This is a genomic window from Actinocorallia aurantiaca (assembly GCF_039533685.1).
Lineage (GTDB): Bacteria > Actinomycetota > Actinomycetes > Streptosporangiales > Streptosporangiaceae > Actinocorallia > Actinocorallia aurantiaca.
In genome coordinates this window covers 1-49,672 of the sequence record NZ_BAAATZ010000006.1, presented here as the reverse complement: position 1 = coordinate 49,672, position 49,672 = coordinate 1, and the positions used below count along the sequence as shown (strand labels likewise).

Annotated in this window: 42 protein-coding genes and 1 tRNA gene; 20 read left to right on the top strand and 23 right to left on the bottom strand. The window is 71.5% G+C overall.

Translation table 11 applies throughout. The features are described from left to right. Window positions 1-35 precede the first annotated feature (35 nt). Together ABD327_RS07040 and ABD327_RS07035 are read right to left on the bottom strand one after the other, a co-directional pair. Entirely contained in the window at window positions 36-206 is a 171-nt protein-coding gene (locus ABD327_RS07040) for a hypothetical protein (RefSeq protein WP_344449381.1), read from the bottom strand. A gap of 53 nt (window positions 207-259) precedes the next feature. Beyond that, the gene (locus tag ABD327_RS07035; protein WP_344449380.1) at window positions 260-1,381 is read right to left on the bottom strand and encodes a phospholipase D-like domain-containing protein; all 1,122 of its coding nucleotides are present in this window, start codon (window positions 1,379-1,381) and stop codon (window positions 260-262) included. A gap of 217 nt (window positions 1,382-1,598) precedes the next feature. Between ABD327_RS07035 and ABD327_RS07030 the strand changes: the two genes are divergently transcribed. Then, window positions 1,599-1,982, top strand: a complete 384-nt coding sequence (locus tag ABD327_RS07030) for an RNA-binding S4 domain-containing protein (protein WP_344449379.1) — start codon at window positions 1,599-1,601, stop codon at window positions 1,980-1,982. A 236-nt stretch (window positions 1,983-2,218) separates the two neighbouring features. Further along, window positions 2,219-5,797 carry a WD40 repeat domain-containing serine/threonine protein kinase gene (locus ABD327_RS07025; protein WP_344449378.1) on the top strand — a complete coding sequence of 1,193 codons (3,579 nt, stop codon included), beginning with the start codon at window positions 2,219-2,221 and terminating at the stop codon, window positions 5,795-5,797. Window positions 5,798-5,961: 164 nt separating this feature from the next. Here the strand turns inward: ABD327_RS07025 and ABD327_RS07020 are convergent. Continuing rightward, window positions 5,962-6,035: transfer RNA gene (locus tag ABD327_RS07020), tRNA-Lys, on the bottom strand. Window positions 6,036-6,171: 136 nt separating this feature from the next. Here ABD327_RS07020 and ABD327_RS07015 point away from each other — a divergent pair. Beyond that, the gene (locus tag ABD327_RS07015; protein WP_344449377.1) at window positions 6,172-6,333 is read left to right on the top strand and encodes a hypothetical protein; all 162 of its coding nucleotides are present in this window, start codon (window positions 6,172-6,174) and stop codon (window positions 6,331-6,333) included. Here ABD327_RS07015 and ABD327_RS07010 read toward each other — a convergent pair. After that, window positions 6,330-7,133 (bottom strand): enoyl-CoA hydratase, encoded by an 804-nt coding sequence (locus ABD327_RS07010; RefSeq protein ID WP_344449376.1) that lies wholly within the window; start codon window positions 7,131-7,133, stop codon window positions 6,330-6,332. The two genes, ABD327_RS07015 and ABD327_RS07010, sit on opposite strands and share 4 nt — an antisense overlap. A 41-nt stretch (window positions 7,134-7,174) precedes the next feature. Further along, window positions 7,175-8,383 (bottom strand): AMP-binding protein, encoded by a 1,209-nt coding sequence (locus tag ABD327_RS07005; protein WP_344449375.1) that lies wholly within the window; start codon window positions 8,381-8,383, stop codon window positions 7,175-7,177. Between the two features lie 263 nt (window positions 8,384-8,646). Here ABD327_RS07005 and ABD327_RS07000 point away from each other — a divergent pair, with 263 nt between their 5' ends. Both ABD327_RS07000 and ABD327_RS06995 read left to right on the top strand, forming a co-directional pair. Next, window positions 8,647-9,501 (top strand): hypothetical protein, encoded by an 855-nt coding sequence (locus ABD327_RS07000; RefSeq protein ID WP_344449374.1) that lies wholly within the window; start codon window positions 8,647-8,649, stop codon window positions 9,499-9,501. 22 nt (window positions 9,502-9,523) lie between these two features. After that, window positions 9,524-10,771, top strand: coding sequence for a hypothetical protein (locus tag ABD327_RS06995; RefSeq protein WP_344449373.1), 1,248 nt, complete (start codon window positions 9,524-9,526; stop codon window positions 10,769-10,771). Window positions 10,772-10,778: 7 nt separating this feature from the next. Here the strand turns inward: ABD327_RS06995 and ABD327_RS06990 are convergent, their stop codons facing one another. Beyond that, the gene (locus tag ABD327_RS06990) at window positions 10,779-11,351 is read right to left on the bottom strand and encodes a hypothetical protein (RefSeq protein WP_344449372.1); all 573 of its coding nucleotides are present in this window, start codon (window positions 11,349-11,351) and stop codon (window positions 10,779-10,781) included. A 205-nt stretch (window positions 11,352-11,556) separates the two neighbouring features. Here ABD327_RS06990 and ABD327_RS06985 point away from each other — a divergent pair, with 205 nt between their 5' ends. Next, window positions 11,557-12,474, top strand: coding sequence for an alpha/beta hydrolase family protein (locus ABD327_RS06985; protein ID WP_344449371.1), 918 nt, complete (start codon window positions 11,557-11,559; stop codon window positions 12,472-12,474). A 204-nt stretch (window positions 12,475-12,678) separates the two neighbouring features. Continuing rightward, the gene (locus ABD327_RS06980) at window positions 12,679-13,887 is read left to right on the top strand and encodes a cytochrome P450 (protein ID WP_344449370.1); all 1,209 of its coding nucleotides are present in this window, start codon (window positions 12,679-12,681) and stop codon (window positions 13,885-13,887) included. A 2-nt stretch (window positions 13,888-13,889) separates the two neighbouring features. Here the strand turns inward: ABD327_RS06980 and ABD327_RS06975 are convergent, their stop codons facing one another. Genes ABD327_RS06975 through ABD327_RS06955 form a run of 5 tightly spaced genes read right to left on the bottom strand, consistent with a single transcriptional unit; the run spans window position 13,890 to window position 18,023 of the window. Beyond that, window positions 13,890-15,104: a cytochrome P450 gene (locus ABD327_RS06975; RefSeq protein WP_344449369.1), complete on the bottom strand. Its 1,215-nt coding sequence runs from the start codon at window positions 15,102-15,104 to the stop codon at window positions 13,890-13,892. Next, the gene (locus ABD327_RS06970) at window positions 15,101-15,700 is read right to left on the bottom strand and encodes a GTP-binding protein (RefSeq protein WP_425547077.1); all 600 of its coding nucleotides are present in this window, start codon (window positions 15,698-15,700) and stop codon (window positions 15,101-15,103) included. The genes ABD327_RS06975 and ABD327_RS06970 overlap by 4 nt, the downstream gene beginning before the upstream one ends. Beyond that, window positions 15,681-16,040, bottom strand: coding sequence for a DUF742 domain-containing protein (locus ABD327_RS06965; RefSeq protein WP_344449367.1), 360 nt, complete (start codon window positions 16,038-16,040; stop codon window positions 15,681-15,683). Before ABD327_RS06965 ends, ABD327_RS06970 begins: the two co-directional genes overlap by 20 nt. Next, window positions 16,037-16,462: a roadblock/LC7 domain-containing protein gene (locus tag ABD327_RS06960; protein ID WP_344449366.1), complete on the bottom strand. Its 426-nt coding sequence runs from the start codon at window positions 16,460-16,462 to the stop codon at window positions 16,037-16,039. The genes ABD327_RS06965 and ABD327_RS06960 overlap by 4 nt, the downstream gene beginning before the upstream one ends. Before the next feature lie 16 nt (window positions 16,463-16,478). After that, the gene (locus tag ABD327_RS06955; protein WP_344449365.1) at window positions 16,479-18,023 is read right to left on the bottom strand and encodes a sensor histidine kinase; all 1,545 of its coding nucleotides are present in this window, start codon (window positions 18,021-18,023) and stop codon (window positions 16,479-16,481) included. A gap of 738 nt (window positions 18,024-18,761) precedes the next feature. Here ABD327_RS06955 and ABD327_RS06950 point away from each other — a divergent pair. From ABD327_RS06950 to ABD327_RS06940, 3 genes are all read left to right on the top strand, one after another. After that, window positions 18,762-20,951, top strand: coding sequence for a DEAD/DEAH box helicase (locus tag ABD327_RS06950; protein ID WP_344449364.1), 2,190 nt, complete (start codon window positions 18,762-18,764; stop codon window positions 20,949-20,951). A gap of 78 nt (window positions 20,952-21,029) precedes the next feature. Further along, complete coding sequence (locus ABD327_RS06945; protein WP_344449363.1) at window positions 21,030-23,300, top strand: hypothetical protein; 2,271 nt, start codon at window positions 21,030-21,032, stop codon at window positions 23,298-23,300. Window positions 23,301-23,456: 156 nt separating this feature from the next. Further along, the gene (locus ABD327_RS06940; RefSeq protein WP_344449362.1) at window positions 23,457-25,460 is read left to right on the top strand and encodes a serine/threonine-protein kinase; all 2,004 of its coding nucleotides are present in this window, start codon (window positions 23,457-23,459) and stop codon (window positions 25,458-25,460) included. Here the strand turns inward: ABD327_RS06940 and ABD327_RS06935 are convergent. Further along, window positions 25,457-27,484, bottom strand: a complete 2,028-nt coding sequence (locus ABD327_RS06935; RefSeq protein WP_344449361.1) for an MMPL family transporter — start codon at window positions 27,482-27,484, stop codon at window positions 25,457-25,459. The two genes, ABD327_RS06940 and ABD327_RS06935, sit on opposite strands and share 4 nt — an antisense overlap. Before the next feature lie 183 nt (window positions 27,485-27,667). Between ABD327_RS06935 and ABD327_RS06930 the strand changes: the two genes are divergently transcribed. Next, window positions 27,668-28,135 carry a MarR family winged helix-turn-helix transcriptional regulator gene (locus ABD327_RS06930; protein ID WP_344449359.1) on the top strand — a complete coding sequence of 156 codons (468 nt, stop codon included), beginning with the start codon at window positions 27,668-27,670 and terminating at the stop codon, window positions 28,133-28,135. A gap of 25 nt (window positions 28,136-28,160) precedes the next feature. Here the strand turns inward: ABD327_RS06930 and ABD327_RS06925 are convergent, their stop codons facing one another. Next, window positions 28,161-30,779 (bottom strand): cation-translocating P-type ATPase, encoded by a 2,619-nt coding sequence (locus tag ABD327_RS06925; RefSeq protein ID WP_344449358.1) that lies wholly within the window; start codon window positions 30,777-30,779, stop codon window positions 28,161-28,163. Between the two features lie 176 nt (window positions 30,780-30,955). On the opposite strand from ABD327_RS06925, the gene ABD327_RS06920 reads away from it, so the two are divergent. After that, complete coding sequence (locus tag ABD327_RS06920; protein WP_344449357.1) at window positions 30,956-31,792, top strand: dioxygenase family protein; 837 nt, start codon at window positions 30,956-30,958, stop codon at window positions 31,790-31,792. 19 nt (window positions 31,793-31,811) lie between these two features. Here the strand turns inward: ABD327_RS06920 and ABD327_RS06915 are convergent, their stop codons facing one another. Then, window positions 31,812-32,468, bottom strand: coding sequence for a DNA-binding response regulator (locus ABD327_RS06915; protein ID WP_344449356.1), 657 nt, complete (start codon window positions 32,466-32,468; stop codon window positions 31,812-31,814). A 175-nt stretch (window positions 32,469-32,643) separates the two neighbouring features. Here ABD327_RS06915 and ABD327_RS06910 point away from each other — a divergent pair, with 175 nt between their 5' ends. Further along, complete coding sequence (locus tag ABD327_RS06910) at window positions 32,644-33,519, top strand: aldo/keto reductase (RefSeq protein WP_344449355.1); 876 nt, start codon at window positions 32,644-32,646, stop codon at window positions 33,517-33,519. Between the two features lie 3 nt (window positions 33,520-33,522). Here the strand turns inward: ABD327_RS06910 and ABD327_RS06905 are convergent, their stop codons facing one another. Then, window positions 33,523-34,542 carry an AraC family transcriptional regulator gene (locus ABD327_RS06905; protein ID WP_344449354.1) on the bottom strand — a complete coding sequence of 340 codons (1,020 nt, stop codon included), beginning with the start codon at window positions 34,540-34,542 and terminating at the stop codon, window positions 33,523-33,525. Between the two features lie 174 nt (window positions 34,543-34,716). Between ABD327_RS06905 and ABD327_RS06900 the strand changes: the two genes are divergently transcribed. Genes ABD327_RS06900 through ABD327_RS06875 form a run of 6 tightly spaced genes read left to right on the top strand, consistent with a single transcriptional unit; the run spans window position 34,717 to window position 39,946 of the window. Next, the gene (locus ABD327_RS06900; protein ID WP_344449353.1) at window positions 34,717-35,937 is read left to right on the top strand and encodes an ATP-binding protein; all 1,221 of its coding nucleotides are present in this window, start codon (window positions 34,717-34,719) and stop codon (window positions 35,935-35,937) included. Next, a complete protein-coding gene (locus ABD327_RS06895) occupies window positions 35,934-36,344 on the top strand; it encodes a roadblock/LC7 domain-containing protein (RefSeq protein ID WP_344449352.1) in 411 nt (136 codons plus the stop codon). The genes ABD327_RS06900 and ABD327_RS06895 overlap by 4 nt, the downstream gene beginning before the upstream one ends. Continuing rightward, the gene (locus ABD327_RS06890; protein WP_344449351.1) at window positions 36,341-36,691 is read left to right on the top strand and encodes a DUF742 domain-containing protein; all 351 of its coding nucleotides are present in this window, start codon (window positions 36,341-36,343) and stop codon (window positions 36,689-36,691) included. Before ABD327_RS06895 ends, ABD327_RS06890 begins: the two co-directional genes overlap by 4 nt. Continuing rightward, window positions 36,669-37,271 carry a GTP-binding protein gene (locus tag ABD327_RS06885; protein ID WP_344449350.1) on the top strand — a complete coding sequence of 201 codons (603 nt, stop codon included), beginning with the start codon at window positions 36,669-36,671 and terminating at the stop codon, window positions 37,269-37,271. The genes ABD327_RS06890 and ABD327_RS06885 overlap by 23 nt, the downstream gene beginning before the upstream one ends. Next, window positions 37,261-38,601, top strand: coding sequence for a cytochrome P450 family protein (locus ABD327_RS06880; protein WP_344449349.1), 1,341 nt, complete (start codon window positions 37,261-37,263; stop codon window positions 38,599-38,601). The genes ABD327_RS06885 and ABD327_RS06880 overlap by 11 nt, the downstream gene beginning before the upstream one ends. A gap of 37 nt (window positions 38,602-38,638) precedes the next feature. Further along, window positions 38,639-39,946 carry a cytochrome P450 family protein gene (locus ABD327_RS06875; protein ID WP_344449348.1) on the top strand — a complete coding sequence of 436 codons (1,308 nt, stop codon included), beginning with the start codon at window positions 38,639-38,641 and terminating at the stop codon, window positions 39,944-39,946. Window positions 39,947-40,175: 229 nt separating this feature from the next. Here the strand turns inward: ABD327_RS06875 and ABD327_RS06870 are convergent, their stop codons facing one another. The 6 genes from ABD327_RS06870 to ABD327_RS06845 all read right to left on the bottom strand — a co-directional run bounded on the left by ABD327_RS06870 (window position 40,176) and on the right by ABD327_RS06845 (window position 45,199). Then, a complete protein-coding gene (locus ABD327_RS06870) occupies window positions 40,176-41,051 on the bottom strand; it encodes an AraC family transcriptional regulator (protein ID WP_344449347.1) in 876 nt (291 codons plus the stop codon). 78 nt (window positions 41,052-41,129) lie between these two features. Continuing rightward, the gene (locus tag ABD327_RS06865) at window positions 41,130-42,329 is read right to left on the bottom strand and encodes an FAD-dependent oxidoreductase (RefSeq protein ID WP_344449346.1); all 1,200 of its coding nucleotides are present in this window, start codon (window positions 42,327-42,329) and stop codon (window positions 41,130-41,132) included. Continuing rightward, entirely contained in the window at window positions 42,326-42,943 is a 618-nt protein-coding gene (locus tag ABD327_RS06860) for a PadR family transcriptional regulator (RefSeq protein ID WP_344449345.1), read from the bottom strand. Before ABD327_RS06860 ends, ABD327_RS06865 begins: the two co-directional genes overlap by 4 nt. A 161-nt stretch (window positions 42,944-43,104) precedes the next feature. Then, window positions 43,105-43,437, bottom strand: a complete 333-nt coding sequence (locus tag ABD327_RS06855; protein ID WP_344449344.1) for a MerR family transcriptional regulator — start codon at window positions 43,435-43,437, stop codon at window positions 43,105-43,107. A 380-nt stretch (window positions 43,438-43,817) separates the two neighbouring features. Next, entirely contained in the window at window positions 43,818-44,762 is a 945-nt protein-coding gene (locus ABD327_RS06850; protein ID WP_344449343.1) for a nucleoside hydrolase, read from the bottom strand. A 62-nt stretch (window positions 44,763-44,824) separates the two neighbouring features. Then, window positions 44,825-45,199, bottom strand: a complete 375-nt coding sequence (locus ABD327_RS06845; RefSeq protein ID WP_344449342.1) for an Lsr2 dimerization domain-containing protein — start codon at window positions 45,197-45,199, stop codon at window positions 44,825-44,827. 215 nt (window positions 45,200-45,414) lie between these two features. On the opposite strand from ABD327_RS06845, the gene ABD327_RS06840 reads away from it, so the two are divergent. Continuing rightward, complete coding sequence (locus tag ABD327_RS06840; RefSeq protein ID WP_344449341.1) at window positions 45,415-45,909, top strand: hypothetical protein; 495 nt, start codon at window positions 45,415-45,417, stop codon at window positions 45,907-45,909. Window positions 45,910-45,949: 40 nt separating this feature from the next. On the opposite strand, the gene ABD327_RS06835 is transcribed toward ABD327_RS06840, so the two are convergent. Next, complete coding sequence (locus tag ABD327_RS06835; protein ID WP_344449340.1) at window positions 45,950-46,666, bottom strand: class I SAM-dependent methyltransferase; 717 nt, start codon at window positions 46,664-46,666, stop codon at window positions 45,950-45,952. Between the two features lie 94 nt (window positions 46,667-46,760). Continuing rightward, on the bottom strand, window positions 46,761-49,553 hold the full coding sequence (locus tag ABD327_RS06830; protein ID WP_344449339.1) for an AfsR/SARP family transcriptional regulator: 2,793 nt from the start codon (window positions 49,551-49,553) through the stop codon (window positions 46,761-46,763). Between the last annotated feature and the right edge of the window lie 119 nt (window positions 49,554-49,672).

The following is a 49,672-nucleotide window of genomic DNA, read 5'->3' as shown; positions in this document are numbered from 1 at the left end:
CCGGTTCACCGGACGCCTCTCGCACGTGCTCCGGCTCAGGCGGACGCGCGCAGGTCGCGGCGTGCCCGGTCGGCCAGCTCATGGATCTTCGCTTCGGTCTCGCGCAGTTTCGCCTCGGCCTTCGCGGTCCGGGCGGCCGCCGCGCGCTCACGTCGGGTGGGCTCGTAGGTGCGGGTCTTCTGCGTGAACTTCTTGAAGAACTTCATGTGCAATAAATGCCCCGAATGGCAACTAATCATTCCAAAATGTGGGACTGCTCTCAGTGATCCGTTTCAGGTTTGGCGGGTCCGTCCGCCTTTTCCCATGCCGGACACCGCAGGTAGGGGCCGTCGTCGAAGTTCTCCTCGTATTGCCGGTACACCCGGGCGTCGACGATCCGCAGCAGGGTCTCGTCGTTGTTCCGCAGCGCGGCCCGCCCGTAGTTGTGGCTCCCGGTGAACACCGCCTTCAGTCCGGGTTCCCCCGCGAAGGATCCCGCCCCCGCCGAGATCGCCATGTACTTGGAGTGGACGGTCATCGCCCCGGCGCATTTCCTCGCTCCCGCGAGCCGGCCCTGGAGCAGCCCGCTCACCTCGGCTCCGAGCCGCCGGAAGACGAGGTGCACCCGGCACCCCCGGTCCCCCAGCGAGGCGAGGCGCTCCGCCAGCTCGGTCCGGTTGAACATCAGCGCCGCCACCCGGATCCGCGTCGGCCGGGCCGGGTCGGCGCTGCACCGGAGCGTCTCCAGCTCCCGGACGAGCGCGTCCGGCCCCTGGTAGGGGTTGGTGTAGAGCCGGTACGGTCCGCTCTCGCCCATCCCGTACTGGTCGTCGTCGGGCACCGTCGTCCGGCCGATCCCCGTCTCCAGCCGCTGGAAGTAGTCGTCATAAAGCCCGTACAGACCTGCGTCGGCGGCGATGTAGGCGTTGTTCCAGAATCTGATCCGGTCGTGATAAGTCAGATTCGCGGAACTCTGCACCACGACATTTCTACTCTCTCCCACCTGAGAGAAAAGGAGGAACTTGTTGTGGTTGATCCCCGTGCCGAGGCATCCCCACCCCTGACCGCACTGGGCCGCCCAGGACGCCTTCCCCGGCGCGTACTCGCCCAGCGCGCCGGTCAGCGCGGAGTAGATCTCCTCGGACCGGGTGTCCGCCGCGTGGTTCATCAGCACCTTGACCCGGACGCCTCGTGCGTGGGCTTCGAGCAGTGCGTCCTTCACGGGCTCCTCCCGCCAGGTGTAGAGCACCACCCGGATCTCGGCCCCGCCCGGAGTGCGGCGGACGAGGTCGAGGAGCCGGTCCTGGATGACGTTCTCCTCTCCCGCCCCCACCGCCGAGGGCCGGTTGAAGACCGCCCCTCCCCGAACCGCGTATCCCGCCGAGACGGGACCGTTCCCCACCCACCAGAAAGCAATAAGAACCACCCAGAAAACCCCAGGCGGAAATCGCATGCCTTCCCTTTCCTTTGACGACACGGAACTTCGGTAGAGAACCTAGAACAAGGCGGCTCCCTTTTCCGGAAAAGCCCCGCGGTCCGTGAGAACCCACGGCTCGGTCCCTGCGGGTTCGGCCGGAATCGGTTGGTACGGACGGCCGGGCACCGCCTACAGTGACTCCATGGCAGAAGAGCCGGTGAGCGCCCGAGTCGACACGTGGCTGTGGTCGGTCCGCCTGACCAAGACCCGCTCCCTGGCCTCCGAGGTCTGCCGGGCCGGCCACGTCAAGGTCAACGGCACCCGCGTCAAGCCCGCCCGCGCGGTCAAGCCCGGCGACGAGATCCACTTCCGCCACGACGGCCGCGACCGCATCGTCGTCGTCACCCGCGTCGTCACCAAGCGCGTGGGCGCCCCCGTCGCAGCCGAGTGCTACATCGACAAGAGCCCCCCGCCTCCCCCCAAGGAGGCGGTGCTGGGCGTGCCGATCCGAGACCGCGGCGCGGGCCGCCCCACCAAGCGTGAACGCCGCAGCATCGAGAAGCTCTTCGGCCGTCCGCCCGCCTGAACCGCCGTCCGCGCCGCGAAGGCGGAACCCGTGAGCAGGCCGAATCACAAAGACATGCGAATGTTTATTTAAGCGGTGATCGCCGCTATGATCTCGCGTGTCCGAGGGGCTCTCCGCCCCCGGGATCTCACCGCCCCTCCCGTTCGCCGTCCTGCCTCGCCACTCGTGAGAACAGCCATGTCCTCATGGGTGAGCGGTCCGGCAGGCCTCCGGCTGCTTCCCGAGGACACGAACACATGCCTGCTCCTCTGCTAGAGAGAGACCCCCGACAGCTCGGCGGCTACTGGCTGGCGTCCCGGCTGGGCGCCGGCGGCCAGGGAGTCGTCTACGAGGGCTACGACGCGCGGGGCGGCCGGGTCGCCGTCAAGACGCTGCACGCCGACGCGGTCAACGAATGGACGCGCGACGCACTGCGCAAGGAGGTCGCGACCCTCCAGAAGGTCGCCTCCTTCTGCACAGCCCGCATCATCGAGGCCGACGTCGACCACCTCCCCCCGTACGTCGTCAGCGAGTACGTGCCAGGACCCGACCTGCAGAACCAGATCGACGAGCACGGCGCGTACGGTTCCGGTGAGCTCTACCGCCTCGCGATCGGCGTCGCGACCGCGTTGTCGTCCATCCACCGGGCGGGCGTGATCCACCGCGACCTGAAGCCGGCGAACGTGCTGCTCGGCCCGGACGGCCCGCGCGTCATCGACTTCGGCATCGCCAAGACCGACGAGATGTCGCGCAGCGCCACCGGTGTGCTGAAGGGCACCCCCCGCTGGATGGCGCCCGAGCTGTTCCGCGGCTCGCGGGCCACGCCCGCCGCCGACGTGTGGGCCTGGGGTGCGATCGTGTTGTTCGCCGCGCAGGGCGAGGCGCCGTTCGACGGGGCCTCCCTGCCCGTCCTGATGCACCAGATCACCACCTTCGAACCGGACGCCTCCGCGCTCGGCGAGCCGCTGCGCGGTTTCGTCGAGGCCGCGCTCGGTCAGGACCCGGAGGCGCGCCCCTCACCGGAGGAGATCCTCGTCGGCCTGCTCGGCGGCGAGACCGGCGACCCGCTCGAGGCGGGCGACCGCGCCGCCAGGGACGTCCGGCCGCCCGCGAGCCTCCCGCCGTCGCTGGGGGAACTCGCCGAGCGGGCGTACGGCGGGCTCGACCCGCACGTCCAGCAGGCCGTTCCGCGCGTCCTGCTCCGCATGGTCGCCGCGCGGACCCACGCCGACGGCGCCCTGCGCACGGTCCCCGTCGGCGACTTCACGGACGGGGAGACCGACCAGGACACCTTGCGGCGCGTCCTGGACACCTTCGGCGCGGCCGGCCTGATCCGCGTCGGCGAGGACGGCACCGTCGGGATCGGCACCCCCGCCCTGCTGCGCGCCTGGCCCCGCATGCGCGAGTGGACGGAGGCCGAACGCGACGGTCTGGACGGCCACCACGCCCTGGCCGACGCCGCGCGCCGCTGGGCCGTCAACGGCCGCAAGGCCGCCGACCTGCTCCAGGGATCGAGCCTGGACGAAGCACTGCGGTGGGCGTCCACCGGCCGCAGGCAGCTGACCCTCAACCTCGGCGAGCGCGTCTTCCTGGAGGCCTCGGCCGAGCGGACCCGCGCCCGCGCCCGCGCCAGGACCGCCCTGACCGCGGCGCTGGCCGTCCTGCTCCTGGTCGCCGTGACCGCCGGAGGCGCGGCCGGTCTCCAGAGCTGGAGGCTCGACGGGGCGAACGCGGCGCTCACCGCGCAGCGGGACTCGGCGGTGAGCGGCCAGCTCGCCGCGCAGGCCGTCCAGTCGCGGCGCAGCGACCCCGTGCTCGCCCGCCGCCTCGCCGTCGCCGCCGCGGCTCTGGGCGGGGACACCTTCGACACCCGCCACGGCCTGCTCGCCCTGTCCGCGCAGTGGGAGCGGGACGTCTGGAGACCGCCGGGCGTGGACGGCTCCTGGAACCAGGTGTATCCCGAGGGCGGCGGACCGAACGCGTTCTGGAAGAAGGAGACGAACCAGGTCGTCATCGCCGACGCCGACGCCCGCGAGGTGCTGCGCACGATCGGCGTCCCGGGCGCGGTGCTCTCGGGCGCGGGCCTGACCCTCGGCGGCGGACGGCTGTTCACCCTCCAGGAGGACGGGACCATGGCCTTCTGGGACGTGGCGACCGGCGCCTCCGAAACGCTGCCGTACAAGCACGAGGTAGGGCAGGGCCTCGTGCTCGGCCCCAACGGCGGGAAGCTGGTCACGACGAACGGCGGAGAGGTCACGGTGCTGGAGACCGCCACCGGGAAGGAGGTGTTCCGGACCAGGAGGAAGAAGGTGAGCGTATGGCATCCGGTGCTCTCCCCGGACGAGCGGCATCTGGTCGTCCCGAACGAGGTCGGCAAGAGGCGTATGCGGCTGGACTGGTGGGACCTGAGCACCGGGAAGAAACTCGACATCCCGGATCGTTATCCGGTCCAGGAGGCCAGGCAGCTGGCGGGCACGACGTTCAGCCCGGACGGACGCTTCCTCGCGACCCGCGCCGACGACCAGATCGTCGTCATGGACGTGAACACGCGGAGGACCCGGACGACGCTGGAGGTGCCGAAGGGCGGCTTCGACACGAGCCTGGACTTCAGCCGTGACGGCGAGTACATCGCCACCGACATGGCGATGTGGAGCACCGGGCAGGGGTTCCTCGAGAAGCCGTACCTGCGCTACACGCCCGATGCGATGTGCAGAGGCACCCGCTTCGATCGGGACGGGGCGGTCCTGCGCTGCGTCGACGACCAGGACAGGATCCGGACGATCGACGTGTCCGGCTTCACCGGGCGGCTCGAGTTCTCCCCGCTCTCCGTCCGCTCGGCGATCAGCGGTGACGGAAGCACCCTGGCCGTCGCCGCGGACCCCGGCGCAGTCCAGATCTGGGACACCGCCACCCGCACCCGCCGCGCCGACCTCGGCATCGGCGGCTCAGGCAAGCCCCTCACGGCGCTGTCGTCCGACGGCGGGCTGCTCGCCCTGCCCTCTCCGGACGGCAAGGTCGAGATCTGGGACGTGGGGACACGCGCCAGGCGCCTCGTGATCGAGGCCGGTCCGCCGCCGAGCACCGGCAGGCCGCTGCCGTCGTTCTCGCCCGACGGCAGGGCGTTGGCCGTCCTGGTGTCCGTCGATCCGGCCGTGCTGAAGTTCTGGGACACCGCCACCGGGCGGGAGCTGGGCGAGGCCCGCGCCCCGAAACGGAACTACCCGGTGAGCGACTCGGAGACCCGGATCGTCTGGAGCGAGGACGGCCGCAGGGTCGTCTCCACCACCGATCTGGGCGTCGTCGAGTTCCCGTCCGGCAGGACGCTCGTCGCGCCGGACGCGATGGGCGCGCCGGTGGTGGCCCGCACCGTGCAGGCGCTCAGCCCGCAGGGCGTCCTGGCGACCGTCGAGGGGGTGGTCGACCAGCGCTCCCTCGTCTTCTGGGACGCCCGGACCCTCCGGCAGAAGGGCGGTGCCATCCGCCTGCCGAAGGGCAAGACTCCGATCACGGTGTTCTCACCGGACGGTCGGCTGGCCGCCACCGCCGACTTCAGGGGCAGGATCGACCTCTGGGACGTGCGGACCGGCCGCCGCCTGGGCCTCCCGCTCACCGGCCACACCACGAACTACGACACCGTGATCGACGCCCTGGCGTTCAGCGCCGACGGCAGGCGTCTGCACAGCGTGGGCCAGGACGACTCCTCGCTCGTCACCCACGTCGTCGATCCCCGCCTGCTGAAGGACGCCTTCTGCGAGACGACCGGACAGCTGACCCGCGAGGAGTGGGACCGGCACGTGCGCGAGATCAGCGACATCGCCTACCGGAAGACCTGCTGACCGGTGTCGCCGCGGACCCATGCCGTCCTGCCGCAGGAAAGAAGATCTCCCGACAATTCATGATCTACAACGTAAAGGCGGTGGGTGGAGCTCCCCTCGGCTGAGGGGAGCCGCCGAAAAAAGAAACCGGCTCCATCCCCGAGGAGATGGAGCCGGTTCCACTGTGCGCCGCCAGGGACTCGAACCCCGGACCCGCTGATTAAGAGTCAGCTGCTCTAACCAACTGAGCTAGCGGCGCGGATGTGTCGGGGGCGGCTGGCGCCCCTTTCGACATGAGAACAGTACCAGGAGGCAGGGATGTGCGCGAACCGGTAATCGGGGGAAAGGATCTCGAGCGAGCACGTCGAAGGCATGATCATGAAAGGGGGAGGCCTGTGAGGAACCATCAGCTGGCGAGCATGGGGATGGGGCTGGCCCTGGGGGCCGCGGCGGGCTTGTCCGCCGGGAACCTGGGACTCGGCGTCGGGGCGGGGGTCGCGATATGGCTGGCGGCCTCGGTGGCGTCGGGAAGGCGGGCCGGGAGTCCGGCCGGTTAGTCCATGAAGTCCGGGGGGCGGGAGTCCTTGCGGGCGCGGATGGACTCCTCGAAGTTGCGGGTCGTCAGGCGGACGAGGAGCTGGGCGGTGCCCTCGTGCTCCAGGTGGGACTGGAGGCCGGCGGTGTCCAGGCTGGACCAGAGCATGCGCTTGGTCAGCTCGACGCCCAGGCGGCTGTAGGCGGCGATGCGGGAGGCCAGGGTGTAGCACTCCTCCAGGAGGTCGGGGGCGGGGACGGTGCGGGAGACCAGGCCGATCCGCTCGGCCTCGCCGGCGGTCACGTCGCGGCCGGAGAGCATGATCTCGAAGGCGCGGGAGGCGCCGATGGCGCGGGGGAGCAGGTAGGACAGGCCCAGTTCGGCGGCGGTGAGGCCGTTGTTGATGCCGGCGGCGCGGAAGCGGGCGGTCTCGGACGCGAGGCGGATGTCGGTGGCCAGGGAGAGGCACATGCCCCCGCCGACGGCGGGGCCGTTGATCGCGCCGATGACGGGCTGGTGGGCCTTGCGCAGGGCCAGGACGACGTCCTCGAGCTCCTCCATGGCGCGCCGGGCGATCGACGGGAGGGTGAGGCCGTCGATGTCGGGGAGGGGGCCGGGGTCCTCCAGGTCGGCGCCGGAGCAGAAGCCGTCGCCCGCGCCGGTGAGGACGATGACGCGGACGTCGTTGTCGCGGCTGACGCGTTCGATCGTCTCCCGGAGCGGGATCATGACGTCGAAGGCCATGGCGTTCCTGCGCTCGGGCCGGTTCATGGTGATCAGCGCGACATGCTCGCGGGGCCTGTCCAGCAGAACGAAGCTCATGCCCGCGAAACTAGAACACGTTCTACCCGGGTGGCAAGACGCTACCTCCGGCCGAGGTGCTCCAGGGAGCCGTCAGGACGCCACCGCACCAGGTCTCCCGAGCGGTACATGCGGGCGCCGGGCGCGCCGTACGGGTCGGCGACGAACCGTTCGGCGGACGGTCCGGGCCGGTCCAGGTAGCCGCGTGCCAGGCCCGCGCCCCCCACGTACAGCTCCCCTGCGACACCCGGAGGGACGGGCTGGAGCCGGTCGTCCAGGACGTAGACGCGCAGATCCGGGATGCCCGTGCCGATGGCCGAGCCGGCTCCGGCCGGGCGGTGCGCTTCGTCCAGCGCGAGGTAGGAGACGTGCACGGTCGTCTCGGCGAGGCCGTACATGTTCACCAGCGCGGTGTCCCGTCCGCGGGCGTACCAGTCGCGCAGGCGGCCGGGTTCGAGGCCCTCGCCGCTGACGATGACGTAACGCAGAGCCAGATCCCGTCCGTCGTCGGCGTCCATCAGCCGGTAGAAGTCCGGCGGCGTCTGGTTCAGCACCGTGACCTCTTCCCTGACGAGCAGGTCGAGCAGCTCCCGGGGGTCGCGTGATGTGGAGTGAGGCACGATGACCAGGCAGCCGCCGTAGAGCAGCGACCCCCACAGCTCCCACACGGAGAAGTCGAGTTCCGTCGAATGGAAGAGCGTCCACACGTCTTCCGGATTGAAGGCGAACCACGGTTCGGTGGCTTTCAGCAGCCGTATGACGTTCTCGTGGGGAACGACCACACCCTTGGAATCCGATGTGTAGACCACGTACGCAGGGTTGCGCGGGTCTATCCACACCTTCGGGGAGGTGGCGGGCCGGTCGATGGCCGCTTCCAGTACGGAGGCGTCGAGGGTGAGGACGGGCGTACCGTTCTCGACCATGCGGTCGGCCTGATCGGTCCGGCGGTCGGGGTCGACCGGTATGTACGCCGCGCCCGTCTTCAACACCCCGAGCAGCGCGACGATCAGCGCGAGGGAGGGCGGAAGCGAGACGGCCACGAACCGCTCCGGCCGGGCGCCCCGCTCGATCAGCAGGTGGGCGACCTGGTTGGCGCAGGCTTCCAGCTCGGCGTACGTGAGGGACGTGCCCTCGTACGTGACGGCCACCGCGTGCGGCGTGTGCGCGGCCTGCGCGTGGAACATCGCGGGGATCGTCGAGTGCCTGAACGCCTTGGACGAGCCGCCCGCCCACGTCCCCAGGACCGTCTCGCGCACGGTGTCGTCCAGCATCGGCCCTCCCGGTTCTCTCGGACCATCCCTACCGGCGCCATCTTTCGCTTCGGTCGCGTTCCGGCCCCGAATGCCGACCGATTCGGCCTGGTGCCGCCAGGGATCCTGCGTTTCCCTTCAGGGTCGCATCTCGCCGATGCCGACCCGATACCGGTCGGCATGAGACGGGATATTTCTCGACAAAGTTGATCACGATCCTGCATCGAACCGGTAAGTTCTCAGGAGTGGGAGGAGATATCGGGAAATCGGTAATTTGGGTCGGGGTGCTGGCGGGAGCGGCCGGGCTGGGGGCGGCGGCGGTCGCGCGGGGGCGGCGGCGTGCGGAACGGGTTCCGCAGCTGGGGCGGTGGATCGCCGCGGGCCCGGATTCGGGCTGCGTGAAGGACCTGGCCGTCAACCTGGGAGGGGAATACGTCGAGGACGCGCCGAACGCCGGCATCGTTCCCACCCTGGACGTGCTCGAAGGGCCGGGCTGCGTCCCCGACAGGGTGGATCCGTTGGTGCGGGAGTTCTACGAGCACACCGGCCGGTTCGCCTTCGACGTCGAGCCGCGGTGGCGGCTGTGCACGAGACTCGGGAACCTCTTTTACCGCGTGCTCGCCTCGAGGCAGATCTCCCAGGCGAACATCCCGATGAACCAGCGGAAGGCGCAGCGCGGAGTCCGGGGGAGGATCCACACCGTCACGCTCCCCGACCACCAGCTCCGCGGGTGGCTCAGGGCCTACTCCGACACCGACGAGCCCTTCCACGTCGGCATCTACACCACCTACCGGCAGTCCGGGCGCGGCTATGTGAGCGTCGGCTTCCCCGTTCCACGCGGCGCCTTCACCGCCACGCTGGTGCCGCTGACGGGTGAGGACGGCGGTCTGACGCTCACCAGCGCGAGCGACCTCCCGCACCCGGGCCATCACCTGACGTACGAGGATTTCGGCGCCGGAGGGCTCGTCACGAAGCCGGTGAAGCGCCTCGCCGAACGCCTGGACGTCTATGTCCGGAACGGTGAGCTGAAGGCCGACCACTCCTTCGAGTTCTTCGGAGTTCCCTTCCTCTTTCTGCACTACCGGATGAGGCGCAAGTCGAGCGGGGTTCCGCACCCGAGAAGTCGATCATGCTCCTGAATCAAAACGATAGATTCAAGGCATGGGCGGCGATATCTGGAAGTCGGTAGGTACCGCGGCGGTCCTCGGAGGCGTGGCGGGAGCCGCGCTGGCCGGACGCCGGGGAGCGCGGGCGGCGATGGCCGGAGCCGCGGCCGGGGCCGTCGGGCTCGGGTTGGGCGAGGCGGTCGCGCGCGGCGGGACGAGACCGGGGGAGATCCCGCCCCTGTGGCAGCGGATCGCGATGAGCGGGGCGGTCGCCGCGCCCCTGGGATGGCTCGCCGGCAAGGCCGGGGCACGGCCCGCGGCGGTGGGGTTCCTCGCGGGCGGCGCGGCCGGGGCTCTGGGGGTCCGGCCGCAGAAGGCGGTCCTCGGGCCGGTGGTGGGGCTGGCGGCGGGCGCGGCGGGACGCGGGCTGGGCCTGTCCCCGGCGGAGACGGCGGCGGGAGCGGTCGTGGCGTTCCGGGTGCTGTCCGCGGCGCTGTTCCGGGACGCCCAGGTCGAGCTGCTCGCCGAGGAGGTGGACGCCGCCGAGCTGCCGTTCGTGGTGCCGATGGTGTCGCGCTCCTCCTACGTCGGGACGGGCTACGTCAAGGAGCTGGCCGAGCGCCTGGGAGGGGAGTACGTCGAGGACGCGCCCGACGTGGGGATCGTGTCCGACCTGGACGAGCTCGAAGGCCCGGGTTTCCCGCCGGGGCGGGTGGACCCGCTGGTGCGGGAGTTCTACGAGCACACCAGCCGGTTCACCCTGGACATCGTTCCGGAGTGGCGCAGGTGGGTGCGGCCCGGCTACCTGCTGTACCGCACGCTCGTGGCCCGGCCGCTGGGGCAGGCGAACGTCCCGATGAACCAGCGGGAGGCGCAGCGCGGAGTGCGGGGGAGGATCCACACGATCGACCTCCCGGACGAACGGCTCCGCGGCTGGATCAGGGCGTACTCCGACACCGACGAACCCATCTACGTCGGCATCTACACCACCTACCGGCACGAGGGGCGCGGCTACGTCAGCGTCGGCTTCCCCGCACCGGAGTCCAGTTTCACCGCCACCCTGGTGCCGATCGCGCGGGAGGACGGCGGCCTGACGCTCACCAGCGAGAGCGACCTCCCCCATCCCGGCCACTACCTGGCGTACGTGGACGCGGAGTCGGGAAGGCTCACCGCGCTCGCCGTCAAGGGCTTCTCCGAGCGCCTGGACGTCTACGTGCGGGACGGCGAGCTGCTCGCCGACCACGCTTTCGACCTGTTCGGCATCCCGTTCCTGGTGCTGCGCTACCGGATGAAGCGCAAGTAGCCCCGCGTCACCACAGGTTGGTGCGCATCAGGACGAGCTTGCCGGTGTCCTCGTAGATGAGGACCTCGAAGGCCTTACGGCACTCGTTGACGAGGTCGGCGGTCCCCTCCTTCACGGCCCGCTCGGGATCCCGGGTGAGCAGGATGAAAGCGGCTTGGTAGAGGGTCACCGTCCGTTGCGGGGCGGGTTCCGGCGAGAGGTGCCGGAACTCGTGCAGCACGGCCCTGCCGCCATGGACGGGCTGGCTCTTCAGCATCCCCGCCGACAGGGTGCAGACGCCCTTCAGCCGTCTGGTGCCGAGTTCGTCCTTCTCGTGGATGTGGCGGTGAAGGCTGCGCGTGCCCCTGCGGTGCCCGCCGGTGAGGTCGTCCGTGATGAGGACGAGGAAGTCGAAGACGTCCTTGTAGCGGGTCTTCAGCCGCTCGAACACCAGGGGCGTCTGGAGGTGGAGCGGCGTCCCCCCGGGAGGCGCGGGTTCGACGGGAAGGGCTCCGGCCGCCGCCTCGGGGCTGAGATAACGGCCGTCATCCCGGATGAGGAAGACGTGGTCGTACGTCGTCGGTCCGTCGGCGAAGCCCACAGGAACCTCCCTGAGATTCTCAATATCAGGCTTTATCGATCATCCGTCCCTGTCAAGCCCGGCGACGGAAGGCGGCCGGGGCGCCGCGGGGCGGGACGGCGGCGCCTCCGGCAAAAGCGTTCGTGATCTCTATTGACGCCAGTGTATCCATGAGGGAAACTCTGTCTGCTTTAGTGGAACAGAGTTTCCCTCTTTTGGAGGACCCATGCGTCTTCGCGGTCTGGTCACCGCCGCTCTCTTCGGCTCCCTCCTGACCGGCGTCACCGCCGGACTCTCCGCTCCGGCCTCTGCGGACACGGGTGTCGCCCACTACTCCTCACAGATCAAGAACGACGGGACCGACGTCTACTACCCGGCCGCCGCCACCGGGGAGCTGCCCGTCGCGCTGATGCTCCAGGGCGCGCAGGTCCACCGGATGCACTACGCCCGGTACGCGCAGGAGATCGCCTCCCACGGCTTCATCGTCGTGGTGCCCAACCACAAGCGGCTGCTCTTCTTCGACAACGACTACTACGCCTCGCAGAGCCAGCCCGCCGAGGCCATCAGCTGGATGGGCGCCGAGAACGCCAACGCCTCGTCCCCGCTGAAGGGCAGGATCGACACCGACACGCTGGTGCTGCTGGGCCACTCCTTCGGCGGTGCGACCGGCCTGTCCGTCGCCGAGAGCACGTGCGTCACCCCGTTCTGCACGAGCCTGACCTACACGATGCCCTCGCAGGTCAAGGCCGGCTCGTTCTTCGGCACGAACAACAAGCTGCCGGGCATCGGCGTCTTCCCCGAGGTCGACAACCTCGTCCCGGTGCAGCTCGTGCAGGGCACCGCCGACGGCGTGGCGCTCCCGGCCGACGCCGAGACCACGTACGGCAAGATCAAGGACGACCCCCGGCAGATCGTCCGGCTCTCCGGCGCCAACCACTACGGCATCACGGACGCGCAGAACCCCGCGGGCGCCGACCCCGACGCCAACGCCCAGACGATCAGCCAGACGCAGAGCATCGAGACCGCCGCGCGCTGGGCCGCCCGCTTCCTCAAGGCCGCGCTGGGCGACGCCGCGGCCGCGAACTACGTGTGGTCGACGGGCGACGCCTCCGACCCGCTGGTCACCGTCACCGGCGCCCAGTAATCCCGACAATAGGGATGAATGAGATAGTTATGGCCATTCTGTCAGGATCTTAAGGTTCTGTCGGTTTTGCCGGATAAGGCCCGTCGTGTCCTAATGTAGTGTTACATTTTCTGACATGGCGGGCCGATTTGGTTTAGATCTTGATCATGATGGTGGACCTCTTTAGGGTGGTATTGGCAAAATGCACCTTCTGAGAGGTTGATTATGGGGTCTGAAATACCCGATATTCTGTCCGCCGAATTCGCCGAGAACCCCTACCCGGCGTACCAGGTCCTGCGCGACGAGGCCCCCCTGCACCACCACGAGGCGATGCAGTCCTACATCGTCGCCCGCTACGAGGACGTCGAGCGGGTCTTCAAGGACCAGGTCTTCACCACGGCCAACTACGACTGGCAGCTGGAGCCGGTGCACGGCAAGACCATCCTCCAGCTGAGCGGCCGCGACCACTCCGTGCGGCGGGCGCTGGTCGCCCCGGCGTTCCGGGGAAGCGAACTGGAGGAGAAATTCCTCCCCGTCATCGAGAAGAACGCGTCCGAACTGATCGACGCCTTCCGCTCGGACGGGACCGTCGATCTGGTCTCGCAGTTCGCCAACCGATTCCCGATCAACGTGATCGTGGACATGCTCGGCCTCGACAAGTCCGACCACGCCCGTTTCCAGAAGTGGTACACCTCGATCATCGCCTTCCTGGGCAACCTCAGCCAGGACCCGCAGGTGGCCGAGGACGGCGTGCGGACCAAGGAGGAGTTCGCCGAGTACATGCTCCCGATCATCCGGGACCGGCGCTCCAACCTCGGAGACGACCTGCTGTCCACCCTGGTCACCGCCGAGATCGACGGCGAGACCATGAGCGACGAGGACGTCAAGGCGTTCTGCAGCCTGCTGCTCGCGGCCGGCGGCGAGACCACCGACAAGGCGCTGGCCAGCATGTTCGCCCTGCTCCTTCAGCACCCCGAGCAGCTGGCGGCGGTGCGCGAGGACCGGAGCCTGATCGACCGGGCCTTCGCCGAGTCGCTGCGCTTCCACCCGCCGGTCCACATGATCATGCGGCAGCCCTCGGAGGACGTGGAGATCGCCGGCGGCGTGATCCCGGCCGGAAGCACGGTCACCGCCCTGATCGGCGCGGCCAACCGCGACGAGCGGCGCTACAAGAACCCGGACGCGTTCGACATCTTCCGGGACGACCTGAACGTCACCAGCGCGTTCTCCGCGGCCGCCAACCACCTGGCGTTCGCGCTCGGGCGCCACTTCTGCGTCGGCGCGCTGCTGGCCAAGGCGGAGGTCGAGGTCGCCGCGAACATGCTGCTCGACGCGATGCCCGACATGAAGCTCGAAGACGGCTTCGCCCCGGCGGAGAAGGGCGTGTTCACCCGCGGCCCGGCCGAGCTGCGGGTGAACTTCACCCCCGCGTGACGCTAACCGCGTGAGACGCGCGTGGTGGGCGTGAAGGAGACGGGCAGGGCGAACAGCCCGCGCATCCACAACGAAGGACGCCACTGCAGCTCCTTCACGTCCACCGCGAGCCGGACGTCGGGCAGCCGGTCCAGCAGCACCTCGATCGCGGTCTTGGCCATGATCTCGCCCATCTCGGGGCCCGGGTAGGTGCAGCCGTGCTCGCCGTGCCCGAACGACATGTGGGCCCGGTTCGTCCCGGTGTCGTGGAAGGACGGCCGGACCTGCGGGTCCCGGTTGGCCGCGGCGAACCCCAGCACCAGCAGGTCGCCCCGGTGCACGCGCCGCCCGCCCAGCTCGCAGTCGTGCACGGCCCAGCGCCCGATGAAGTTCTGGGTGGGGGTGTCCTTCCACAGCACCTCGTTCAGGGCCTGCGCGACGCTGCTGCGCCCGCCCTGGAGGCTGACGGAGAAGTCGTCGTCGATCAGCATCAGCCGCAGCGCGTTGCCGATCCAGTTGCCGGTGGGGGCCTGCGCGGCTGCCAGCACCACCAGGAGGTCCATGAAGACCTCCTCCTCGGTGAGGCCCGTGGGGTGGTTCAGCAGCCGGGACGGCACGTCCGGTCCCGGCCGGTCCTTCTTGTCCTTGACCAGCCGCTGCATCCGGGCCTGCACCCGCCCGTACGCGTCGGCCGCGCCCTCCCCGACGTCCAGGGACTCGGCGATGTCCTGGACGAGCGTCGGCACGTCCGCGTCGGGCAGCCCGAAGATCTTCGCCAGCACGTAGAGCGGCACGATCGTGGCGTACTGCGCGACCAGGTCGGCCTCGCCGTCCCCGGCGAACGTGTCGATGAGCAGGTCCGAGGCCCGCTCGCAGATGGACGTCAGCTCGGTGCGGTCGATGACGTCCAGCGCGTCGCCGATCGCCCCGGCCCGGCGCTGGTGCTCGCCGGCCTCGGCGAACATGACGGAGGGGTTCCAGCCGACGTAGGGCAGCAGCGGCCAGTTCTCGGGGATGTTGGGCCACTGGTTCCAGCGCCGGGAGTCCCGCGCGAACATCTGCGGGTTGGCGGTGACGTGGTGGACCTCGCGGTACCCGATCACGAACCAGGCGGGCACGTCGTCGTCGAGCAGGATCGGCGCGACGCTGCCGTGTCGGCCTCGGATCTCCTCGTACAGTTCGGCGGGATCGGCGGCGATGTGCGTGCCGTAGAGGCGTACGGGTTCTTCCGCTTTCATGGCATGCGCTCCGAGAGACGTGTCAGGTGGCGGACCAGCGTGATGAGGACGAACTTGCCGGATTCCCGCAGCCGGGCGTCGCAGTCGATCAGGGGGACGTCCGGGGGGAGGGAGAGGGCGTCGCGGATCTGGTCGAGGCTCGGGCCCTGGCCCTCGAACCGGTTGACCGCCACCACGAACGGCATCCCGTGGTGTTCGAGGCGGTCGATGGCGTACCAGGACTCCTCCAGCCGGCGCGTGTCCACCAGGACGATCGCGCCGAGGCTGCCGGCGAACAGCTGGTCCCACAGGAACCAGAAGCGCTCCTGGCCGGGGGCGCCGAAAAGGTACAGGATGTTCTCGGCGTTCAGGGTGATGCGCCCGAAGTCGAAGGCGACGGTGGTGGTCCGCTTGTCGCGGACCTGGCCGACGTCGTCGACCCCGACCCCCGCCTGCGTCATGATCTCTTCGGTGCTCAGCGGGTGGATCTCGCTGACCGAGCCGACCAGCGAGGTCTTGCCGACCCCGAAGCCGCCCACGATCACGATCTTCAGTCCGGTGGTGGCCGTGTCGCTCAGCGGTGCGCGCACGGCCGGATCAGAGACTCTCGAGTCCAATGAGCACCTGCTTCAGAATTTCCATGTCGGGAAGTTGGGCCTTGCCCGCCGGACGCGCCGACCGTCTCAGGGACAGGCGTCCGGTGTCGAGGAGATCGCTGACCAGGATCTTCACGACGCTCACGGGGAGGCGGAGTTCGGCGGCCAGCTCCACGATCGCGATGGGCCTTCGGCAGAGCTCCAGGATCCGAGCGTGCTCGGACTGCATGCCGGGTGCGGGCTCGAATTCCGCGATGACCAGGCTGACCAGGTCCAGTTCTATGTCACCGGCGTCGCTCCGCCCGCCCGTCACGGTGTACAGGCGGTCGGGGCTCTCGTCGTCGAGCCTGCGGGCGCTCATGAGGCCGGTTCGGGTCCGCGCGGGGCGGCGGTGAGGAAGCCGCCGATCTGCTCCACCAGCTCGTTCATGTTGTGGCCGACGATGCCGACGTCGGCGTCCTCGTCGGCCACGACCGCCAGATGGGCGCCGGCTCCGGCCCGGATGATCAGCAGCAGCCCGCCCGCGAACTCGACCATGGCCTGGCCGGGTCCGAGCCGGTTGCCGAACTCCGCGGAGGCGCTGAGCGAGAGGCTCTGGATGCCCGCCGCGATGGCCGACAGGTGGTCGGCCTTGTCGACGGTCAGGCCTGAGGTGAAGCACATCTTCAGGCCGTCCTTGGACAGCACGAGGATGTGCCGCACGCCTGGAGTGCGCTGCCGGAGGCTCTCCAGCAGCCACTCCAGGGTCCGCTCGGTGGTGCTGGGTGCATCGATGGTGCTCATATCGGGGAGCCGGTCCCTATCTATCGTCCTGAGTGGTAGAGGCGTCTTTGCCCGCCGCCTTACGGAAGGCGGCGAACCGCGCTCCGGTGTCGCGGGGCGCGGGGGAAGGCTCGGCCACGGAGGTCGGCAGGCCGCTCTCCTCAGCGGCCGCGAGGGCCGCGCCCCGGGGGCGCTTGGGCAGTCCGGACCACTCCCCGCTCGTGGTGAGGGGGTCGGCGGACGGGACGGGCGGTTCTGCGGGCGGCGGGCTCATGACCTCTCTGGCCGGTGCGGGGGCGGGCTTCGGCTGGGTGACGAGCTGGCGCGGGATCATCAGGACGACTCCGGTGCCCCCGCGGGAGGAGGGCCGGAAGCTGACCGACAGGCCGTACTTGTCGGCGAGCCGTCCGACGACCGCCAGGCCCAGCCGGGTTCCGGCCAGGGTCTTCAGGTCGCTGGGCTCGCCGACGAGGGCCTCGGCGCGCAGGCGTTCGCGCTTGCGCATGCCCAGGCCGCTGTCCTCGATGGTGATGATGATGCCCGCGTCCTCCTCCTCGAGGTAGACGTGGACTTCGCTGCCGTGCGCGGAGAACGTGGTGGCGTTGTCCATGAGCTCGGCGAGAGCGTGCATGACGCCTTCGGCGGCGTAGCCGACGACGGCGGAGTCGCTGATGGAGTGCAGGCGGACGCGCCGGTAGGCGTTGATGCGGCCCATCGCGCCGCGCAGGACGCTCTCCATGGCGATCGGCTTGGTCCAGCGGCGGCCCGACCGGCCGCCGCTGAGCAGCGCGATGCTGTCGGCGAGTCGGCCGAGCTGGGAGATCCGGTGGTCCAGGTCGAGCAGGTCGGCGAAGATCTTCTCCTCTCCGGCCCCGCCGTAGCGGTGCTGGAGCTCGCGCAGGTCGGCCAGGAGGCTGGTGGTCTGCGCCTGGACCCGGGCGGCGGCGTTGGAGCAGGCGGCCATCGCGGCGGTGCCCCGGCGCTCGCCGGAGGCGATCTCCTGGGCGACGGACTCCAGCAGCTCGGCCAGCACGGGGTCGTCCGGCCGGGGGACCTCGGAGATGGCGGTCTCCAGGGAGGCGTTCTCCTCGCGGATCCTGCGGACGAGCTCGGGCAGGATCTCCTCGGCGAGCCGGCTGGCGTCCCGGTGCGTCCCGGCGCCGTTCCGGAGCGCGGCGGCGGTCCGCTGCTCGGCGGCGACCAGCTCGCGCGCGGTGGCGTGCAGCAGGCGCTGGAGCTGGAGGTCGGCGGGAGGCTGGGTCTCGGAGAGCAGGAGCTCCAGCGAGGCGCCCTCCCTGGCCCGGAAGGCCATGCCGGGCAGGGTCTCCTCGCAGATGCGGTACATCTCCTGCTCGGTTCCGGCCAGTCCGTGCCGGATCTGGGCGAGCTGCCGGCCGTTCCAGCTCGCCTTGGCCGCGAAGTAGACGGCGAGCGCGCTGGCCAGGCAGAAGGCGAGCGCGGCGGCGCCGCCGGCCCAGCCGGCCACCGGCCTGACGTCCGTCGGGACGGACATCACCGCCCACAGCCAGACGGCCCCGGCGCCGAGGACACAGATCAGCCAGGCGATCAGAGCCTTCTCCACCGGCGGGCGCGGAGCCCGCACAGGTCGGGAGGAATGCGACATCTCTCAGAGTCCTCATCACGGGCTGAAGACGGAAGTGAATGGTGCAGGGAAGCTTGCCTTATTTCCAGGTTTGGGCGATACCGTTTGGTTCAACTGGCAGCGTGAAGAAAATCCCACTCCTGGCGACCCTGCTGGACAAATCGCCCATTTCGGTCAGGTGGCTCTGGAGCCCGAGACCGAGGCGATCAGCCGAGGAGGAATATACAGGTGTGCGGGTGATTGCTGCCATACAGCGAGCTATGTGAGCTTTACCAGGGCAAAGGCCGTACCTCTGTCGTCCCTCGGCCGGAGCGGCCGGCGCGGCCTCCGCGCCGGCGGGGGTTGCGGGGTCTGCTCGTCCCTCCCGGCCGGCGCCCTCGGCCCGTCCCGTCCTCCGCCTTCGGGCCGGTGTCCGGGGCTGGGGCCTTGGGGAGGATCGGTGCATATATAACAAAAAAGCATTTATTACCTTTGCGTGAATAGAGCTGACCGGAACCGGTCCGGGCGGTGTCGGAAACGGGACGTGAAGAGATCTCCGCTCTCCCGGGCCCGTCCGCGCCGGACCGCCGGCGGCCGTGAAGCGGTGGGCTTCGGCGCCGCTTCCCCCGAACGGGACGGTGGGACCCTCCTCCGAGAGGCCCGGGCCGCGGCCCTCAGAACGTCCCGACCGCTGGATATCCTCCCCGGACGGTCCATCCCCCCAAGAAAGGCGCGGCCATGGACACGACCGGCCTGAGAGGCGAGGAGATCCGTCCCACCCCCGGTGAGGCGCGCAGGGCGCGCGACGAGGCGGGCCGCCTGCTCGGCACGGCGCGCATGCTGCTGGCCGAACACGAGCGGGCCCGCCGGGACGTCATGGACGTGCTGGAGGGAGTGCGCGCCGAACAGGCCAGGGCGGAACTCGCCTCGGTGCCCGTCGCGCGGCTGAAGGACGTCACCGGAGGCCGGCTGCGGATCGGCGCGCTGGAGAAGGCCGGGTTCACCGACGTCCGGCAGGTGCTGGAGGCCTCGGCGTACGAGCTGCAACTGCTGCCCGGAATCGGAGCGCCGACCGCCGCGCAGCTGCACTCGGCGGCCCGCCAGCTGGAACAGGCGGCACGGGAGTCGACCGGGATCAGGATCGACGTGGGACGGCGCGACGCGCGCACCACCGCGCTGCTCGTCGCGCTGTACCGCCTCGTCGACGCGGGCCCCGACCTGCCGCGCGCCGTGGAGGCGGCCCGCGAGCTGGACCGGTGGGTCGTCCCCCTGCTCCTGGAGGCCCGCCCCGCCTTCGGACGGCTGCGGCTGCTGCTCACCGGAGGGAGGCGCAGGAGACGGGCCTACGCCGCGCTGGCGGAGCTCACCGGCGAACTCGAACGGGTGCGGCTGCTCGAGACCTCCCTGCTGCTCGCGCAGGCGACCACCGACCTGCTCCGCCCGCCCCCCTCGGAGTTCGAGGCCTGGACCGACTTCGAGCTGCGCTCGCCGGAGTACCACACGCTGCTCGCCGAGCTGGCCGGCAACGGCGACGACCGGCCGGCCGCGCACGGGCTGCTCCCCGGGGACCTCGTCGCCGAGGTCCTGGCGCAGCGGCTCGACGACGCCCACCGGCGGGTCTCGCTGCGCGGCTACCAGGAGTTCGGCGCCCGGTTCGCGCTGGCGCGACGCCGGGTGATCCTCGGAGACGAGATGGGCCTCGGCAAGTCGATCGAGGCGATCGCCGCCCTCGCCCACCTCCGCTCCGAAGGCGACACCCACTTCCTGGTGGTCTGCCCGACCAGCGTGCTCATCAACTGGCTCCGGGAGATCGAGTCCCGCAGCGCACTGAAGCCCTTCTGCCTGCACGGCTCCGGCCGCGCCGCCGCCCGGGACGCGTGGGAGCGCGAGGGCGGCGTCGCCGTGACCACCCTGGACAGCCTCTACCGGCTGGAGGCCTCGCCCGGGGTACGCGTCGGGATGCTCGTCGTCGACGAGGCGCACTTCGTGAAGAACCCCCGGACCAAGAGGTCCCAGGCCGTCGCGGAGTGGTGCCGCCGCGTCGAACGGGTGCTCTTCCTCACCGGCACGCCCATGGAGAACCGGGTCGAGGAGTTCCGCACCCTCGTCTCCTACCTGCGGCCGGAGCTGGCCGAGAACCTGGAGATCGGCTACGCGGCGGCGGGCGCGAGCGCGTTCCGCAAGGCCGTCGCCCCCGTGTACCTGCGGCGCAACCAGCAGGACGTCCTGGCGGAGCTGCCCGAGCTCGTCGAGACCGCCGAATGGGTCGAGTTCAGCGGCCCCGACCTGGACGCCTACCAGGCCGCCGTCAGAGCCCGGAACTTCATGGCCATGCGCTCCGCCGCCTACGCCGTCCCGAAGACCTCGGCCAAACTGAAACGCCTGCTGGAGATCGTGCAGGAGGCCGAGCAGAACGGGCTCAAGGTCATCGTCTTCTCCTACTTCCGCGACGTCCTGGCGTGCGTGGAGGAGGCGCTCGGAGGACGCGCCCACGGGCCCGTCTCCGGTTCGCTCCCCGCCGAGCGCAGGCAGGAGGTGGTGGACGGCTTCTCCGCCGTCCAGGGCCATGCCGTCCTGCTCGGCCAGATCCAGGCGGGCGGCGTCGGGCTCAACCTCCAGGCGGCCTCCGTGGTGCTGCTGTGCGAGCCGCAGCTCAAACCCGGCGTGGAGGCGCAGGCCGTCGCCCGCGCGCACCGCATGGGGCAGGTGCGCGGAGTACAGGTGCACCGGTTGCTGGCCGCCGACTCGGTGGACCAGAGGCTCCTGAGGATCCTGGGCGGAAAGGCACGGCTGTTCGACGCCTACGCCAGGCGCAGCGACCTGGCCGAGTCGGCTCCCAACGCGGCGCTGGACGTCTCCGAGCAGTCGCTGGCCGCCCAGATCATCGAAGAGGAGCAGCTGAGGCTGGCGGAAGGCCGGCCCCGCTAGAGGAGGACCGCGGAGCGCGGCGGCCTGCCCGGGCGGCTCAGTAACGTGTGGAGACCACCCCCCATCATGGAGGAGCGAATGGCGCTTCCAGAACTCCGGCAGAGCCTGTCCGCGTACCTGCAGCGGCGCAGGGAGGAGGGGCGGCTGCGGCAGCTCGTCCTGGTGGCCACCGAGTGGCGGACGTGGCACGCCGACGAGCGGTACTCCGACTGCTCCCGGGCGCTGAGGCTGCTGCTCCGTTCGGTGGCCGGGCCGGAGGACCTCACCGAGGGGGTGTCCTGGTGCGCGGTGCCGGCCGGGGGCGCCGAGGACGACACGGTCTGGGAGGAGTGGCGGCAGGGGAAGGACGCTTCGGAACTGCTGGACGACTTCGTCCGGTCGCTGGAGGAGCGAGGGGCGCGGGGGGACGTACGGCCCGCTCCGGAACGTCTGCGGATCCTGTGCGATCCCGTCCGGGCCCGGTATCTGCTGCCCGAGGGCTCCGTGTCCGCGTCGCACTGGACCGAACTGGACGTGCGCTTCCTGCACTACGCGGGGGACTGCCGGGTGCACTTCACGTTCAGCTTCTGGGGTTCGCCGCCGCCGGTCGTCCCCGACCAAGTGGCGGAGCGGTTCGCCGCCGGAGCCGGGGAGCCGGCGCAGCCGGACTTCGAGCGGCTGGCCGAGGAAGTGGCCGAACGGAAGGTCGGGGAGTTCTTCGCACCCGTCGTCACCCGCGTCAGGGAACGCGACTACGCGGCCCCGATGTTCTGGGTCCTCGCCCTCGAAGGGGTGCGGGACCCGGTGGAGTACCTGGAGAAGGACCCGCTCGCCGCCCGGCTCGTCCGCTCGCTGCTGAGCCGGGGCGTGGGGGACAGCGGGGTGGCGCAGAGCGTCGTGGACGGCTCCGTCCTGGCGCTGCGCAGGTTCGGCCAGGTCGGCGACGACGAGTCCGAGATCCGCCCCGTCTACCTGCTGGTGCCCAGGCCCTCCGAGGGCGTCGACGATCCGGGCGTCCGGCGGGAGGCGGACCTGGGCGTCCGGCAGGCCACCGCGCTGCTCACCGAGATCGAGGCCCGCGTGGCGGCGGAGATGCACGGCCTCGACCGCTCCCTCAACGTGTGGCGGACGCACGTGGAGGTCTACGACGCCGCGGCGCGGCAGGCGTCCCTGCTGTGGGACGCGCTCGCCCTGCACATGCCCGTCGGCTCCGACCGGCGGCTGGCCGACACCCACCAGGCCGTCGAGCTGGTGCACCAGACCCTGCTGCAGGGCGTCGCGGACATCGCCGAGCTCGTCCGCCGGATCGACCTGCTCCGCGCGGAGATCGACCAGCTGGAGGAGGACCTCGGCGACCTGCTGGACCAGAGGCTGGCCGAACGCCCGCTGCGCGGCGCGCGGAGCCTGCGGGAGGCGTTCCTGCGGACCAGCCGCCTGGGGCACCTGCGGCGGCTCGCCGAGAACGTCCAGCAGGTGGCGGCGTCGGTGAACGGGCAGTACAAGGACCTGCTCGGCTCCATCGGGCACGCCTTCGACGAGCGGCGCGTGCGCGAGGTGGACGTCCTGCAAAAGGCCGGCGGGACGATAGCGCTGGCCGGCGCGCTGTTCTCGTCGGTCGCGCTGCTGGACTTCCTGCTGGAGATCAAGATCGATCCGGCGTCGTGGGCGTCCTGGCTGGAGCCGTGGGTGAACCACGCGATCAGGGGCGGCGCCGTGCTGGGCTTCCTGGCCCTGGGCTTCACCATGTTCCGCTCGCAGCGGCGGATGAAGGCCGAGCAGAAGATCGGCTCACCGGGCTTCCACGAGTGCTACGGCAGGCTCCTCAGCTACCTGCGCGACGCCTCCACCGACAACCTGGACCGCCTGGCGGGCCGCCCGCCCGAAGACTGGGCCGCCTACGACGAGGGCCTGTCCGAGCGGTTCGCCGAACTCTGGGACGAGGCCACCCGGGCCCTCCCCGGCGACGGGCTCTGGCCGGGCCGCCACCCCCGCGCCGGCGAGTACGACCCGGACCGGGACATCGCGCAGCTCACCGCCGAGACCGAGCAGTGGACGCTCCGCGCGCTCCTGCTGACCGAACGCCCCCGCAACCTCGGCGAGTACCGCCTTCCGCGGCTCACCCTGCTCTACCGCCACTGCGTCTCCCTGGACCGGGCCCGCTCGTGGCGTCCGGCCGTCCCCACGGTCCACGACACCGAGATCGAGGCCGCGCTCCTCAACGCCGGCTACGACCCCGCCGAGGCGTCGTGGATCGACCGGGCCCTCGCCGCCCGGCTGGCCTCCCCGCACGCCCCGGCCGACACCGGCGCCCTCCTCGCGCTCGCCACCGAGACCCTCCGAACCCCTTCTCCTGCCGGATCAGGCTTTTGATATCTGACTGATCCTGTAATTTCACAAAAGATCGACATTTCAATATCGGATGGCCTAAAAAAAGATCGTTTCTCGAATTGGTGGCGTTATCCGAAAATGCATTGACTCGAAGGTATCCGTTCCTATCCACTGTCCCTGGACTCGCCGGGGCCACGGGTGAGCAGGCTCGTCGTGGGGGACGGGATGGGTGAGGTCTGGCGGCTCGACGGCTTCGTCGAGCAGGGAGAACTCGGATCCGGGCAGCAGGGCCGGGTGGTGCTGGCACGGGGCGAGAAAGACGGGCGGATCGTCGCCATCAAGTATCTGCAGGGGCAGTTCCCCCTCGCGGAGAATGAGGAGGAGCGGACGCTGCTGCGCCATGAGGCGCGAATGCTGGTCTCGGTGCGGGACGAGCACGTGGCGCGGCTTTATGGCGTGGTGGAGGACCCGCGCGGGGTGGCGATGGTCATGGAGGCCGTCGACGGGGTCCCGCTCAGGCGGATCCTGAAGGAGTACGGGACGCTGGCGCCCGAGGCGGCGCTGGTGGCGCTGCGCGGATCGCTGCTGGGACTGCAGGCGGCGCACTCGGCCGGAGTGGTGCACCGGGACTACAAGCCGGCCAACGTGATCGTGAACGCGCAGGGGGTCAGCAAGCTCATCGACTTCGGGATCGCCGTCCCCGAGGGGCGCCGGTCCTACGCGGGGACGCCCGCCTACATGGCGCCCGAGCAGTGGCGGGGAGAGACGGTCACCGCCGCGACGGACGTGTACGCGGCCACCGTCACGTTCTTCGAGTGCGTCGCGGGGCGCCGGCCGTTCCGCGGACCGGACCGGATGGCGCTGATGAGGGGGCACCTGGAGGCGCCGGTGCCGGTGGGGGAGGTGGCGGAGCCGCTGCGGAGACTGGTGGCGCGCGGGATGGCGAAGCACCCCCTGCACCGGCCGGTGAGCGCGGCACTCTTCCTCGACGAGCTCGAAGCCGCGGCCTTGGCGGCGTACGGGGAGGAGTGGAAGCGGCGCGGGCTGCTGCTGCTGGGCACGGCCGCCGGATCGCTGGCGGCGTTGTTCCCGCCGGCCGTCACGGGGCTGATCGTGAGCGGTACGGCGGGCCTGGACGCCGCGGCCTCCAGCCTCGCCTCCACCGGGATGTCCGGGGGGAGCGCCCCCGGCGCCACAGGGGTCACGAGTGCCACGAGCGCCACGAGCGGCGTGCTGGGAACGGGGGTGCGGGCGGGCGTCAAGCTGCTGGGCGGGACCAAGGCGGTCGCGGTGTGCTCGGCCGCGTTGCTGGCGGCGGCCTCCACCGCGGTGATCGTGCTGGTGGGGGAGGAGGAGGCGCAGCCCGAGGCCAAGCCCCCGGCCGCGGTGTCGCAGCCCCTCGCCTCCGGCGAGCCGACGGCCGAACCCACGGCCGGGCCGTCTGAGCCCTCGCAGCCGCCGACGGAGCCGCCGCCGGTGCCGGTCGGCCCCGACGGAGCGGGGGATCCCACTCCGGTTCCCAGCCCGACTCCGCAGGCGGAGCCCCCCGCGCCCGACCAGGCGGAGCCGCCCGTGCCCGGCCCGGTCGACCCGCCTCCGGCGCAACCGGGCCCGACCGAACCTCCGGGGGTCCTGCCCGAACCCGAGACGGCGCCTCCGGCCGTCCCCGCGCCCGACCCCGAGGCCGTGCCCGTGGGGGCCGCTCCGGGCCCTGTCGTTCCGGTGCCCCAGCAGCCCGGACCCGTCGAAGAGCCTCCGCCCGCGGAGCCCGTGCCCCAAGAGCCCGTGCCCCAGGAGCCGGGGCCTGAGGAACCCGGCGCGCAGGAGCCGGAGCCCGAGCCGTCGGGGCCGGAGGAGCCGGAGCCCTCCGGTGAGGTTCCGCAGGATCCCCGGACCGAGAAGCCCGAGACCAAGGAGCCCCAGACGGTGGAGCCGACCCGGACCGTCGAACCGACCCGGACCGTCGAACCGACCCGGACTCTGGAACCGACGCGGACCGTCGAGGCGACGCGGACCGCGGAGCCGGTCCCGGAGCCCAGTCCGAGTCCGACGCCGCGGCCCGCTCCCGTACCGGAGCCGCCGGACTCCGCGCCGGCCGAGGAGGAGACTCCCGAACCGGCCCCGACCGCGACGAAGACCACGAGGGTTCCGCCGTCGAAGCCCGCGGACGAGTCGACGGGGCCGGCCGGGATCCCCCTTTAGGGGCGGATCTTGCGCCGGGTCGGCCACCACATCTTCGCCCCGAGGTCGTAGGCGAGGGCCGGGACGAGCAGGGAGCGCACGACGAGCGCGTCCAGCAGGACCCCGAACGCCACGATGAAGGCGAGCTGGACGAGGAAGACCAGCGGGAGCACCGCGAGGGCGCCGAAGGTCGCCGCGAGGACGACCCCCGCGGAGGTGATGACGCCGCCGGTGGCGACCAGCCCCTTCAGGACGCCTTCCCGCGCCCCGTGCTGGAGGGCCTCCTCACGCACGCGGGTCATGAGGAAGATGTTGTAGTCCACGCCCAGCGCGACGAGGAACACGAACCCGAACAGGGGGACGCTCGGGTCGGAGCCCGCGAAGCCGAAGACGTGGTCGAACACCAGCGCGGACACGCCGAGCGTCGCGGCGAACGACAGCACGACCGTCAGGATGAGCACGATCGGCGCGGTCATGGCCCGCAGCAGCAGGCCGAGGATGACCACGATCACCAGCAGCGCGACGGGGATGATGACGGTCCGGTCCCGTTCGGCGGTGAGCCGGGTGTCGTACTGGGACGCGGTGTAGCCGCCGACGAGCGCGTCCGCCCCGGGGAGCGGGTGCAGGGCCTCGCGCAGCGCGGCCACGGTGTCGATGGCCTCGTCGGAGTCGGGGGAGGAGGCCAGGGTCGCCTGGATCATGCCTCGCCCGTCGACGATCACCGGCATCCCGGAGTCGTCCGCCATCGGCCGGGCCGAGGACACGCCCTCGACGGCCTGCGCCGCCTGTGCGGTCGGCTGGAGGGCGTCGGCCTTCGCCAGGATGATCACGGGGTTGCCGGACCCGGCGGGGAAGTGCCGCCGCAGCGCGTCCTGCCCCTCGACCGAGGGGGTCTTCTCGAGGAACACGTCGGACTGGGCGATGCCGTCGGCCTTCAGCGTCGGCGCGAACGCCGCCAGCGCGCACAGCGCCAGGGCGGTCAGCACCCAGGTGCGGCGCGGCCTGCGGGAGATGACCCCGGCGAGCTTGTCCCACACCTTGTGCCCGCGGTCGAGGCGGCGTGAGGGCCAGTAGGCGGCGCGGCCGAGGAGCGCCAGCGCGGCGGGCAGGAAGGTGAGCACCGCGACCAGGGCGCAGCCGACGCCGATGGCGGCGACGGGGCCGAGGGAGCGGTTGGAGTTGAGGTCGCTGAGCATCAGGGTCAGCAGGCCTGCCGCGACGGTGAAGGCACTGGCGGAGATGGGCGCGAGGGAGCGCCGCCAGGCGTGCTTGATGGCCTCCCAGCGGTCGGCTTCGACGAGTTCCTCCCGGTACCGGACGGCCAGGAGCAGCGCGTAGTCGGTGGCGGCGCCGACCACCAGGATGAACATGATCCCCTGGGTCTGCCCGTCGAGGGTGAGCGTCCCGCGGTCGGCCAGGAAGTAGACCAGGGCGGAGGCCAGCGCGAGCGCCAGCACCGCGGTGACGATCACGACGAGGGGCAGCAGCACGCTGCGGTAGACCAGCAGCAGGATGACCAGCACGACGCCGAGCGCGACCATGAGCAGCAGCCCGTCGATGCCGGCGAAGGCCGCGGACAGGTCGGCGCCGACGGCGGCGCTGCCCGTGACGTACAGGTCGAGGCCGGGGACCGCGGCGAGCTCCCTGATCCGGTCGATCGGGGGGTCGTCCACGTCGGCGGGCAGGGGGAGGACGGCTTCCAGCGCCCTGCCGTCCTCGGATCTGATCGGCGGCGAGGGCGTCTCGGCGGTCAGACCCTCCTGCTGGATCCGCTGGATCGCCGCGGCCGCCCGCTTCTCGGCGTCTTCGCCGATCTCGCCTTCGGACTCCCAGACGAGCACGGCGGGCGTGGTGCTCCGGTCCTCGAAGCCCTTGCGGAGTTCGGCGACGCGGGTGGACTCGGCGGTGGTGGGGAGGAAGGTGCTGCTGTCGTTGCTCTGGACCTCGCCGAGCTTGCCGGTGAACTGGCCGAGGGGCCCGACTCCGACGATCCAGACGAGGAGGACGAGGGCGAGCGGCAGCCAGAGTCGGATCTTCTTCGACATATCGTCAGGCTCTTCTCGCAATAGTGTGTTCGCCGTCGTGGATCACGAGGCCGTCTACCGGAAGCGGCGGCCTCGTACCGTCCGTGACGGCACGGAGGGCTTGCGGCGTCACTATGTGTAGATAATCTAGTAGTTAAACAATCTAGTTAAATAGTCTAGCTAACGCAAAGGGGCGGAACGACCATGGACGACGAGGGCGCGGCGGAACGCCGTCGTCTGATCGTGCTCATGCGCAGGCTGAGCGCCGAGCTGGACCAGCTGGGCCACGCCTTCGCCAAGAAGCACGCCCTGCATCCCACCAACGTCCGCGCGATTTTCCTGATCATGGAGGCCGGGCTGGTAGGGGCTCCCATCACCCCCGGCGACCTGGCCCGCAAGCTGGGCCTGACCACCGCGGCGGTCAGCTCGCTGCTCGACCGCCTGGAGCAGGCCGACCACCTGGTCCGCCGCTCCGTGCCGGGCGACCGCCGACGCGTCCACCTGGAGGTGGCCCCCGAGGCCATGAAACTGGCCGCTACCTTCTTCCACCCCCTCAACACGCGGCTCACCCGGGCCATGGAGGACTATTCCCCCGAGGAGATGACCGCCATCGAGAGATTTCTCACCGACATGACCCGTGAGGTCTCGGGGTACCGCGAGGAGAACTCCTGACCCTCCGCCGGCCGGGGCCCCGGCGTCACTTCGCGGGGACCCCGGAGCCGCCCGCGACCCGGCGGCCGGGGCCCGGGTGGATGATGCGGTCCAGGCGCACCGCGGCGTAGCCCAGCACGGAGAGGGCGCCGACGATCAGGAGGTCCGGCAGGGCCAGGGGCTCGGTGCCCAGGAGCTCCTGCAGGGGCGGCAGGTAGAGGCCCGCCAGCTGGAGCAGCAGCGCCCCCGCGACGGCGGCCAGCAGCATCGGGTTGGCCAGGGAGCGCGGCCGGGCGCGGGACCCGAGGGCCGCTCCCAGCTGCAGGGCCCCCAGGGTGAAGAACGCCATGCTCTGCCAGGGGCGCCCGGTGTGCTCGGCCCACACCGCGACGCCGAGGGTGACGGCGGTGAGCACCACCGCGATCCGCACGATCCGCTGCCACAGGCCCGCGCCGAGGATGCTCTGCTCCGGCGGGCGCGGCGGGCGGCGCATCGCGCTCTCCTCCGCGGGCTCCCCGCCCAGCGCCACCCCGGGCAGGCCGTGGGTGAGCAGGTTGATCCACAGGATCTGGGCGGGCAGCAGCGGCAGCGGCAGCCCCACGAACGGGCCGATGAGCATGACCGCGATCTCGGTGACCCCGCCGGACAGCGCGTAGACCAGGAACCTGCGGATGTTGGAGTACACCCGCCGCCCCTCCTCGACGGCGGCCACCACGGTGCCCAGCTCGTCGTCGGCGAGCACCAGGTCGGAGGCCTGGCGGGCCACCTCGGTGCCCCGGTCGCCCATCGCCACGCCGATGTCGGAGCGGCGCAGGGCCGGCCCGTCGTTGACGCCGTCGCCGGTCATCGCGACGATCTCGCCGCTGTCGCTGAGGGCCTCGATGATGTCGAGCTTGTGCCGGGGGTTCGCTCGGGCGAAGACCGTGATCTCGTGGAGGTTCTCCGGGCGGGGACCCCGGCAGTCGACCACCTGATCCGGAGCGGACTCGTCCACGATGCCGAGCTCGCCCGCGATGGCGCGGGCGGTCCCCGGATGGTCGCCGGTGATGAGGACCGGGCGGATCCCGGCCGCCTTGCAGGCGGCGATGGTGCGGGCGGCGGCCTCGCGCGGCGGGTCGAGGATGGCGACGAGGCCGAGCAGGTGAAGGCCGTGCTCCAGGTCGTCGCCGAGCTCGTCCTTCCCCCGCTCGGACCGGGCGACGGCCAGGACCCGGAAACCGCCGCGGGCGTACTCGTCGGCCTTGGCGACGGCCTCGTCGACCACCGTCCGGTCGTCGGCGAGGAACTCGGAGTCCAGCAGGACCTCGGGCGCGCCCTTGCAGACGACCAGGTAGCGGTCGCCGGAGAGGCGGTGGACGGTCGTCATGCGCTTGCGGTCGCTGTCGAAGGGGAGCTCGGCGGTGCGGGGGAACTCGTCCTGCAGGTCCTCGTGGTCGAGGCCGAGCCTGGCGGCGGCGACGAGGAGGGCGGCCTCCGTGGGGTCGCCGAGCGCCGCCCAGTCCTCGCGCCCGTCGTCCGGCGGGGCCAGGCGGGCGTCGTTGCACAGGGCGGCGGCGGTCAGCAGGTCGGTGACGTCCGGTCGGTCGGACGGCCCGATCTCGCGGCCGTCCAGCAGGGCCTCGCCTTCGGGGGCGTAGCCGGTGCCGGTCAGCTCGATCTCCACGTCCGCGGGCGTCCAGGCGTGCTGTGCGACCATCCGCCCCTCGGTGAGGGTGCCGGTCTTGTCGGTGGCCAGGACGGTCACCGACCCCAGCGTCTCGACGGCCGGGAGCTTGCGGATGAGCGCGTTGCGCGCCGCCATGCGCCTCGCGCCCAGGGCCAGGGCCAGGGTGACGACGGCGGGGAGCGACTCGGGGACGGCGGCGACCACCAGGCTGATCGCGGTGACCACCATCAGTTCGAGCGGCTGCCCCCGCACCAGCCCGAGCACCAGGACGATGACGCACAGGACGACCGCGAGCACCGCCAGCAGCCTGCCGATGCCGGCGAGCCGCTTCTGCAGGGGGGTGAGGCCCACGTCCCGGCCCAGCATCGAGGCGATCCGCCCCGCCGCGCTGTCCTCGCCGGTCGCGGTGACGAGGGCCTGCCCCCGGCCCTTGGACACCACGGTCCCCGACGAGACCTTCGACGCCTCGTCCTCCTCCTCTTCGGGCGAGCCGGAGGCGACCTTGTCCACGGGCACCGACTCGCCCGTCAGGGACGACTCGTCCACCAGCAGCCCGCCCGCGTCGACCAGGACGCCGTCGGCGGGGACGATGTCCCCTTCGCCCAGCACCACGAGGTCCCCCACCACGACCTCGTCGCCGGGGACCTCCCGCTGCCTGCCGTCCCGCACCACCCGGGCGGCCGGGGCGGTGAGCTCCGTCAGCGCCGTGATCGCCTGGTCGGCCCGCACCTCCTGCCACACCCCGACCGTGGTGTTGGCGATGACCACCAGCAGGATCACGATGGTGTCGGTGTAGTCGCCGGTGAGCAGCGTCAGCGCCGCGGCGACCAGCAGCACGATGATCAGAGGGTCCCGCAGCTGCGCCGCGATCCGCCGCCACAACGGGGTGGGAGGCCGCCGTGGAAGGGAGTTGGGCCCGTCCCGCTCCAGCCGTTCCGCTGCCTCCGCCGCCGTCAGCCCCCGCGAGGCGACCCGCACCGTCCCAGCACCATCAGTCACCATTCCTCCTGGATCCCGCATAGCGTCCTGTTCACGGGCGTTTCCCTTCCCCATACGGTTATGCCCGATGCGGAATCCCCGAAAGGAGGAGACCGCGTTCCGCCGGAACTCATCCAGAACCCGTGGAGTCCTCATGGTGGACTCATCCTGGGCGCGCACCCTCGAGGAGACCGACCGTGGACGAGAGGATCCGAACGATGCACCACGACCATGACCACGACCGGGGTCTGGCCTTCGACCTGCCGAGGCTGCTGGACCGCCGCGGCGTGCTCGGCATGCTCGGCGGAGCGGTCCTGCTCGGCGCCGTCGGCTGCGGCGACGACGACCGGTCCGCCGCCACGACGTCCCCCGTCATCTCCGAGGGTCCCGGCGCCCCTCCGCCCGGGACGGCGTCGGCCGGCGGCGAGATCCCCGACGAGACCGCGGGCCCCTACCCCGGCGACGGCTCGAACGGCCCGAACGTCCTCACCGAGAGCGGCGTGGTCCGCGGCGACATCCGCTCCAGCTTCGGCTCGGCGACGGGAACGGCCCAGGGCGTCCCCCTGACCGTCGAGCTCACCGTCACCGCCGACGGGACGCCCTACAAGGGAGCCGCGGTCTACCTGTGGCACTGCGACCGCGAAGGCAGGTACTCCCTCTACTCCGAAGGCGTCACCGCCGAGAACTACCTGCGCGGCGTCCAGGAGGCCGGAGCCGACGGCAAGGTCCGTTTCACCACGGTCTTCCCCGGCGCCTACGCGGGCCGCTGGCCCCACATCCACTTCGAGGTCTACGCGACCCTCAAGGACGCCACCTCGGCCTCCGAAGGCGTCAAGACCACCCAGCTCGCCTTCCCCGAAGACGTCTGCAGGAAGGTCTACGCCACCTCCGGCTACGAGCGGAGCATCACCAACCTGTCCGGTTCCTCCCTGGAAACCGACAACGTCTTCAGCGACGGCCACGCCTCCCAGCTCGCCGCCCTCACCGGAAACACCAGGACCGGCTACACCGCCCGCCTCGCCGTCCCCGTCTGACCGCGCGGGGCGGCGGAGGTCACAGGCCGAGGGCGGCGGCGCGGAGGCCGGCCTGGAAGCGGGAGTCGGCCTGGAGGGTGGTCATCAGGTCGGCGACGCGGCGGCGGTAGGTGCGCAGGGACAGGCCGAGGCGGCGGGAGGCCGTCTCGTCGGTGAGGCCGGAGGAGAGGGCGCGCAGGACGGCGCGGGCGTCGGGTTCCAGGTGGGGGAGGTCGCCGGGGAGCCACGACTCGAAGTCGCGGGAGGCCTCCCAGGCCGCCTCGAAGAGGGAGAGGACGCCGCCCACCAGGCCGGGGGAGGCGGTGACGGTGTATTCGCGGGAAGGGGAGTCGGGGCCGGCCAGGATCATCAGGCGGCGGTCGATGATGATCGTCTCGTGGGGGAGAGGGGTGGCGGCGACGCGGACTTCGGCGCCCGCGGCGGCGACCTCGCGGAGGTGGGTGCGGGCCCGCTCGTCGGCCAGGACGGCGGGGCTGAAGAGCTTGCGGACCTCGAAGCGGCCGGGCCCCGCGGCGCGCATGCGGTCCCGGACGGCGGACCGGGCCGCAGGCTGGCTCCAGGTGCTCAGGTCGCGGGCGGCGCAGACGAACTCCTCGCGCACACCGGCGAACAGGTGGCCCGCGCGAGCCAGCAGTTCCTCGTCCCCGCGCACCGTGATGATGCGTTCGGTCTCCACCCGTCCAGTCTGACCTGGAGCCGGAGTCGAGGCAATCCACCGCCTTCCGCCCACGCGCGGGTGCTCTTCGATCCGGCGGCACCGTGGCCGTCCGGGACGTCTTCGGCCGACCCGGCGGGTGGCAGCTTGCTGCCAGGCGTTGGCGGGGAGGGGTGCCAGGGGCCAGGTTGGGGTCATGAACATGCAGACGAACGCCGCAGGACGGTTCCTGCTGGGCGGCGATCTCGAGATCAACCGGCTCGGGTTCGGGGCGATGAGGCTGCCCGCCTCGTTCGGTTTCGCCGGGGATGCCCGGGATCCGGAAGAAGGCGTCGCGGTGTTGCGCAGGGCAGTCGAGCTGGGCGTCGACCACATCGACTCGGCCGGCTTCTACCGGAAGGGGGACGTGCGGGCGCACGACCTGATCCGGCGGGCCCTGCACCCCTACGACGGGCTGGTCGTCGCGACCAAGGTGGGTCCGCTGCTGGGGGACAGGGGCGTCCCCGAGCACGAGGCTCCGCCCGAGCGGCTGCGCGAACTGGTGGAGCAGGACATGGAGGCGCTCGGCGTGGAGCGCCTGGACCTGGTCAACCTGCGAGTGGGCGGGCTGAACGCACCCGGCGGCATGCCGGTGGCCGAGCGCTTCGCCGTTCTGGCGGAGCTCCGCGAGGAGGGGCTGATCCGGCACCTGGGCCTCAGCAACGTCGACGCCGCCCAGCTCGCCGAAGCCCGGGGGATCGCCCCCGTCGCGGCGGTGCAGAACAAGTTCAGCCTGGTGGACGCCGGCCCCGCCGACGCGGAGCTGCTCGCCGAGTGCGAACGCGGCGGCATCGCCTTCGTCCCGTTCTTCCCGCTCGGCGGCGGTCTTCAGCCGCTCGCCGGGGCCGGTCTGGACAAGGTCGCGGCCCGGCACGGCGCGACCGTCCAGCAGGTGGCGCTGGCCTGGCTGCTCGCCCACTCCCCGGTGATGCTGCCGATTCCCGGAACCGGCTCCCTGGCCCACCTGGAGGAGAACATGGCGGCCGCGGACCTGGACCTCACCGAGGAGGACCTGGCGGACCTGCGGGCGTGACGTTCAGTCGCCGCCCGTTCCCTTCGAGGGGCGGGCGGCGCGCCGCATCTCCCGGGGCGTCGTGCCGTAACGGCGGCGGAAGGCGGTGCTCAGCGCGCTGGGAGAGGAGAAGCCGGCGGTGTAGGCGAGGTCGGTGATCGGCAGGTGGGCGTGGGTGGGGTCCTGGAGGAGGCGGCGGGCCAGCCGCAGCCTCTCCTCGCGGATCAGGTCGCGCGGCGTGGTGCCGACCCGCTGCAGGGCGAGCTGGATCTGGCGCAGGGACCAGCCGAGGTCCAGCGCGATGGTCGCGCCGTTCAGGTCCGGGTCCGCGGCGTGGGCCCGCACGTACCGGTGGACGAGGGTCGCGACCTCGGTGAGGCGGGCGGGGGCGCCGGAGAGGCCCTCGCCCGGGGAGAGCATGCGCAGCAGCTCCGTCAGCCGGTCGCAGGCCGCGTCGAACTGCGGGGCGGTCAGCGCGTTGCGTTCGCGGGCCAGGCTCTTCAGCAGGTCGGAGACGATCCGGCCGAGCCCGGTGCGGAGGTTCAGCTGGGCGGCGAGCGGCAGGGTGCGCCCGAACGGCTCGTCCAGCTGCCGGGCCGGGATGGTCAGGACGAGTCCGTGCGCGCCGGGCGTCTGGCCGAGTTCCAGCGGCACGGCGAAGGTGAAGAAGGCGCCGGTGCCGGGGGTGAGCCGGGTCAGCCGGCCGTCCTGGCGCACCGTCAGCTCGCCGGAGAGCGGGAGCAGGAACCGGTAGTCCTCGTCGGGCGCGTCGCGGATCTGCGCGGGGGTGCGCAGGTAGACGACCTCGTCGGAGCGGAACTCCACGAGGTGGTAGCAGGCGCTGCGCTGGTGGACGCTCGTCGCGCTGAAACCCGGCCGGAAGAAGCGGTGGTCCAGCACGGCCTGGGTGGCGGAGATGTGCTCGCGCCAGAAGGACGCGCGTTCGTGCGGGGGGAGTTCGTCGGTCGATACGGCTTCGACCGTGTAGGTGTTCCAGGGCAATGTTCGCGCACGCTCCAGCTGCCGCGGGGAGAACTTCGACAAGGCGGCCCCCGCCGCTTTCGGCAGATTAGTACAAGATCCATAAACAATCGGTGACTTGTCGCTGCGCCGGCTGGAAAGTTCTCTGCGCGTGTACACAAGTGCGCAGACAGCGGGGGTTCTACTGTCTCTTCATTCCACCGCATTCCAGACATTACTGAGAGTGACAGAGATCTGATGGAGCACCTGTCCCTCCTCGCGTTCCTCTGCGCGAGCATCGCCTTCTTCGCCGTCTCGCTGGTGCTGGTGCGCCAACGGCGCCTCACCGCGCGGCTGGAGGAGGAAGGCGCGCTGCTGTCGGCGCAGCTGACCGCCCGCGACCAGGCGCTGCGCCACCTCGTCACGATCGGGCTGCCGCAGATGACGGCCTCCTCCGGCCGCCCGTCCGCCGCCCCCCAGCGCGGGCTGCTGCAGCACACGGACTTCGCCCGCGACCTCGACGCGGTGACCGACCTGTTCGCCGCCGCCGCCGAGGAGGTCAGGGCCCGCGCCGACCAGTCCGCCAAGGCCACGCTCCGGGCGATGATGCGCACCGTGCAGAGCCTCGCCAACGAGCAGCAGGTCGTCATCACCCAGATGCAGGAGCGGCACGACGACCCCGACGTGCTGGCCGACCTGCTGCGGATCGACCACATGAACGCCCAGCTCGGCCGGCGCGTCCAGGCCGCCGCGGTGCTCTGCGGCTCCTGGCCGGGACTGCAGCGCCAGGCCTCCTCGCTCAGCGACGTGGTGCGCGGCGCGACCTCCCGCATCCGGGACTACCTGCGGATCAAGATCTACTCCGAGCCGAACACGGCGGTGGTCAGCCGGGCCGTGGAGCCCGTGGTGCTGGCCGTCGCCGAACTCCTCGACAACGCCGCGCGGCACTCCCAGCCCAGCACCTCGGTCGAGGTCAACTTCCAGCCCACCCACAACGGCATGGCCATCATGATCGACGACGCGGGCGTCGCGATGGACGCCGAGGAGCTCAAGCGCGCGTCCGCGCTCCTCGACGGCCGGCAGTCCGTGGACATCCACCGGCTCGGCGACCCGCCGCAGGTCGGTTTCGCCACCACCGGGGTCCTGGCGAGCCGCTACGGATTCCGCGTCTCGGTCGACAGCCGTTCCCCCTACGGAGGTGTTCGCGCGGTGGTCTTCCTGCCGTCGGAACTGCTCACCACGGTCCCCGCGGACGAGTCGCCGGCCGAGGCCCCCGCACCGGCCCCGGTGCTGACCTCCGGGGGTCTGCCCCGGCGGCACCGGCAGGCGGACGAACCCGCCCGGAGCCAGGACTTCCCCGCCTCCGCTCCCGCCCAGCCCTCCCGGCACAAGGCCGCCGGCCTCGGCGCCTGGCAGCGCGGCACCCGGTCGGGCCGGGCAGTCTCCCCGTCCGCAAGCGAAGAGAAGGACCAGCGTTGACAGAGGTCACCAACAACAAGCTCGGCTGGATGCTGGACGACGCGCTGCGCATGCCGGAGACCCGGGCCGCGATCCTCCTGTCGGCCGACGGGCTTCTCATCGCGCACTCCGAGGGCGTCGCCCGCGACGACGCCGAACGGCAGGCCGCGGGGATGTCCGGGCTGCAGTCGCTCGCCCGCAGCACCGCCGAGTTCTGCGGCCACCCCGACACCGTCTGGCACCAGACCGTGACCGAGTTCGAGCACGGCTACGTCTTCCTGGTCGCGGCGGGCGCGAACGCCTACCTGGCGGTGTCCGCGAGCCCGAACGTCGACATGGAAGTGGTCTCCTACCGCCTGCAGGAACTCGTGCAGCGCCTGGGCAAGGAGCTGATGAGCCCGACCAGAGGGGGCGGCGTCTCCTCATGAGGCCTCCCAAACGCCCCCTCGTCCGCCTGCACGTGGTGACCGGGGGCCGCGCGCACCCGAGCCGCAACGTGTTCGACCTGGTCACCCTCGTCGTCGCGGTCCCCACCGCCACCACCGTGGGGATCTCGCCGGAGCAGCGCCGCGTGCTGGAGCTGTGCCGCGGAGGGGCCCTGTCCGTCGCCGAGGTGTCGGGCCACCTCCAGCTCCCCGTCACCGTCACCAAGGTGCTGCTGTCCGACCTCGTCGACAGCGGCCACCTCGTCGTCCGCTCGCCCGCGCCGTCGTCCCAGCGGCCCTCGGCCGATCTTCTCCAGGAGGTGCTCGATGGGCTCCGCGCCCGCCTCTGAAGGGCTGTACCTCGGCGACTCGGTGAAGACCGCCGTGAAGATCCTGGTCGTCGGTCACTTCGCGGTCGGCAAGACGACGTTCGTCGGCACGCTCTCGGAGATCCGCCCCCTGCGCACCGAGGAGCGCATGACGAAGGCCGGCGAGTTCGTCGACGACCTGACGGGGATCGAGGACAAGACCACGACGACCGTGGCGATGGACTTCGGCCGCCTCACCCTCAGCGACCACCTCGTCCTCTACCTGTTCGGCGCGCCCGGCCAGCAGCGCTTCACGCAGCTGTGGCACGACCTGTCGCTGGGCGCGCTGGGCGCGCTCGTGCTGGTGGACACCAACCGCCTGGAGATGTCCTTCGACGTGGTGGACCTGCTCGAGAAGCGGGGACTGCCCTACGCCGTGGCCGTCAACCAGTTCGACGGCGCGCCGTCCTACCCGCTGCCGGAGATCCGCGAAGCACTCGACCTGCTTCCCCAGACCCCCCTCATCACCTGCGACGCCCGCGACCACGACTCGTCCGTGCGGGCGCTGATCGCGCTGGTCGACCATTTGCTCTCCCTCGGACAGGACAGTCATGACCGCTGAGACGCACCAGGAACGCGTCAGGATGTACGACGCGCAGTTCGCGGCGGACCCGGGGGGCGTCTACGAGGCGCTGCGCGCCAGGTACGGCAACTACGCGCCGGCCGAGCTGGCGCCGGGGGTGCCCGTGACGCTCGTCCTCGGCTACGACGCGGCGCTGGAGGTGCTGCGCGATCCGGGGACCTTCCCCAAGGACCCGCGGCGCTGGCAGGCGACCATGGCCCCCGACTGCCCGGTCCTGCCGGTCATGGGCTACCGGCCCAGCGTCCTGTACACCGACGGCGCCGAGCACGCCCGGTTCCGCGTGACGATCACCGAGTCGTTCGGCCAGGTCCCGTCCTCGGCCATGCGCGAGTACATCGAGCAGAGCGCCGACGCGATCATCGACGGGTTCGCCGCCGACGGGGAGGCCGACCTGTGCGCGCAGTACGGCGTGCGGCTGCCGCTCCTGGTGTTCAACCGGCTCTTCGGCTGCCCGCCCGACATCGCCGACCGGCTCGTCCGCGGCCTGTCCATGGTCGCCGAACTGGTGAACGCGGAGGCCGGCGGCGCGATGTTCGTCCAGGCCGCCCTGGACCTCGCCAAGCTCAAGCGGGCCCGGCCCGGCGCGGACATCGTCTCCGCGATGCTCGCGCACCCGGCCGGCCTCACCGACGAGGAGATGGGCAACCAGATCGGCATGCTCGTGGCCACGGGGACCGACGCCGTGGCCAACCTCATCGCCAACGCGCTGCACCTGCTGCTGTCGGACGACCGCTTCGGCGGCGACCTGTCCGGCGGGAGCCTCCCGATCGAGGACGCCCTGGACGAGGTCCTGTGGACCGACCCGCCCGTCGCCAACTTCGGGTTCACCTACCCGGTGCGGGACGTGGAGCGCGAGGGCTACGTCATGCCCGCCGACCAGCCGGTCGGCATCGCCTACAGGGCGGTCAACACCGACCCTTCCAAGCAGACGGACGAGCGGATCGGCAACCGCGCCCACCTGGCCTTCAGCGCCGGCCCGCACACCTGCCCGGCCAAGAACCCGGCCCGCATCATCGCGTCGGCGGCGATCGAGAAGCTCCTGGACCGGCTCCCGGACCTCGACCTGGCGGTCTCGCCGGACGAGCTGCAGTGGCGTCCCGGCCCCTTCCACAGGTCGCTGGCGGCGCTGCCCGTCCGGTTCACGCCCGTCCCCGTCCTGACGCCGACTCCCGAGCCCCTTCCCGTCGGGCCCCGGTTCCCGGTGCGCGTCCCGGCCCCGTCCGCCCCGTCCGCCCCGTCCGCTCCGGCCGTGGAAGACCGGGAGGACTCCTCCGTCCTGGGCCGTCTCACGGCCTGGTGGAAGGGCTGATCCGAGACCGTCCCACCACCCCTGAACAGGACTCCGCATGGCGGTCGAGACACACGAGGAACTCGTCCGGATGTACGACGCGCAGTTCGCGGCGGATCCGGCGGGCGTCTACGAGATGCTGCGCACGAGGTACGGGAACTACGCGCCGGTGGAGCTGGTGCCCGGGGTGTCCGCGACGCTCGTCCTCGGCTACGACGCGGCGCTGGAGGTGCTGCGCGACCCGGAGACGTTCCCGAAGGACCCGCGGCGCTGGCAGCGGAGCGTCCCGCCGGACTGCCCGGCCCTGCCGATCATGGGTTACCGGCCCAACGCCATGTACGCCGACGGCGACACGCACTCCCGGTTCCGCGGGGCGATCACCGACGCGTTCGGGCGGGTCGACGTCCTGGCGCTGCGCGAGTACGTCGAGCAGAGCGCCGACGTCCTCATCGACGGGTTCGCCGCCGACGGGGAGGCCGACCTGTGCGCGCGGTACACCGGCCGGCTGCCGATCCTGGTGTTCAACCTGCTCTTCGGCAGCACCCCCGAGATCGCCGACCGGCTCATGCGCGGGATCGAGGGGATCGCGGAGCTGGTCGACGTGGAGAAATCCAGCGCGATGCTCACCCGGGGCGTCGAGGACCTGATCGCGCTCAAGCGGGCCCGGCCCGGCGCGGACGTCGCCTCCTGGCTGATCGAGCACCCGGCCGCGCTCACCGACGAGGAGCTGGTCGACCAGATGACCCTCCTCATCGGCAAGGGCATCGCCCCGATCCACAACCTCATCGCCAACGCCCTGCGCCTGCTGCTGTCGGACGACCGCTTCGCCGGCGGCCTGTCCGGCGGGAGCCTCCCGATCGAGGACGCCCTGGACGAGGTCCTGTGGACCGACCCGCCCATCATCAACTTCGGGTTCACCTACCCGGTGCGGGACGTGGAGCGCGAGGGCCACGTCATGCCCGCCGACCAGCCGGTCGCCATCGCCTACAAGGCGGTCAACACCGACCCTTCCAAGGAGGTCGGGCAGCGCGCGGGAAACCGCGCCCACCTGGCCTTCAGCGCGGGCCCGCACACCTGCCCGGCCAAGAGCCCGGCCCGTCTCATAGCCGCGATCGCGATCGAGAAGCTCCTCGACCGCCTCCCCGACCCGGTCCTGCCCCTGGCCGCGGACAGGCTCCAGTGGCGCCCCGGCCCTTTCCACCGCGCTCTGGGTTCGCTTCCCGTTCGCTTCACCCCCGTCCCCGTCCTGACCCCGTCTCCGGCCCCCCGGTTCCCCGCGCCCTACAGCCCCGCTCCCCGTCCCGCCCCCGCGGAGCAGACCGGCCCTTCCTTCTGGAGCCGCCTGACCGGCTGGTGGAGCGTCTGACGGGGACTCAGCTCCTGGTCGTTCGGCCCTGCCTGATGGCATACCAGTACCAGGCGCCTTCCAGCCGGCTGTAGTTGATGCGCTCCGCGGCGTCGCCCAGGTAGCCGTCCGGCACGCCATCCGGCACGTAGAGGAATCCGCACTCCTCGGTGCGGATTCCGGCTCCCCGGACGGGGAGCCGGACGGTGCCCTTGCGCGTGACGGGCTCCTCGAGCGTAGCGAGGGGCCCTCAGCCCCCGGTGCCCTCCACCGGGATCCACAGTTCGGCGTCAGCGGTGGTGCCGTCCTCCGACACCACCACCTTCGAGATCTCCGGGCCGGGCCGGCTCCGGTAGGGGTTGGAGGGGAACCACTGGGTGAACACGTCGCGCCACAGGTACTGGAGCGCCAGCGGGAACTCACCGGAGTTCTCGAAGACCGCCCACCTGCCCGCGGGGACGATGAGCTCGTCCATGCCTTCGAGGGCCTCCGGATCCTCGGAGCCGGTGACGACCCCGCAGTAGTAGTCCAGTTCGGTGCCCTCCTCCCGGTTCTCGCCGAGCCCGGCGCTCACGTTGAGCAGGCCCTCGGGCTCCTGGTCGGACAGCGCCTCCATGCGCTGCCTCACCTCTGCCGGGATTCCCCGCAGGAACTCGACGATCGCCGGGTTCATGCCCTCGTGGACGAGGGGGACGCGGGCCTTCCTGCCGACGAGGCGGAACTCTTCCTTGTCCACGACGCGGTAACGCATGCTGCTGCTCCCTTCGACGATGAGACGGAAGGACATCCGGGGCTGGGAGTTCAGCACCGCGCCGGTTCGCCTGGCCTCGCCCGGTCCGACGCCGTGCACGGCGCGGAACGCCCGCGCGAACGCCTCACCGGAGCCGTAGCCGTGACGCATCGCGATCTCCAGCAGCGTGCGCTCCCCGGCGAGCACCTCGGCGCCCGCCAGGGTGAGCCGGCGCCGCCGCACGTACTCCGACAGCGGAATCCCGGCCAGCGCGGAGAACAGCCGCCGGAAGTGGTACTCCGACGTGAAGGCGATCCGTGCGAGCTCCTTCACCTCGATCTCCTGATCGAGGTTCCGCTCGACGTGCTCCATCGCCTGGTTCAGCCGCTCCAGCATCCCGGACTCCTTCCTCTTACGCCTTCCAAGCTAGGGAGGCGGCCCCCGCCCGGACCCGACATCCTGTGCCCGCCCCGGTCAGGCGGCGGAGGCCGTCCAGTCGATGTGGTGCGCGTAGACCTCGCGGGTCTGGCGGCCGCCGGCGGCCAGCCTGAGGATCGTCGGGAGGAGGGCGTCGATGAAGACGCGGCCGACGGGTCCGGCGGCCTTGCTGGAGTTGACGCGGGCGGCGGCCTTGATGATGCGTTCGACGCGGGGGCGGCGGAGCGCCTCGAACCGGGCGAGCGGGGCGTCGGGGACGTCGCGCAGGCAGCGGGCGAGCTCGACGGCGTCCTCGATCGCGAGCGAGGCGCCCTGGCCCGAGCTGGGGGAGGGGGCGTGGGCCGCGTCGCCGACGACGACCATGCGGCCCCGGTGCCAGCGCGGCAGGTGCGGGAGCAGGTGCAGGGGGCTCGCGCGCATCACGTCGGCGGGGGAGGTGGCCTCCAGGATCCGGACGGCGGGGCCCGCGTCGTCGGCGAAGAGCGCCTTCAGGCGGTGCAGCCACTCTTCGGCGGAGATCCCGTCGAGCTCCCCGCGGGCGGGTTCGGCCCGGCACGGGACGTTGGCGAACCACCAGACCTCGCCGTCGGGGGAGAGGACGTAGCCGAAGAAGGCCTTCCGGCCGAAGACCATGACGTAGGAGCCCGGGTCGGCGTCGAGCTTCACGCCGCTGGCGTGACCGCCCAGGTTGAGCAGCCTCCCGTAGGCGGGGGAGGGCGCCCCGGGGTCGATGAGCGGGCGGACGGCGGAGTGGACCCCGTCGGCTCCGACCAGCAGGTCCGCGGTGGCCTCGGAGCCGTCCTCGAACAGGGCCCGGACGGATGATCCGGTGTCCTCGGCGTGCACCAGGCGCTTGCCGTGCTCGAAGCGCACCCCCTGGGCCGCGGCCTCGTCGTAGATCGCCCGGTACAGGTCGGAGCGTTTGACGGTCCGGCTCACCGGGCCGTCCTGCGGCTCGGCGCTGATGCCGCTGATGCCCAGGTCCTTGCCGGTGCTGCTGCGCAGCAGGATGTTCGGCGTGGGGAATCCGGCGGCCGACGGGCCCGCGTCCGCGCCGAGGGTCCGCAGGGCGTCCAGGCCGTTGGAGCCCAGGGTGAGGAAGACGCCGACGCCGTCGGCGCGGCCGGGGCGCGCCTCGTGGACGGTCGCCTCCACGCCGATCTTCTGGAGTGCCATCGCGGCGGCCGGTCCGGCGATGCCGCCGCCGACGACCAGGGCGGTACGTGTCCGGTTCATGGATCCTGCCTTTCGTGGAACCGGGCCCACGCCGGGGCCCAGCCGTTCTCCGGGTCGGTGATCTGGGTGATGAACCGTTCGGTGAAGGCCTGGTCGGCCGTCAGGAGCGCGAGCCGGTACTCCTCCTCGACGAGGAACAGCGGGTGCACCCCGGCGGCGACCGTCCCGTCGACCATGGCGCGGATCTCCGCGCTCTGTTCGCGGAGCCGTTCCAGCCGGTGCCGCAGCAGTTCGACGGCCTCGTCCGGGTGCAGCGCGCCGATCAGCGAGAGGGCGGCCACGAACCTCGGGTACTCGTGCTCGGGCTCCTCGACGAGTTCGCGCAGCCAGTCGTGCTGCTCCTTCCTTCCGGCGTCGGTGAGCGCGTAGACGGTCCGTTCGGGGCGCCGGCCCTCCCTGGTCGTCTCCTGTTCGGTGACGAAGCCCGCTTTGGCCAGCTGCTGGACCACCATGTAGAGCGATCCGTGGTTGAACTTGATGCTGCGTCCGTCCTCGTTCTCCCGCAGCATCCGGCTCAGCTCGTAAGGGTGCTGCGGGCCCTGGACCAGGTACGACAGCACCGCCAGCCCCAGCAGGTTCCCGACCTTGCGCTTCTTCGTCTTCTTCTCCGTCACGGGTTCATCATAGCCACTATCAATTATCCGGCTCTGATCAGTCAACCCTGACTATTTGCTCGGGGATGTCCCTGAGAGAACTCGGGGACGGGCGCCTCAGGCGGTGAACCGGTAAGGAGGGCGCGGACGGGCCGGTGGATCCGGTTTGCGCGCGAGGCCGGTCAGGAGGACTGCTGCCGGCGGGCCTGGAGCTCGGCGTTGATGCGCTGGGCCTCGGCGAGCTGGTCCTCCAGGATGATGATGCGGCAGGCGGCGTCCAGGGGGGTGCCCTGGTCGACGAGTTCCCGGGCGCGGGAGGCGATCCGCAGCTGGTACCGGGAGTAGCGGCGGTGGCCGCCCTCGGAGCGCTGCGGCGAGATCAGCCTGGCGGTGTCCAGGCTGCGCAGGAACGCCTGGGTGACGCCGACCATCTCCGCGGCCCTGCCCATGCTGTAGGCGGGATAGTCGTCGTCGTCGAACTTGTTCTCGGTCTTGTCGCTGCTTGCTGAAGCCATGGTCACCTGTCCCATAGAACCTTCCGAAACGCATACGTGGCCCCGGCGCCTGAGCGCCGGGGCCTGACTGGGTCTAACACCATCGATCGGCTGGTGAGCCGACCTTCTTTTCCGCGTCTTCCGTTCTCTGTGAACGGGGTCGCGGGGATCGCGAATACGTGACCGTAGACCACCTTCCCGTCTGTGGAACTGCGGCACCCGGGCGGTTCGACTGCCGACCGGGCGATCCTGATGGCGCCGTTCACCCCTTTCTCTCGTTCTTTTATACGACCCTCGTCCGAGGAGTTCGTCCTCTACCCCGGCTTTTCGGATCTTTCGTCTTCAACAAGAAGAACTCTAGTCGGCCCGAACTCGAATGTCTACAGTGATCATGGGAGATTTCATGTCGCGATCGTCACAGGTGAGGCCGGGTCGTCCACCATCGTGCGGAACAGGCGGTCGTGGTCCAGGCCGGTGGTGATGAACGTGCGGGTCCGTTCGGCGGGGCGGGCGGCCCAGCCGCCGGGCTCGCGGGTGATCTCCGCTTCGGCCCAGTCGGCGATGGACGGGTCGACGGCGACGCAGGCGGCGGTCGGGTCGTGCAGGAGCTTGCCGGCCGGTCGCCGGCGCAGGTAGAGCTCCATGCCCTGGTGGATCAGGGCGAGTCCCGGCGTGTGCTCCCGGTACGGGGCCAGCCGTTCGTGGAACGCGCGGTCGTAGCGCACGCCGTGGGTGACGTTCTTGGAGACGAGTTCCCGCCGGGCGATCGGGGCGGAGTCCGCCAGTGCCATCAGCGCGGCCCGGGGATCCCCGTTGAAGTTGAAGGTGGGGCAGGCGGTCAGCCCGTCGAACTTCGCCAGCCGGCGTTCCTTCGGCACCAGGGGGTCTCCGGCGAATCCGCCCTGCGCCACCCACCGCGCCGGCCGCACCGGCGCGCCGGACTCCAGCAGCAGCCGCAGGTTCCGCAGCGGGCCGCCGGTCAGCAGGGTCGTCTCCGGATGCTCCTCGAGCACCGGGGCCAGGACGCCGACGACGTCTCCGTCGGGCCGGGCCGGGGCCCATCCGCCGAGCCAGCGCCGGTGGAATCCCGAGACGTATTCCTTGCCCGTCTTGGGATCGCACGCCCCCACCGGAACGTCGTCCCGCTCCAGCAGCCCCAGCACGTGGCGGACCAGCCCGACCTGCCCGGCGGAACCGGGGGTCACCGTCACCGCCCGCAGCCGCACCCGCGGATGCCGTGCCACCAGGCACAGGGTCAGCACGTCGTCGGGATCCTGGGTCTCCAGGTCGAAGCAGAGGTCGAGCATCGCGGTCCCCTCGTCGAGGCGGCGGGGGACGACCGACACGACCTTAGGGACCTTCCCTTCCCGCGCGCAACGCGTTAACGGGGCGCGCGGGAAGGGGGCGGTCAGCCGACCGGCTGCGCGTCGGGGCGCGCGTCGGGGTGCGCCTCGGCGAACCGGTCGTACACCTCGTCGTCGATCTTGCCCCGGCCCACCTCGATGCCCTGTTCGGCGGCCCAGGCGCGGACGTCGGTGTTGGTGTACCCCTGGAGCCGCGGCGCGGGCTCGGAGGCGCTCTTGCGCGAGCGCCCGGCCTGCTTGACCACGGCTGCCTTCTCGACGTACGGGGCGAGTTCCGCCAGCAGCTCGTGGAGCTTCTTGTAGTTGGCGTCGCCCAGGTCGATGGCGTACTTGCCGCCGCCGACCTCGAACTCGCGGCGAGTCACGTCCTCGCCGTCGTACCCGTCGATGTCGTCCACAACGATGGTCTTGGTTGCCACTGAGTATCCGCTCCCATTCTCTTGCCGGAGCAGGAGCATAGAGGTTCCTCCGGACTGATGCGGCCCGCTCGGCGCCGCCGGGCGGGTCCGGCCGGAGGCGTGGCGCCCATCGTGATCGAACCGATGGAGTAGGAGGTCCGCGGGGCTCCGCCGTCCGGGAGACTTGGGTCGAGGGGGCTCTCCCCGCGCGCACGAGACACCTTCGAGGAGCGATCTTGTCCAAGTGGACGCCGGCGGCCGGAGCCGTTCTCGCCCTGTTCCTGTCGGCCTGCGGGACCGGTGAGTCCGCGGCTCCCGCCCCGGCCGAGGCTTCCCCGGCCGCGACGGCCCCGGGCCCGGACGCCACCGTCACCGTCGGCGCGGCCACGCCGCGGGAGCCCGGGGCCACTCCCGCCAAGGTCCTGGGCGGGGTGAACGCGGAGATCTTCGGACGCGTAGAGCTGCTGGCCCCGGGTGAGATCACCGTCACTCCGCCGGAGGGCGCCGGTCAGGCGGCCTTCCTGTCCGACGACACGGTGCTCCTGGTCGCCTACGGCAAGTGCCCCGACGGGTCCGGGACGGAGACGGAGACCGTCGACGCCATGAACCGCGGCACGAAGCAGTGCTCGGTCAAGGGCCTGGAGGAGTTCCTGAGGGGCAATCCGCTGTCCGGTGACGTGGCCATCAGCGGGGGCGTCGTGGTGAAGATCGTCGAGCACAAGGGCGGCTGACCGGCGGCGGTCCGGGAGGCCGGAGTCGTTCCGGCCTCCTTCACCCGGCGCGGCGGTAGGCGGTGGCGGTGCTGTGGGCGTGCCTCCAGGAGACGTGGTGCGGGCTCGAGCCGACGGGGACCCATTCCCGGCCGAGCAGTTCGAAGAAGCCGTTGTCGGCGCAGTGGCCGTCGAGGCCTTCCCCGATGTAGACGAGCAGGTCACCGGTGTAGGCGCGCAGGGCGTCGGCGGCCCAGGGGTCGCCGGAGGAGGGCCAGCACAGCAGGAGGGCCCGGTCGGGGTGGTTCCGGGAGGAGCTGTGGCCGCCGGGCCGGATGGCGAGGTATTCGATGCCGTCGGTGTAGGCGTTGGTCGCGGGATCGGTGGGGTCGTAGGCGATGACGTCGATCCCGGCCTGCCGCGCCTGCCAGGCCCAGTAGCCCGAGCCCGCCCCGATCTCGACCAGGCCCCGCCCGTCGAGGACCTCGGCGAGCCAGACGAGGTCCCCCGGAGAGGGGATCGCCCACGCGTAGCGCTTGGTCAGCAGATGCTGGCCGACGGGCAGGCCGCGCGCGAAGCCGTCCGGCCGGAGGCCGAGCAGCCCGTCCCGCACCGAGGGCAGCTGCCGTACGAGCTCCCAGTAGGGGTTGTGGACGCCCGCGGGGGTGAGCTGGTCGTCCGGCCCGTCCGCGATCCGGTACATCCGCTCCCGCGTCTGGCGCCCGGCGGACTGCGCCCACCACTGGCGGATCTCCGCGAGCTCGGCCGAAACGGTCACCCAGACCTCCTCGGCGCGCTGGTCCCGGCCACTATCGCAGCTCGCCCCCGGCGGCACCAGGGGCCGGGGGCGGGGGCGGGCGTTCCGCGTCCGGTCAGCGGGCGCGGGTGCGCTGCCAGGACTCGGCGAGGGCGCGGATCTGGGCGCGGGTGAGGGAGCGGCCCTTGGCGAACCAGGTGTCGAACTCCTCGGGAGGGAGGGAGTCGCGGACGTGCCGGGCCTGGCGGGGGGCGTCCAGGGGGTCCATCTCGGCGGGGGAGAACCCGATGCGGGAGCCGTGGTGGGCGGCGGCGCCCAGGAGCATGGCGCCCTCCGTGGGGCTGCCGGTGAGGGCCAGCGCGGGGGCGAGGCTGTGCACGGCGACGACCCAGGAGGTGACGTCGCCGTTCTCGTCGAGGTGCAGCAGCATGTCCAGGCCCGTCTCCAGGGCCCGTTCGTGCTCGCCGAGATCCAGGTCGATCTTCATGATCAGCCACTGGGACGAGGAACGGATGAAGACGTAGCTGCACTCCTCGGCGATCGCGACGGACTCGGAGAGCGTGGCACGGGCCTCGGAGACCAGGCCCGCGAACCGCAGCACCATCCCGGTGATCATGAGGGCCTCGGCCTCCAGCCAGGCCATGCCGAGCGGGCGGGCCTGCTCCAGCCCCGCCCGTGCCAGTTCCAGGAAGTTCGTCTCCCCGCACAGGGCGCCGAACAGCGCGCGGTGCAGCACCGACTCGGCCTCCAGCTCCGGGTCGCGGAGCTTCCGCGCCGCCTGGACGGCTTCGTCCGCGGCGTCCCTGGCCGCGGGGAAGTCCCCCGCCAGGTACATCAGGCGGCACTTGGCGATGAAGGCCGGGCAGGTCAGCTCGGGGCCGGCGGACGGGCTGAGCTCGATCGCCGCGCTGATCCAGCCGAGCCCCTCGGCGACGATGCCCTGCCCGTACCAGAACCAGCTCAGCAGCCCCGCCAGCCGCAGGGCGTAGTCGCCGTCGCCCAGCAGCAGGGCGGAGGTCAGCGCCACCCGGTGCTCCGGCTGCTGGGCGGTCAGCCTGCGGGTGGTGACCGCCGAGCGGGGTCCGCGCAGCAGCGGGGCGGCGGCCTCGGCCTCGGCCAGCACCCAGGCGCGGTGCGCGGCCTGCGCGTCCGGGTCGATCCGGGCCCGGGTGAACTCCTTGATGGTCTCCAGCAGCCGGTAGCGGCGCGGGGAGGTCCCGGCCTCCACGCTCACCAGCGACTTGCGGACCAGCGCGCTCAGCTCGGCGAACACCGGCCGCTCGCACACCGCGGCCGCCGCGTCGAGGTCGAAGCCGGAGGCGAAGACGCCCAGCCGGTGCAGGACGTCCCGCTCGGCGGGGGAGAGCAGGTCGTGGCTCCACTCGACGGTGCGCCGCAGGGTCTGGTGCCGGTCGGGGCCCGGGCCGTCGCGGAGCACCGCGAACCTGTCGTCCAGGCCCGCGGCGATCTGCTCGACCGACAGGACCCTGCACTGGGCGGCGGCCAGTTCGATCGCCAGCGGCAGGCCGTCCAGCTCCCGGCAGAGCCTGCGGACGGTCAGCTCCTCCTCGGGGTCCGGAGTCCAGCCGGGGACGGCCGCGGCGGCACGGGAGAGGAAGAGGTCGCGGCCCTGCTCGACGGGCAGCGGCCCGACCTCGTAGACGGCTTCGCCCGGCAGGTTCAGCGACTCCCGGCTGGTGGCCAGGACCCGCAGCCCGCCCGCGCGGCTCAGCAGCGTCCGGACGGCGTCGCGCACCACGTCGACGAGGTGCTCGCAGTTGTCGAGGACGAGCAGGACCTCCCGGTCGCCCAGCACGTCGCCGAGGCGTTCGGCGGTCGTCGCGCCGGCGACCCCCAGCACTCCGGAGAGCGTGACGGCCAGCAGCGACGGGTCCTCCAGCTCGGCGAGCTCCACCAGCCACGGCCCGTCGCCGTCCGGGCGGGCGCGCGCCGTCTCCAGCGCCAGCCGGGTCTTGCCGATCCCGCCGGGGCCGGTGAGCGTGACGAGCCTGTGTTCGGTGAGCAGTGCCTCGACCTCCGCGGGCTCGGACGTGCGTCCGACGAACCGGGACAGGGCGTGCGGCAGGTTCCGCATCCGCGCGGGTGGAGGGGACGTCGCCTCCCGCTGTCGAGGAGGTTCCCGCCGGGGCGCGGGGGAGTCTCCGACGGACTCCTCCTGGGCGAAGATCGCCGCTTCGAGCCGGCGCAGGCCGGGCCCGGGGTCGATGCCCAGCTCCTCGGAGAGGACGCGGCGCGCGCCGCGCAGCGCCGCCAGCGCTTCCCCCTGCCGTCCGCTCCGGTACAGGGCGGTGGCCAGCAGTTCCCAGCCGCGTTCGCTGAGCGGGTGCTCCAGGGTGTGCTTCTCCAGGTCGCCGATGAGCGCGACGTGCCCGCCGAGCGCCAGCCTCGCCTCGAAGAGGTGCTCGGAGGCGGCGAGCCGCAGCCCGCCCAGCCGTGCCTGCTCCGGCACGGCGAATCCCGTCTCCCCGAACTCCCCGTAGGGCTCGCCCCGCCACAGCGCGAGCGCCTCGTCCAGCAGCGGCAGGGCCTCCTCGGGGCGGCCGTCCCGCAGCAGGCCCTCGCCGCGTTCGGCCAGCTCGCCGAAACGCTCGGCGTCGATCTCGACGGCGTCCGCCCGCAGGCGGTACCCGTTGCCCTCCCGGACGATCAGCCGCTCCGGGCCGCCGGTCTCCAGGACCCGCCGGAGCACGGATATGTAGGACCGGAGCGTTCCCGTCGCGGGGGCGCCTCCGCCCCACACGTCCTCCAGGATCCGCTCCTCGGAGACGGCGCGGCCCCGGGCCGCCACCAGCACGGCCAGCACCGCGCGCTGGCGCGGGCCTCCCAGCGCCACCCGCTCGCCGTCCGCCGTCGCCGTCATCGGCCCGAGCACGCCGATGGTCACCACGGTCAGCCTCCGCCCTTCGCGTCCTGCACCGCAAGGATGTCAGCTCACCAGGCTTATCTACCAGTGAGCCTTTTCCAGCAGCCTTTCGAGGCTGTTGATCACAGCATGGTCGCGGACGG

Bases quoted from the DNA above. Each gene is read 5' to 3' on its own strand.
- ABD327_RS07040 (WP_344449381.1), bottom strand. From the start codon at position 206: ATGAAGTTCTTCAAGAAGTTCACGCAGAAGACCCGCACCTACGAGCCC.
- ABD327_RS07030 (WP_344449379.1), top strand. From the start codon at position 1,599: ATGGCAGAAGAGCCGGTGAGCGCCCGAGTCGACACGTGGCTGTGGTCG.
- ABD327_RS07025 (WP_344449378.1), top strand. From the start codon at position 2,219: ATGCCTGCTCCTCTGCTAGAGAGAGACCCCCGACAGCTCGGCGGCTAC.
- ABD327_RS07010 (WP_344449376.1), bottom strand. From the start codon at position 7,133: ATGAGCTTCGTTCTGCTGGACAGGCCCCGCGAGCATGTCGCGCTGATC.
- ABD327_RS07005 (WP_344449375.1), bottom strand. From the start codon at position 8,383: ATGCTGGACGACACCGTGCGCGAGACGGTCCTGGGGACGTGGGCGGGC.
- ABD327_RS06995 (WP_344449373.1), top strand. From the start codon at position 9,524: ATGGGCGGCGATATCTGGAAGTCGGTAGGTACCGCGGCGGTCCTCGGA.
- ABD327_RS06985 (WP_344449371.1), top strand. From the start codon at position 11,557: ATGCGTCTTCGCGGTCTGGTCACCGCCGCTCTCTTCGGCTCCCTCCTG.
- ABD327_RS06980 (WP_344449370.1), top strand. From the start codon at position 12,679: ATGGGGTCTGAAATACCCGATATTCTGTCCGCCGAATTCGCCGAGAAC.
- ABD327_RS06975 (WP_344449369.1), bottom strand. From the start codon at position 15,104: ATGAAAGCGGAAGAACCCGTACGCCTCTACGGCACGCACATCGCCGCC.
- ABD327_RS06965 (WP_344449367.1), bottom strand. From the start codon at position 16,040: ATGAGCGCCCGCAGGCTCGACGACGAGAGCCCCGACCGCCTGTACACC.
- ABD327_RS06960 (WP_344449366.1), bottom strand. From the start codon at position 16,462: ATGAGCACCATCGATGCACCCAGCACCACCGAGCGGACCCTGGAGTGG.
- ABD327_RS06950 (WP_344449364.1), top strand. From the start codon at position 18,762: ATGGACACGACCGGCCTGAGAGGCGAGGAGATCCGTCCCACCCCCGGT.
- ABD327_RS06945 (WP_344449363.1), top strand. From the start codon at position 21,030: ATGGCGCTTCCAGAACTCCGGCAGAGCCTGTCCGCGTACCTGCAGCGG.
- ABD327_RS06935 (WP_344449361.1), bottom strand. From the start codon at position 27,484: ATGTCGAAGAAGATCCGACTCTGGCTGCCGCTCGCCCTCGTCCTCCTC.
- ABD327_RS06930 (WP_344449359.1), top strand. From the start codon at position 27,668: ATGGACGACGAGGGCGCGGCGGAACGCCGTCGTCTGATCGTGCTCATG.
- ABD327_RS06910 (WP_344449355.1), top strand. From the start codon at position 32,644: ATGAACATGCAGACGAACGCCGCAGGACGGTTCCTGCTGGGCGGCGAT.
- ABD327_RS06900 (WP_344449353.1), top strand. From the start codon at position 34,717: ATGGAGCACCTGTCCCTCCTCGCGTTCCTCTGCGCGAGCATCGCCTTC.
- ABD327_RS06890 (WP_344449351.1), top strand. From the start codon at position 36,341: ATGAGGCCTCCCAAACGCCCCCTCGTCCGCCTGCACGTGGTGACCGGG.
- ABD327_RS06885 (WP_344449350.1), top strand. From the start codon at position 36,669: ATGGGCTCCGCGCCCGCCTCTGAAGGGCTGTACCTCGGCGACTCGGTG.
- ABD327_RS06880 (WP_344449349.1), top strand. From the start codon at position 37,261: ATGACCGCTGAGACGCACCAGGAACGCGTCAGGATGTACGACGCGCAG.
- ABD327_RS06875 (WP_344449348.1), top strand. From the start codon at position 38,639: ATGGCGGTCGAGACACACGAGGAACTCGTCCGGATGTACGACGCGCAG.
- ABD327_RS06870 (WP_344449347.1), bottom strand. From the start codon at position 41,051: ATGCTGGAGCGGCTGAACCAGGCGATGGAGCACGTCGAGCGGAACCTC.
- ABD327_RS06865 (WP_344449346.1), bottom strand. From the start codon at position 42,329: ATGAACCGGACACGTACCGCCCTGGTCGTCGGCGGCGGCATCGCCGGA.
- ABD327_RS06855 (WP_344449344.1), bottom strand. From the start codon at position 43,437: ATGGCTTCAGCAAGCAGCGACAAGACCGAGAACAAGTTCGACGACGAC.